Raw genomic sequence first — 57,671 nt, 5'->3', positions numbered from 1 at the left:
CTGCGCGCCGACGCCGCGAGCCTGCCGACGAAGGGACCGAGGCTGCTCCCGTAGCGGGAAGCGGCCACGCTGCCCAGCACGGCGATGCCGAGGGCAGCACCGAGCTCCCGTGTGGCGTCGTTCGTCGCGGAGCCCGCTCCGGCGCGGCGGAGGGGGACCGCGGACATGATCGACGCCGTCATCGGCGCCATCGCCAGGCTGATGCCGCCCACGAGCAGCACGAGACACCCGAGCACGTAGAGGTACGCGGTGTGCACGGTCAAGCCGTGGAAGAGCAGGAACCCGACCGCGATGAGCGCCATCCCGGAGGCGACCGTCCGGTTGACGCCGACGCGGGCCGAGAGCCGCGGCGTCAGGGGAGCGACGATCAGCATGATCGGCGCCATCGGCAGGAGGCGCAACGCGGCCCCGAGCGGTGAGTATCCGAGGACCAGCTGGAAGTACTGGGTGAGGAGGAAGATGACGCCGAACATGGCGAGGAACAGCAGGATCATCCCGCTGGTCCCGGTGCTGAAGGCGGCGTTCCGGAAATAGGTCATGTCGAGCATGGGGTCGGCCACCCGACGCTCCCACACCACGAAGAGAGCGAGGGCGACGGCGCCCGACGCGAAGGCGGCCACGGTCGAGGTGGCCAGCCATCCGCTGTTCGGCGCCTCGATCAGGGCGTAGACGACGGCCCCGATCCCGACGATCGAGAGCAAGGCGCCGAGGGGATCGAAACGCGCCTGCTCGGGGTCCCGCGACTTCGGGATCAGGAACCGGCCGCTGATCAGCGCGAGCGCGACGATCGGGACGTTGATCAAGAAGATCGACCCGTACCAGAAGTGTCCGAGGAGGATGCCGCTCCCGACCGGCCCGATCGCGCCGGCCGCTCCGGTGAAGCTGGCCCAGATCGCGATCGCCTTCGTGCGCTCCTCGGGAGGGAACACATTGATCAGGATGGACAACGTCGACGGCATGATGAAGGCCGCGGCGGCGCCCATGAGGGCTCGACAAGCGATGAGCTGCCACATGACCGTCGACTCCGAGGCCAGCGCCGCGGCGACGAGGAACAAGACGAGGCCGGCTTGCAGGGCGCCCTTTCGACCGAAGCGGTCACCGAGCGCCCCGGCCGAGAAGAGGAGCCCGGCGAAGACCAGCGAGTAGACGGCCACGACCCACTGCAGCTCGGAGTTCGTGGCGTGCAGCACCCGGGACAGGGTCGGGATCGCCACGTTGAGGCTCGAGTTCCCGACGAAGATGATCACGATGCTCAGGCAGAGCACGGCGAGCGTCCACCAGCGCCGCTCGTACAGCCGAAGCTCGCTCTCCACGCGCGCCGGCTCGTCAGTCATGGAGGAGAACCACTCGCGCTCTCAGCAGGGATCGACGGCTAATCGGAAGCATGCTACCGTTTCAGACCACGATACGGAACTACGGTTCCGTCTGTCAAGCCGCCTCCCGGAGGAGCCCCGCGGTGAGTGTGTCGACCCGACCCATGCGCGCCGACGGCGTGCGCAACCGTCAGCGGGTGCTCGAGGCCGCCGCCGAGCTCCTCGCTGAGCGAGGGCTCAAGGTGCAGGTTGAAGAGATCGCGCAGCGCGCTGGGGTCGGCGTCGGCACCGTCTGCCGACACTTCACGACGAAGGAAGGGCTGATCGCAGCCGTGCTGGAGAGCGTGTGCGAGCAGCTCCTCGAGGCGACCAGAGCCGCGCTGTCCGATCCTGATGCGGGTCGCGCGTTCACCCGCTTCGTCACGACGATGGCTGACTTTCAGGCGCGCCACCGGATCCTGGCCGAGGAGATGGCGCTGACGGCAGACCTGCCGACGAGCACACGCGAGGTCAAAGTCGCGCTCCGCCAGGCGGTCGCCGAGCTCGTCGAGCGCGCCCAGAACGACGGGACCGTGCGCTCGGACATCGGGCCGGCGGACATGGCCATGCTGTTCGCCGGGATCGCGCATGCTGCCGCCCTCGCTGGCGTCGACCAGGTTCTCCGCGAGCGCTACCTCACGATCGTCCTAGACGGTCTCCGACCGCTCGAGTCGAGTCCGCTGCCGGGTCACCCGCTCAGCTTCCAGCAGCTCGATCGGCTCCGGGCCCGTCGTCGGAGCCAGCTGCTCAAGCAGGCCCAGTCCTGACCTCAGGCGGGCGGGCAGCGCGCGCTCGCCGCCGATCCGCGACGTCAGCTCGGGCTCTACGCTGGCGGCCGTGGACCTCGACTACCTCGTCTTCGACGCCGACAACCACTACTACGAGGCGATCGATGCCTTCACCCGCCATCTGGATCCGCGACTGGGCCCGCGGTGTGTGCAGTGGGCCGAGGTCGACGGACGTCGCTACCACGTCGTCGGCGGCCGGGTCAGCCACGCGGTCGTCAACCCGACCTTCGACCCGATCGCGAAGGCCGGTGCCCTGCACGACTACTTCCGCGGGAACCCCGACGCCAAGTCGCCGCTCGAGCTCCTCCGGGCTCGGGAGCCGATCCGCCCCGAGTACCGCGACCGCGACGCGCGGGTGCGGACCCTCGACGAGTTCGGCCTCGAATCGGTCTGGCTGTTCCCGACCCTCGGGATCCTCTACGAGGAGCTGCTGAAGGACGACCCCGAGGCGGTCACGCTGACCTTCACCGCCTTCAATCGGTGGCTCGACGAAGACTGGGGCTGCAACTACCACGACCGCATCTACGCCGCGCCCTACCTGTCCCTCTGCGACGTGGACTGGGCCGTCCGGGAACTGGAGTGGGCGCTCGACCGCGACGCTCGCACGGTGGTGCTCAGGCCGGCGGCGCCGACGACTACCACCGGGCCGCGGCCGCCCACCGATCCGACGTTCGACCCGTTCTGGGCTCGGGCGAGCGAGGCGGGCATCACCGTCGTCGTCCACGCCGGCGACAGCGGGTACTCGTCCCAGGGCTACGCCAAGGACGGCTTCGCCGCCACGTTCGAGGGCGCGGGCCGTCCCTCGGTGAAGATGCTCGCGATCGAGCGGGCCGCGTACGACTTCCTGCTGACGCTCGTCTTCGACCGGCTCTTCGACCGCTTCCCGAACCTGCGGGTCGCCTCGGTCGAGAACGGCTCCGAGTTCTTGCCCGACCTCTTCAAGAAGCTGGAGTCGACGGCCCGGAAGATGCCGGGCTACTTCGGCGAGGACCCGGCCGAGACCTTCCGACGCCACATCTGGATCAACCCGTTCTGGGAGGACGACCCGGTCCAGGTCGTCGAGCTCATGGGCGCCGATCGGGTGATCTTCGGGTCCGACTGGCCCCACATCGAGGGCATGCCCCGGCCGCTCGACTACGTCGCCGAGCTCAAGGAGCTCGACGACGACGCCCGCCGCCTCGTCCTGCGCGACAACGCGAGGGAGCTGACGGCGCGGAGACCGGCATGAGCGAGGCCGCGGTGTCCCGAGGCGCGCGGGAGCAGGAATGGCAGGACCTGCGGCAACGGTACCTGCGTCCGCGGGGGGAGCGGCCGGCGACGAGCGCTCGGGGCGTGCATCACGTGGCCCTGCTGAGCCACGACGTGGAGCGAACCATCCGCTTCTACCAGGAGACCCTGGGCTTCCCGCTGACGGAGCTGTTCGAGAACCGCGATTACGCGGGCTCGACCCACTTCTTCTTCGACATCGGCAACGGCAACGCGCTGGCCTTCTTCGACTTCCCGGGGCTGGACCTCGGTCCCTACGCCGAGGTGCTCGGCGGGCTGCACCACCTGGCGATCTCGGTGCCACCCGAGCGCTGGGCCGAGCAGCGAAGCCGGCTCGAGGCCGCCGGCGTGGCGACCGAGTGCATCTCCTCATCCCTCTACTTCCGGGACCCCGACGGGGCGCGCATCGAGCTCATCAGCGACCCGCTCGGCGAGATGTACGGGAACCCGGTGTTCTGAGGGACGGCGTCGCCCCACCCGCGAGCAGGACATCGGAGGACTCGGTGGCGCGGGCGGTCAGGCCGCGGACAGCACCCGATGCCGCCCGCGCGCCGCCGTCCACGGGACCGGCGCGGGCCGACGCGAACCCCCGGGCTAGGGTCGACTCGTGACCTCGGATGACTCGGTCGAGCGGGTCCTCATCATCACCGCGCACCCCGACGACGTCGACTTCGGGGCGGCTGGCAGCGCCGCGGTCTGGACCGACGCGGGCATGGACGTCACCTACTGCATCGTGACCGACGGCGCTGCCGGTGGCTTCGACCGCAGCGTCTCGCGCGCCGAGATGGCGGAGATCCGCCGGGCCGAGCAGACGGCGGCGGCGAAGGTCGTCGGCGTGCGAGACCTCGTGTTCGTCGGCTACCCCGACGGCCGGCTCGAGCCGACGCTCGACCTGCGCCGCGACCTGAGCCGGGTCATCCGCCAGGTCCGGCCGCAGCGGGTCCTCTCGCAGTCACCGGACCGCAACTACCAGCGGATCTACGCCAGCCACCCGGACCACCTCGCGGCCGGGGAGGCGGCCCTCTGCGCCGTCTACCCCGACGCCCGCAACCCGTTCGCGCACCCCGAGCTGCTCGACGAGGAGGGGCTCGAGCCGTGGTCGGTCGACGAGCTGTGGCTCATGGCGGCGAACACGCCGGATCGCTTCGTGGACGTGACCGACGCCTTCGACCGCAAGCTCGAGGCGCTCCGCTGCCACGTCAGCCAGCACCCGGACCCGGACCGCTTGGAGCCGCTCCTGCGGGGCTGGCAGACCGCGCTGGCCAAGCTCGCCGGGTGGCCCGAGGGCCGCCTGGCCGAGGGGTTCGTCGGCATCGAGACGCGCTGAGCGGCGCCCGCAGCGTCAGGTGATGACGCTGCGGATCACCTCGCCCGCCTGCATGGCCCGCAGGGCGTCGTTGATCTCGTCGAGCTTCATGCGCCGCGAGACCATGTGCCCGAGGTCGAGCCTGCCCTGCTCGACGAGCCCGATGAGTCGGGGGAAGTCCCGGTTCACCTGGGCCGATCCGTAGACGGTGCCGAGGACCCGCTTCTCCTGGAGGATGAGCGGCATGGTCGGCAGGTCGATGGTCTGGTCGAAGCGGGGCACGCCGACCACGACGCAGGCCCCGCCGGCCCTGGTCATGTCGAAGGCCTGCAGGACCGTCGCCGGGTTCCCGATGACCTCGAAGGCGTAGTCGGCGCCGCGTCCGCCCGTCAGCTCCTGGACCTGCGCCACCGGGTTGCCGGCCGACGGGTCGACGGTGTCGGTCGCGCCGAGCTCCAGGGCGGTCGCGCGCTTCAGCTCGACAGGGTCGACGGCGATGATCCGCGCCGCTCCCGCGATGCTCGCCCCTTGGATGACGGCCTGGCCGACGCCGCCGCAGCCGACGACCGCGACCGTCGACCCCGGGATGACCTTGGCCGTGTTGAGGGCCGCGCCCACCCCGGTGGTCACCCCGCAGCCGATGAGGGCGAGCTCTTCGTCGGGGAGGTCGGTGTCCACCTTGACGAGCGAGATCTCGTTGCAGGTCATGACGTCCGAGAAGGTGCCGAGCCCCGTCATGGTCATGAGCGGCGAGCCGTCGCCACGCGTGGCGCGTTGAGGGGCCATGACGGCGTAGGTCTGCTCGCAGAGGTTGGTCTGCTGGTTGCGACAGAACCAGCACACGCCGCAGGCGGGGATGAACGAGCCGATCACCCGGTCGCCCTTCTTCACCCGGGACACCTCGGAGCCGACGGACTCGACGACGCCCGTTCCCTCGTGGCCCAGGATCGCCGGGGGCGGCATCGGCAGCGTGCCGTTGATCACCGACAGGTCGGAGTGGCAGACGCCGCTGGCCGTGACCTGGACCACGACGTCTCGGGGTCCGGGGTCGGTCGGCGTCACGTCCTCGACGACGAGGTCGCCGTTCGGCTCCACGAAGATCGCTGCTCGCATGCGCGTGCCTCCTCGGTACTTCGGCTCGCCGGGTCGAACGTATCAGGGGCCGGACCAGGGCCGCACCGGCAGGCCGGGCGTCGGCAGGCCCTCCCAGGCGACGACGTGGCCGGGCAGACCGTCGGTGGCGAAGAGGGTGCGCCGATCGGCGCCGCCGAAGCAGCAGTTGGTGGTCACGCCTGTGCCCGGGATGCCGAGGAACTCCACGTCGGTCCCGTCCGGCTCGAGCACTCGCACCCCGTGCGCGGCGGTGTTGGCGACGTAGAAGCGCCCCTCCTCGTCGACGCAGAGCCCGTCGCCATCGCCGCCCGCCAGCCGCTCGACGATCCACTCCCGGCCCCCATCGGGCGTCAGGCGCAGCAGACCCCGGGCCTCGACCACCACGGTCGTGCCGTCCGGCTCGAGCGCGATCCCGTTGCAGTACAGGAAGCCGGTGGCGACCACCGCGCTCGTCCCGTCACGTCGAATGGTGTGCACCCGCCCGACCGGATCCGTCGGAGGCGGGTACGGCGGCGGGTCGGTGAACCAGACGGTGTCGTCGTCGGCGACCACGAGGTCGTTCGGCGCTCGGAACCCGTCGTCGAGGAGGTAGGTGACGGTGCCGTCGGGGGCGACGCGCTGGATCCCGGGGGTCACCGGGCGGAACGGCGGCGGGTCCTCGTAGAGGTGGGTGCTGGCGAAGTCGATCCCGCCGTTCTGGGTGACGAGGAAGCCGCCGTCGCGGCAGGCCGCGGCCGCGTTGGCGCCGCCGCCCAGGCTCGCGATGCGCTCGACCCGTCCGTCCGTGACGTCGACGCGCTCGAGCGTGCCGTCGGCGACGCTCGTGACCACGAGGGTGCCGGCGCCGCCGGCCGGGTCGGGGCACCAGGCCGGGCCCTCGGGGAACCGGATGCCGGTCGCGACGACCTCGGCGTTCACGGCCCGTAGCCCGGCCGCCCGGCCGCCTCCCACTGCTGGTAGAAGTCGAAGAAAGCCTGCCCGAAGGGGTCCTCGCCGCGCAGCGGCATCGAGCCGCGGTGGATGGTCCAGTCGGCGGGCGCCAGGGCCATCGCCGTGGCCAGGTGCCGCTCCGCCGCCGCGCGCTCACCCCTCCGCAGCAGGTGCACGGCGAGGCGTCGCTCGACCCGAGCCTGCTGCACGTCGTCGTCCGGGAGCAGCTGCCGCTCGTTGACCTCGGCGTCGCTCAGCGGCGCGACGTCCTCGAGCACCCATCGACGGAGGTCGGCGTGGTGCACCCCCGAGTCGATCTGGGTGAAGTCTCGGAACCGGTCGTCGGCGGGCGCGATCGCCGGTGGCCGAGCGATGCGGCCCCGCTCGTCGATCCACACCGTGGTCGGGATGTTCAGGATCCCGTACCGCTCAGCGACGACATGGTCGCGGTCGACCAAGACCGGATAGGTGAGCGGGACGGGGGACTCGTCGCGCGCCCATTGGCGCACGGCGTCGGGGTCCTCGTCCAGGGCCACGGCCAGCATCACGAGCCCGGTCGCGGCCAGCTCCTCGTGCAGCGCCTGCCACACGGGCAGGTCCCAGCGGCACCCTCACCACGACGCCCACGCGATCAGCAGGCGCTTCCGGCCGGCGAAGTCGTCGAGGGAGACCGGACGCCCGTCGAGGTCGGGGAGCGTGAACGGCGGGGCTTCGAGCGCGGCGAGGCGGGTGCTGACCGTCCTCGTGGCCTCGCCCAGCACGGCCAGGCTGGCGTCGGGCTCGACCGCGACGGGCCGCCGCAGCGCGGCCGCGAGGCCACGCACGTCGATCGACCCGTCGACGACGAGCGCGGCGTGGTCGGGGACGGGGACGCAGACGTCGTCGCGGCACAACCCCTCTGGCTTCAGTGCCCAGCCGGTGGCGCGCGCGACGTCCTCGGCGGGGACGAGGAGCGTGCCGTCGCGGGCGGTGGCACGAACGGTGACGGCGTGGTCGTCGTCGACGATGGTGGCGCGATCACTCATGGGAGGAACCTACCCGGGGCCATAGGCTCGCCGCATGGGGCTCCTCGAGGGCAAGACCGCGATCGTCACGGGCGGGGGCGGGGGGATCGGGCGCGGCATCGCCGAGCGGTACGCGGCCGAGGGCGCGGCCGTCACCGTGGCCGAGCTCGACGCGAGCCGGGCCCACGAGACGGTGACCGCCATCCGCGCCGCCGGCGGCGTCGCGTCGGGGGTGGTGGCCGACGTACGCGACGAGGCCGAGGTGGACCGGGTGCTGGCGGCGACCCTCGACGATCGGGGCGGCGTCGACATCCTCGTGAACAACGTCGGCCACTACGGGGGGGCCCGCAAGCCCTTCCACGAATCGACGCGGGACGAGTGGCTCGACCTGTATCGGGTGAACCTCGAGCACGTGCTGCTCCTGACCCGAGCCGTGCTCCCGAACATGGTCGAGCGCGGATCGGGGGCGATCGTGAACGTCTCGACGATCGAGGCCTTCCGGGGCATCCCGACCCGGGCGGTCTACGCGGCGTTCAAGGCCGGGGTCACGGCGCTGACGAAGAGCCTCGCCCTCGAGTACGCGCAGCACGGGATCCGGGTCAACGCCATCGCGCCCGACGTCACCGAGACGCTCCAGGTCCCGTACTCCCGGTGGCTCCAGCCCGGGGACGAGTCCCGAATCCCGCAGTGGGTGCCGATCGGGCGTTTCGGGACGCCGGCCGACCTGGCCGGCGTGGCGCTCTTCCTGGCGTCGGACCTGGCCGGCTTCGTGACCGGCACCACCGTCCACGCCGACGGCGGCACCTACGCCGCCGGCGGCTGGTTCCGCACCGAGGAGGGCGGGTGGACGAACCGGCCCCGGCGGCCGTAGCCGGGGACCCGCCCGGCCCGTGGGCGCCGGCGGTGCGGGCGTGAGGTCCGGCCCTCGAGGGTCGACCCGAGTCCTGCTCCTCCGGCACGGCCAGTCGACGTGGAACGCCGAGCGCCGCTGGCAGGGCCAAGCCGACCCCGCGCTCAGCGAGCTGGGCGCGGCGCAAGCCCGGTCCGCCGCCGCGACGCTGGACCCGGCGACCACGGTCTGGGCCTCCGACCTGGCCCGGGCCCGCCGCACGGCCGAGCTGCTGACGCCCGACGGGGCGGCGGTGCGGGTGGACGCGCGGCTGCGGGAGCGTCACGTCGGAGCCTGGACCGGGCTGACCCAGGACGAGATCGAGCGGAGCTACCCGGGGTGGCTGGCCGACGGCCGCCGCCCCGAGGATTGGGAGGACGACGAGGCGGTGCGCGCACGGGCGTGGCCCGCGCTCGGCGCCGCCGCGGCGGCTGCCGCAGACGCGCCGGTGGTCGTGGTGTCCCACGGCGGTCTCATCCGCGCCGTCGTCAGCGGGCTCGGCGCGGCCCCGTGGCCGGTCCCCAACCTCGGCGGCGTCTGGCTCGAGGGTGACGGGGAGCGGCTCCGGCTGGGGGCGCGCGTCTCGCTCCTGACCGGCGAGGGCCCAGGCGTGGACCCGGGGCGGGGCACGCCGTCCGAATAGGCGCCGGGCCGACCTATTCTGGTCGGTCCCCCCGTCGCCGATTGAAGGTGAGCACGCGCCCCGTTGTCCGCTGCGCACCCAGAGCTTGCGGCCGAGCAGCGCTACGTCGACCGCGCCTACGACCGACTCGACGCCATGCGCGACGCGGCCCGGCGCGTCGCCGACGGCTACTCGGAGGTCGGCGCCGGCGGCACCCACCAGGCGCGCCTCGAACGGGACGCGGCCGAGGAGCTGACGCGACGCCGGCTCGCCGCCCTCGACATCGGCGCCGCGCCGCTCTGCTTCGGGCGCCTCGACCTCGAGCCCGAGCCGCCGTCCGCGGCCGTTCGAACCTTCTACGTGGGGCGGGTCGCCGTCACCGACGAGGACCAGGCGCCCCTGGTCGTGGACTGGCGGGCCCCGGTGGCCGAGCCCTTCTACCGGGCCACCGCCGGCGATCGCATGCACGTCGTCCGCCGGCGCCACTTCCTCACCCGCCCCGGCGACGGCCGGGAGCTCGTCGCGATCGACGACGAGGTCTTCGACCGCGACGAGGCCGAGTCCTCGGGGCTGACGGTCCTCGGCGAGGCGGCGCTGCTGGCCGCGCTGGACCGGGCTCGAACCGGCCGGATGGGCGACATCGTCGCCACCATCCAGGCCGAGCAGGACGAGGCGATCCGCGCCCCCGACCGCGGGGTGCTCGTCGTGGCCGGCGGCCCGGGGACGGGCAAGACCGCGGTCGCGTTGCACCGGGCCGCGTACCTCCTCTACACGCACCGCCGCCGCCTCGCGGCCCAGGGGGTGCTGATCGTCGGACCCAACTCGATCTTCCTGCGCTACATCGACCAGGTGCTCCCGTCGCTCGGCGAGAACGACGTCCAGCTGTCGACGCTCGCCGGCCTGAAGCCCTCCTACCGCGCGGTCGGCGACGAGGACGCGGACACGGCTCGCCTGAAGGGCGACCCGCGCATGATCCGCGTCGTCGACCGTGCCCTCCGGGACCGGGAGCACCCGCTGCCTCGCGACCTCGTCCTGATGGTGGACGGCACCGTGCTGCGGCTGACCGCGGCCGCGTCGACGCGGATCATCGAGCGGGCGCGGCGGCGACGCGGCACCCACAACGCGAAGCGGCCGGGCGTCGTGCGCGCCGTGGTCGAGCACCTGCGTGACCAGTATCGGCGCGCCCTCGGCGCCGCCGCCCCCGACGACGCCGACTGGGACCGTGAGCTCGACGCCCGGCTTCGTCGCCTCCCAGAGGTCCGTCGCGCCCTCGAGCGCATGTGGCCGGTGCTCACGGGCGGCGAGCTCGTCCACGACCTGTTCTCGTTCCCCGCCCTCATCCGGTCGGCCGCCGACGGCGTCCTGTCCCGCCACGAGCAGGCGCAGCTCGCCCGCGAGCGGTCGGCGAGGCCGCGCGACGTCCCGTGGACCGAGGCCGACCTGGCGCTCATCGACGAGGCCGACGCTCGGCTCGGGCCCCCCGAAGCGGCGCGACCGCGGCGCCGGCGGGGTCGGCCGCGCGGCGACGACGCCGCGGCCGCGGTGGTGGCCGAGCTCGGCGTGGGCGGGTTCGTGACGCCGGCCGAGCTCGCCCGCCGCTACCGCGGCGACGGTCACGGCGCCGCCGAGGCGGCCGACGAGCCCCGCACCTTCGGTCACGTCCTCGTCGACGAAGCCCAGGACGTGTCGGCCATGCAGTGGCGCATGCTCGCCCGACGCTGCCCGACCGGATCGATGACGGTCGTCGGCGACTTCGGGCAGGCCAGCCGGCCCGGCGCGCTGCGGGACTGGTCGGAGGTGCTCCGGCTCCTCCCGGGCCGGATCGAGCCCCGCGTCGTCACGCTGTCGGTGAACTACCGGACCCCGGCGGAGATCATGCGGGTCGCCCACCAGGTGCTCGCCGCGACCGAGGCGGGAGCCGAGCCGACCCAATCGGTCCGCCGGACCGGCGCCCAGCCGCGGTTCGTGGGCGTCGACGCCGGGAGTCTCGTCGCGGCCCTCGCCGAGGAGGCCCGTCGCGGCGTGGCCGCGGGCGGGACCGTCGCGGTCATCGCCCCGGCCTCGCGGCATCGCGAACTCGTCGAGGAGCTCGCCGACGTGGGCGCACGCTCAGGGACCGTCGACGCGCTCGACGCCCCTGTCGCGGTGCTGCGCGCCGGCGACGCCAAGGGCCTCGAGTTCGACCACGTCGTCGTCGGCGAGCCGGCCCAGCTCGTCCCGACCGACCCGCCCGGGCTCCGGCTGCTGTACGTCGCGCTGACGCGCGCCACCCGGACCCTCGCCGTCGTGCACGCGGACCCGCTCCCAGAGCCGCTCGCGGCCGCCGCGCTCGCCGCCGCTCCGATCGCGGCGTCGTAGGATCGGCCGCCGTGACCGCGACCGACGTGGACCGGACGGGCGCCGACGTCGCGTGGGACCTCGAGCCGCTCGTCGACGGGCGGGGCGAGGCCGGCGCCGCCGCGCTCCTCGACGACGCCGAGCGGCGCGCCGCCGACCTCGGCGGCTACCGCGGCCGCGTGGCCGACCTCGACCCGGCGGGCACCGCCGCCCTCATGCACGAGCTGGCGACGATCACCGAGCTGATCGGACGGGCGGGCTCGTACGCGGCGCTGCGCTTCGCTGTCGACACGAGCGATCCGGCTCGCGGCGCGCTGCTGGCCACGGTGGAGGAGCGCGCGACGGCGATCTCGAACGAGCTGCTCTTCGTCGAGCTCGAGTGGGCGGCGCTCGCCGACGAGCACGTGGCCGCGATCATCGACGACCCCGCGCTCGCGTTCTGCCGGCACCACCTGCTCTCGGTCCGTCGCTACCGGCCGCACCTCCGGACCGAGCCCGAGGAGCGGATCCTGGCCGACAAGGCGGTGACCGGGCGCAGCGCCTGGTCCCGCCTCTTCAGCGAGCTGACCGCGGCCCTGACCGTCGAGCTCGACGACGGCCCCGCCGCCCTCGAGCCCGCCCTGTCACGGCTGCAGGCCCCCGACCGGGAGGTCCGCCGGGCCGCGGCCGAGGCGGTGAGCGAGGCGCTCGAGCCCGGTCTCCGCACCCGGGCCTTCATCTTCAACACGCTGCTCGCCGACAAGTCCAGCGACGACCGCATCCGCCACTACCCGGACTGGCTCGCGAGCCGCAACCTCGACAACGAGGCGAGCGACGAGTCGGTGCAGGCGCTCGTCGACGCGGTGGTGCGGCGCTACGACATCCCCCAACGCTGGTACGCGCTGAAGGCTCGCCTCCTGGGCGTGGACCGGATCGCCGACTACGACCGGATGGCCTCGATCGCGGCCGAGGACGCCGAGCTGGGGTGGCGCGGCGCGACCGAGCTGGTGCTCGACGCGTACGCGTCCTTCTCGCCCGACCTCGCCGACGTCGTGCGCCGGTTCTTCGACGAGCAGTGGATCGACGCGCCGGTCCGGCCCGGGAAGCGGCCGGGGGCATTCTGCGCGTACACGGTGCCGTCGGCGCACCCGTACGTGCTGCTGAACTGGACCGGTCGCCGACGCGACGTCCTCACGCTGGCCCACGAGCTCGGGCACGGCGCCCACGCCTACCTGGCCCGTGGTCAGGGCGTGTTCCACCAGTCGACGCCGCTCACGCTGGCGGAGACGGCGTCGGTGTTCGGGGAGACCGTCACCTTCGGGCGGCTGCTGGCGGAGACGACGGACCCCGACGCCCGCCTGGCGCTGCTGGCCGAGAGCCTCGAGGGCCAGATCGCGACCGTGTTCCGCCAGATCGCGATGAACCGGTTCGAGGACCGCGTGCACACCGAGCGCCGCGAGCGCGGGGAGCTGAGCGTCGACCGGTTCGGGGCGTGCTGGATCGAGACCCAGGCCGACATGCTCGGATCGGCGGTCGAGCTCACGCCCGGGTACCGGTGCTGGTGGTCGTACATCCCGCACTTCATCGGCACCCCCGGCTACGTGTACGCCTACGCGTACGGGCAGCTGCTCGCGCTCTCGGTGTACCGCCAGTACGAGCGGCAGGGGGCGGCGTTCGTGCCCGCCTACCTCGAGCTGCTCTCGCGCGGCGGCTCCGAGACCCCGGAGGCGCTCGGCCGCATCGTCGGCGTGGACCTGGCCGACCCCGGCTTCTGGGACGGTGGGCTGGCCATCGTCGAGGAGCAGCTCGTCGCCGCGGAGCAGGCCGCCGCGGCCGCCGGCCGCCTGCCGGCTTAGAACCGGGCCAGCTCGGCCTCGAGCTGGTCGAGGCCCATCGGCCCCAGCTCGAGCGCGAAGGCGTGGAACGCCTTCAGGTCGAAGCCGTCGCCGCGGCGGCGGCGCGCCTCGTCGCGCGCCCGCAGCCAGGCCCGCTCGCCGACCTTGTAGGAGATGGCCTGGCCCGGCAGGCCCAGGTAGCGGTCGACCTCGCTGGCCATGAAGTCGGGCGGGAAGTGGCTGCGCTCGATGACGAACGGGAGGGCCAGGTCCGGCGTCCACCGCTCACCCGGGTGGTACGACTCGTGGGCGGGGATCGTGCGCTCGAGGTGCAGACCGATGTCGACGACCACCCGCACCGCCCGCATGGCCTGGGCCCGCAGCATGCCGAGCTCGAAGGCCGGGTCGTCGAGGTAGCCGAGCTCGCCCATCAGCCGCTCCGCGTACAGCGCCCAGCCCTCGGCGTGACCCGAGTTGCCCGCCATCGTGCGCTGGAACCGGGTGAGCCGGTCGGCGAGGTGGCGCACGGTGCCGATCTGGAGGTGATGGCCCGGGACGCCCTCGTGGTAGCAGATGCTCACCTCGCCCCACAGGGGGAAGCGGGTGCGGCCGAGCGTCGGGTACCAGGTTCGCCCCGGGCGGCTGAAGTCCTCGGACGGGCCGGTGTAGTACATCGCCGCCGCGCCGCCGGGCGGCGCGATCATCGCCTCGACCCGGCGCACCGGCGCCGGGATGTCGAAGTGGACGCCGTCGAGCTCGCTGACGGTGCGGTCGAGCAGGTCCTGGAGCCAGGCTCGGAAGACGTCGACGCCCTCGATGGTGCGGGTCGGGTCGTGCTCGAGGTGCTCGATGACGGCGGGGATCGACTCGCCCGGCAGGATCCGGTCCCCGACGCTCGCCATCGCGGCCTCGATGCGGGCGAGCTCCTCCCAGCCCCACTCGTAGGTCTCGGCGAGGTCGAGCGCGGTGCCCGTGAACGCGCGCGCCATGCGCTCGTACCGCTCCTCGCCGACCGGGTCCCGCTCGGTCGCGTGCGGCAGGTACTCCTCGACCAGGTACCGGCCGAGCGACGCGTACGCCGCGGTCGCGCGGCCGGCCACCTCCTCGAGGCGGCCGCGGAGGGCGGGCTGGTCGAGGCCGGTGGCGTCGAAGCGCTCGAGCAGCGAGAGGAAGAACGGGAGCTGGCCGGTGTCGAGCTGGCCGCCCCAGGTGTCGGCCTGCCGGGCGCAGGCCACGACCTGACGGCGGGCCGCGGGGAGGCCCCCGCGCGCCCCCTCGGTGAGCGCGTCTTGGAACGACGACAGCGCCTGCGGCACCGCCGCGGCCCGGGCGGTGATGGTGTCCCAGTCCGCCTCGGTCTCCTGGGGCATGAGGTCGAACACCATGCGGACGCTCGAGATCGGGCAGTCGATGACCCGGAGCGCCCGCAGCGGCTCGCCGGCCTCGGTCACCTCGACCCCGATCTCGAGGAACCGGCGGAGCACCTCGGCCGCCACCCGGTCGCCCTCGTCGTGGGCGGCGGCGCGGCCGAGCTCGGTGAGGGTGGCGCGGTCGTGGTTCAGCCGCTCGGCCACGCCGTCGGGGGAGTAGTCGGTGAGCTCGTCGTCGTGGCCGGGGAGCCCCTCGAGGGTCGCTGCCACCGGGTCGAGGGCGGCGGCGCGCTCCACGTAGCGGTCGGCGACGGCGGCGACGGCGGACGTCATCGTCCCACCGGCGGGTCGGCGGTGCGACACGGCTCGCCTCGCAGCGCGGGGCAGGGCGGCAGCGGGGTCGGCACCGCGACGGCGGGGTTGACGGGGAGCACGAGCTTGGACGCCAGCATGCCCGACCGGGCGACCTCGTTGCGGACCGAGCCGGCCGCGGGCAGGTCCTCGAACGCCCAGAGGGGCCGGTTGCCGCCCGGGGCCTGCACGATGATGCGGAGCCGCGACCCGGCGCGGAAGGCGTGCGCGATCGGGAACAGCGGCACCCGGACCAGCGCGTGCCGGCCCTTCGGCATGGCGCGGACCTGCGCCTGCTCGTCCGTGTAGCGGGGCTCGAGCGGCGTCGACGCCGCGGCGTCGAGCGTGGTCCGGTGGCTCGCCCGCAGCCAGCCGCTCTGCACGTACGTCTCCTTGCCGTCGGGGCGGACCTCGGTGAGCGCGACCTCGAGGTCCGTGTCCGGCGCGGTCGTGCGCAACCACAGGTCGACGCTGGCCGGCCCGGTGAGCACCAAGTCGCGGGGAAGCGGGTCGCTCGTGTACGCGAGCGCGGCGCCGGCGCGCGGGGCCTCCCAGTTGTACGGCGGCAGGCTCCCAAAGATGTCGTTCGCGGTCTCCGGGGTGGCGTCGGTGGCGGGCACGGAGGTCGGGTCGTACTGGTACGCGTCGGACCCGTGGTCGGCGGCCGGGGGCGCCGACCGGTCGAGGCGCCCACCGGCCCGGAGGTACCACGTCGTCGGCAGCACGCCGGGGGGCGGCCAGCTCGGGAACGAGGCCTCGAAGCCCGGCACCGGCGCGCCGACCGGGGGCCCGGCCCCGTTGTCGAAGAGGACGCGCACGCGAGGCTCGGCCTCGTAGCGGGCCAGGGCGCTGGCGTAGCTCGTCGCCCCCGCGAAGCGGTCCGGGGGCAGCGAGAGCGCGGTCCCGAAGATCGCCGCGTACTCCACCGGGGCCGCGGCCCGCACCCCGGCCGGGATGGCCGGGATCCGACGGGCGACGTAGAGGTCGAGGAACTCGCCCCAGCGCACGGCCACCGCCGGTCCGAACCCCTCGGCGTGGGTGCCGTTCGTCATCGTGACCCGCAGCGTCGTCGTCGGGGGGAAGTGGCTGACGAGCTCGGGCCACCGGCCACCGGTCTGCTCGTCCTCGAGCGCGCCGGCGAGGAACGTGGGCGCCGTGATCTTCGAGACCAGGAGGTCGAGGTTCAGGTGGTCGAGCCGAGCCGGGACGTAGAAGCGGGCGGCGCGAATCTGGCCGAGGACGTCGGGGGTCTGGAGCCGCAGGGCCTGGTTGGCGGCGCAGGCGGCGTCGCCGTCGCGGATGCGCCGGCGCGCCCACGACTGCCCCGCCGGCTGCGCGTCGTGCTGGCGGTCCTTGGCCCAGGCCACCGCGAAGCCCACGTTGAGGATGCCCCCCGGGTAGAGGACGCCGCGATAGGTGTCGTCGATGACCGACAGCGGCGTGATCGCGGCCAGGTGAGGCGGCCGGGTGGCGGCGACGAACAGCTGGGTGATGCCCGGGTACGAGATGCCGACCATCCCGACCAGGCCGTGCAGCACCCACGGCTGGGCCGCGACGGCCTCGATGGCGTCGTAGCCGTCGAGGGACTGCAGCGGCTCGAAGTAGTCCCACGCCCCGCCCGAGCAGCCGGTGCCGCGCATGTTCACCCCGACGGTCGCGTAGCCGAGGGCCTGGGCGATCATCGACGCCGGCTGGGTGCCGCCCGGGTTGGCGGGGTCGTAGCCCGAGTACTCGACGACCGTCGGGTACGGGCCGAGCTCGGGGGGCCCGGGCAGGTGCACGTTCACCGCCAGCTCCGTCCCGTCGCGGGTGGTGAGGTACCCGTAGCCGGGGCCGAGGCGCTGGCTCCGGTAGAAGGACGGGGGCGGGCTCTCGTCGGGACGCAGCACCCGCAGCTCTGGCGACCGGAGGTGCCGGCCGTCGCCCGACTGGACGCGGTACCCGTCGCCGGGCGCGACTCTGCGGAACAGCAGCGCCCCCTGCGAATCGGCGTGTCCCTCCTGCACCCGGGCCCCGGTGGCGCCCACCAGGTCCAGCCGCGTCCCGCTCGGCGCACCCGTGACGTACACCTGCTCGACGCTGCCGGCGGCGTGGAAGCCCGCGGAAGGGCTCGCCGTGGCCACCGCCGGCGGGCCGCTCGCGCCTGCGGCCGCGGGCGGCACCGTGAGCGCGCCGACGACGAGCGCGGTGAGAAGCAGCGAGCGACGCGGCATGCCGTCCGGCAACGTATCGGAGTCCCGCCGCGGTATGGCACCATCCCGGGCCGTGACCCGCCTCGCCGACGCGCACGTCCTCGTGACCGGCGGATCGAGCGGCATCGGGCTGGAGACCGCTCGCGCCGCGCTGGCGCGGGGCGCCCGCGTCTCGATCGTCGCCCGAGACGCGACGCGGCTCACGCGCGCGCTCGACGACCTCGAGCGCAGCGTCGGCGACCGGACGCGGGTGGCGGCCGAGCCCGCCGACGTCACCGAACCGGACCGGCTCGAGGTCGCCGTGGCCCTGCTGACGGCCCAGCTCGGACCGGTCGACGTGCTGGTGACGAGCGCGGGCGCGGCGCGCCCCGGCCACTTCGAGCAGCTGCCGGCGTCGGCGTTCGACGAGCAGATGGCCCTCGACTACTTCGGGACGCTGCACGCGGTCCGCAGCGTCGTGCCCTCGATGATCGAGCGCCGCCGCGGCCATCTCCTGCTCGTGTCCTCGACCGCCGGCATCGTCGGGGTCTACGGCTACTCGGCCTACTCGCCGGCGAAGTTCGCGGTCCGAGGCCTGGCCGAGACGCTCCGGTGCGAGCTGAAGCCGTACGGCGTCGTCGTCGCCTGCGCCTACCCGCCCGACACCGACACGCCGGGGCTGGCGCGCGAGAACCTCGAGAAGCCCGCGGCGACGGCGCGGATCTCGGCATCCGTGAAGGTGCGGTCGCCGGCGACCGTGGCGCGGGCGATCGTGCGGGGCGTCGAGCGGGACCGGCTCGTCATCACCGCCGACCCGGGGACGGCGGTGCTGGCGCGCGCCGCCGGGCTCCTCGGCCCCTACCTCCGGGCGTCCTTCGATCGGCACGTGCGGCGCGCCGGCTCACCGGGTCGACGCCGCGACCAGGGCTAGCGTCGATCGCGATGACGGCGACCCGAACCGAGACGGACAGCATGGGACCGATCGAGGTCCCCGCCGACCGGTACTGGGGCGCGCAGACCCAGCGGTCGCTGCACCACTTCAGCATCGGCGAGGAGCGGATGCCGGCGTCGGTGATCCGCGGCATGGCGATCCTCAAGAAGGCGGCCGCGCTCGTCAACCAGGACCTCGGCCAGCTGGCGCCGGAGCTCGCCACGCTGATCGTCGCCGCGGCCGACGAGATCATCGCCGGCGGCTTGGCCGACGAGTTCCCGCTCGCGGTCTGGCAGACCGGCAGCGGCACCCAGACGAACATGAACGTGAACGAGGTCGTCGCCAACCGGGCCATCGAGCTGGGCGGGGGCACGAAGGGCAGCAAGGACCCCGTCCACCCGAACGACCACGTCAACATGTCCCAGTCCTCGAACGACACCTTCCCGACCGCGATGCACATCGCCGCCGTCGAGGAGCTGACCCACCGACTCCAGCCCGCGATCCGAGCCCTGCGCGACGCGCTCGACGCCAAGGCCGTCGCCTTCGCCGACATCGTGAAGATCGGGCGCACCCACCTCCAGGACGCGGTGCCGCTGACCCTCGGCCAGGAGTTCTCGGGCTACGTGGCCCAGCTCGACGCCGACCTCGACCGCATCGACACCGCGCTGCCCGACCTCTACGAGCTGGCGATCGGCGGCACCGCCGTCGGCACCGGCCTCAACACCCACCCGGAGTTCGCCGAGCGCGTGGCGGCTGGGATCGCCGAGCTGACCGGGCTGCCCTTCGTGTCAGCACCGAACAAGTTCGCCGCCCTCGCCGCCCACGACGCCCTCGTCCAGGCCAGCGGCACGCTCCGCACGCTCGCGGTGTCGCTGATGAAGATCGCCAACGACCTGCGGTGGCTCGCGTCCGGACCCCGCGCCGGCCTGGGCGAGCTCGTGTTCCCGGAGAACGAGCCCGGCTCCTCGATCATGCCGGGCAAGGTGAACCCCACCCAGGCTGAGGCCCTCACGATGGTGTGCACCCAGGTCCTCGGCAACGACGCCACGGTCGGGTTCGCCGGGTCGCAAGGCAACTTCGAGCTCAACGTCTTCAAGCCCGTCATGATCTTCAACGTCCTCCAGTCGATCGGGCTCCTCGCCGACTCGGCGACGAACTTCCGGCGGTTCGCCGTCGAGGGGCTCGAGGCCAACACCGACCGGATCGCCGAGCACCTGGCCAGCTCGCTGATGGTGGTGACCGCCCTGAGCCCCCAGCTCGGCTACGACACCGCGGCCGAGATCGCCAAGCACGCCCACCGCCATCGGACCTCCCTCCGGGAGGCCGCGGTCGCCCTCGGGCACCTCAGCGCCGAGGAGTTCGACCGGCTGGTCCGGCCCGAGCGCATGACCGGCCCCGGCTAGGCCCCCGGCCCCGGCTCCGGCCCGAGCGGGCCCTGGGGGCCCAGGAGCCGGCGCCATTGCTGAGGGTCGGGTCGGGAATGAGGATCCCGGCCCCGCCGTTGGATCCGTCAACGTAATCCTGTAATCGGATCCGAGGTCACGATGGCCGACACGAGCCCTTCCCTGGACGAGCGCCTGGTGCTGCCCCTGCTCCCCCTGAGCAGCGGTGTGGTCCTGCCCCAGATGGTCGTCACCCTCGCCCTTGAGTCCGACGACGCCCGCCGGGCGGCCGAGGCCGCCGGCGGCGGGGACGGCCAGGTCCTCCTCGTGCCCCGGGTCGAGGGCCGGTACGCCCGCGTCGGCACCGTGGCGCGCATCGAGAGCGCCGGCGAGCTGCCGAACGGCGTCCAGGCGTTGCTGCTGCGAGGCCTCTCGCGCGCCGTGGTCGGGGTCGGCGTGGCCGGCACCGACGCCGCGCTCTGGGTCGAGGCCGAGCCGGTCGCCGAGCCGGCGGCCGCGTCCCCGCGGGCCCAGGAGCTCAGCACTGAGTACCGGGCCATCGTGAGCGAGATCGCCACGCGGCTTCGCGCCGGGCGTCTCGCCGAGGCCATCCAGGGCGTCACCGATCCCGGCGCGCTCGCCGACACCGCCGGTTGGTGGCCCGACCTGGCCATCGAGCGCAAGGTGGAGCTGCTCGAGACCCTCGACGTCGAGGCGCGGCTCGAGGCGGTGGTGGCGTGGGCGCGCGACGCCCTCGCGGAGCTCGAGGTCGCCGATCGGATCCGCTCCGAGGTGACCGACGGGATGGAGGCCCAGCAGAAGGAGTTCCTGCTGCGCCGACAGATGGACGCCATCCGCAAGGAGCTGGGCGAGAACGACGGCGACGTGGTCTCCGAGTTCCGACGCACGCTCGAGGAGCGCGACCTGCCCGAGGCGATCCGCGACGCGGCCACCCGCGAGCTCGACCGCCTCGAGCGGACGAGCGAGCAGAGCCCGGAGCACGGGTGGATCCGCACCTGGCTCGACACGCTGCTCGAGGTCCCCTGGGGCGAGCGCAGCGACGACAACCTGGACGTCGGCGCGGCCCGACGCATCCTCGACGCCGACCACACCGGTCTCGAGGACGTGAAGGACCGCATCGTGGAGTTCCTCGCGGTGCGGAAGCTGCGCGCCGACCGGGGCCTCGGTGAGGCCACCGGCCGCGGCGTCGGCGCCATCCTGGCGCTGGTCGGGCCCCCCGGCGTGGGGAAGACCTCGCTCGGCGAGTCGATCGCGCGCGCCCTCGGTCGGAAGTTCACCCGGGTGGCGCTCGGCGGCGTGCACGACGAGGCTGAGATCCGAGGGCACCGGCGCACGTACGTCGGCGCCCGGCCGGGCCGCGTCGTCCGCGCCCTAACCGAGGCCGGCACGATGAACCCCGTGATCGTGCTCGACGAGGTGGACAAGCTCGGGGCCGACTGGCGGGGCGACCCGTCGTCGGCGCTGCTCGAGGTCCTCGACCCGGCGCAGAACCACACCTTCCGTGACCACTACCTCGAGGTCGACCTCGACCTGTCGCAGGTGCTGTTCATCGCGACTGCGAACCTGGCCGAGACGATCCCGGGGCCGCTCCTCGACCGGCTCGAGGTGATCCGCCTCGACGGCTACACCGAGGACGAGAAGGTGGCGATCGCCCGCGACCACTTGCTGGACCGCCAGCTGGAGCGCAACGGCCTCGGGGTCGACGACGTCACGATCGACGACGGGGCGCTGCGGCGCATCGTCACCGACTACACCCGCGAGGCCGGGGTCCGGAACCTCGAGCGCGAGCTCGGGAAGCTGCTGCGCAAGGTGGCGGCCCGGCTCGTGAGCGGCGACGCCACCGCCCCGGTGGTCGTCGACGCCGACGCCGTGCCGGGTGCCCTGGGTCGGCCGCGGTTCTTCGCCGAGCTCGCCGACCGGACGGCGACGCCCGGTGTCGCGACCGGCTTGGCCGTGACCGGAACCGGTGGCGACGTGCTGTTCATCGAGGCGACGGCGATGGCGGGCGAGCCCGGCCTGACCCTGACCGGCCAGCTGGGCGACGTCATGAAGGAGTCGGCCCAGATCGCGCTGTCCTACGTGCAGGGCCACGCCGACGCGCTCGGCGTGAACCCCGCCGACGCGGCCCGACGCTTCCACGTCCACGTGCCCGCCGGCGCCATCCCGAAGGACGGCCCGTCGGCCGGCGTCACGATGACGACGGCGCTCGCCAGTCTGCTGACGGGACGGCCGGTGCGACCCGACGTGGGCATGACCGGCGAGGTGACCCTGCAGGGTCGCGTGCTGCCCATCGGCGGCGTCAAGCAGAAGGTCCTGGCGGCCCAGCGGGCCGGGCTCACCACGGTGATCCTGCCCGCCCGCAACGGACCCGACCTGGACGACGTCCCGGCCGCCGTGCGCGAGCAGCTCACCTTCCACCTGGTCGACGACGTGGCCGAGGTCCTCGACCTCGCGCTGGCCACGCCCGACCAGGCGCTGGCAGCCTGACGACCCGCGCCCCCGCGGCCCGAGCCTTGCTCGGTGTCAGCGGTGGGCGCGGTCGCCGTCGGGCGAGGCGTCGATGGTGGCGCCGACGCCGACGCGCGTGAAGTCGATCTGCTCGCCCGGCTGGAGCGGGAAGTGACACGCCACGTAGTGGTTGGGCCCGATCGGGCGGAGGACGGGCTCCTCCGCCGCGCACCGTTCCTGGGCCTTCGGGCAGCGGGTGCGGAACCGGCAGCCGGTCGGCGGGTGGATCGGGGACGGGACCTCGCCGCCGAGGACCCGCTCCTCGTCGGGACGCACGGACGGGTCGGGGACGGGGATGGCGGCGAGCAGCGCGCCGGTGTACGGGTGCGACGGCTGGGCGTACAGGTCCTCGGGCGACCCGACCTCGCACATCTTGCCGAGGTACATGACGAGGACCCGGTCGCTGACGTTCTTCACGACCGCGAGGTCGTGGGCGATGAACACCATCGTGAGCCCGTAGCGGCGCTTCATGTCCTCGAGCAGGTTCAGGATCTGGGCCTGGACCGAGACGTCGAGGGCCGACACGGGCTCGTCGCAGATGATCAGCTTCGGGTCGGTGACCACGGCCCGGGCGATCGAGATGCGCTGGCACTGGCCGCCCGAGAACTCGTGCGGGTGGCGGGCGGCGTTCGCCGGCTCCATGCCGACGGCGTCCAGGACCTCGTCCACCTTGGCGTCGCGAGCCGGCTTGTCGCCCAGCTGCCAGATGTCGAGGCCCTCTCGGACGATGTCTCGGACCCGTCGGCGCGGGTTCAAGGACGAGATCGGGTCCTGGAAGATCATCTGGAGCTGGGGGCGGACGCGGCGCAGCGCCTCGCCCCGGAGGCTCGTGAGCTCGACGCCGTCGAAGCGGACGCTGCCCGACTGCGGCGGCGGGAGCTGCATCACGGCCCGCCCGGTCGTCGACTTGCCGCAGCCGGACTCGCCCACCAGGCCGAGGGTCTCGCCCGCCATCATGTCGAGGCTGACCCCGGACACGGCGTGGACCCGTTCGTTGAGGTGGCCGACGGGGAACTCGACGACCAGGTCCTCGACCCGCAGGAGCGCTCGCTCCGGGTCGCGCAGGTGCGCGGTCCCCGTCCCGGCCATCAGGCCCCGCCCGCGGCAGCCACGGTGGCCGCGGCGGGGACCCGGCCCTCCCGCTCGTTGCGCTCGAGCGCCTCGTTGCCCTCGGGGGTGCCGACGGGGAACCAGCAGCGGAACTCGTGGCCGGCCTCGACGCCGGCCCGGAGGGGCGGCTCCTCGTCGAGGCAGCGCTCCTGCACGTAGCGGCAGCGGGCGGCGAACTTGCAGCCGGGCGGCGACTCGGACAGGTCGGGGGGCCGGCCGGGGATCGTGGTCAGGCGGGTGTGGCTGTGCTCGTCGATCTTGGGGATCGAGGCGAACAGCGCCTCGGTGTACGGCATCTTCATGTCGGCGAACAGGACGCTGGTCGTGGCCCGCTCCACGATCCGCCCGGCGTACATCACCGCGATCTCCTGGGCCCGGCCGGCCACCACCCCGAGGTCGTGGGTGACGAGGATCATGGCCATGAAGCGCTCGGACTGCTCCTTGGCGATGAGGTCGAGCACCTGGGCCTGGACGGTGACGTCGAGCGCCGTCGTCGGCTCGTCCGCGAACAGCAGCTTCGGGCCGCAGGCCAGCGCCACCGCGATGCACACGCGCTGGCGCATCCCCCCGGAGAGCTGGTGCGGGTACTCGCCGAGGCGGACCTTCGGCTCGGGGATGCGCACCGAGGCGAGCAGCGCCTCGGCCAGCCCGACGGCGTAGTCCCGGGACACGTCGAGGTGCTGGCGGATCGACTCGGTGATCTGGTTGCCGATCTTCATCACCGGGTTCAGCGACGTCATCGGGTCCTGGAAGATCATCGACATCTGGGCGCCCCAGTAGGCGCGCATCTCCTTCGGGGACAGGGTCGAGATCTCCCGTCCCTCGAACCGCACCGAGCCGTCTCGCACCAGGCCCCGGTGGGGGAGCAGGTTCATGATCGACCGGGCCAGCACCGTCTTCCCCGAGCCGGACTCGCCGACGATGCCGAGCGTCTGGCCCCGCTCGAGGCTGAACGACACCCCGTCGACCGCTCGCACCAGCCCCCGGTCGGTGTCGAACGCGGTCTTGAGGTCGGTGACCTCCAGCAGCGGCCCGTCGTACTGGACCTCGGTGAAGCGGGCGCTCAAATGCCGGCCTCCCGCACGTCGAACCGGGCCCGGACGACGTCACCCAGGTAGTTGAGGGCCAGCACGGTCACGAAGATGAGCAGCGACGCCTCGAACACGATGTGCGGGTTGTTGAACAGGGCGTTGCGGTCCAGGGCAATGATGTTGCCCCACGACGGGGCCGGCGGCCGCACCCCCACGCCGAGGATGGCGAGCGTGCCCTCGGCCACGATCGCCACCGCGATGCCGAGCAGCGAGATCGAGAACATGGCCGGCGCCACGTTCGGGAGCACCTCGCGGACCATGATCCGGCCCGGCCGGGCTCCTTGGGCGCGAGCCGCGAGGACGAACTCGCGCTGGCTCCACGTGAGCGCGCTCGCCCGCGAGATGCGACCGACGAGCGGCACGGCGACGATCCCGATGGCGATGATGAGGATCAGGACGTCGGGGAGCACGGCCTTCGTTCCCGCCGCCTCGCTGCCCTGCAAGAAGGCAACGAGCGCGAGGGCGAGGACGATCGCGGGGACGGACAGCATCACGTTGAACATGTTCGCGATCAACGCGTCGACGTCGCCGCGTTGGTACCCGAAGTAGACCCCGGCGCCGATGCCGAGGAACGCGCCGATGACGGCTGCGACGGCGTCCGGGAGCCCGAGGCCCGCCGCGCCGACGACGCCGCCGACGATGACGCCGAAGGCGGCGCCGAACACGCCGCCGACGATGGCGGCGATGACGCGGCTCGGCTGGCCCGCGAAGTAGCCGGCGACGATCCCGAGGCCCCCGCCGACGATGAACCCGACCGCGATGGCGCCGATCGAGACCAGGAGCGACGTCCAGGCGCCGAGGGCCAGGCGGGCGATCATGTCGCGCCCGTCGGTGTCGCACCCGAGCAGGTGACCGGAGGCGGACCCGTCGGTGGAGAACGGCCCCTTGCGGGCGCAGGAGGCGTGGACCGCCTGGGGGTCGCCCCAGGTGAAGATGCCGGTCTTGGCCAGCACGGCCACGAGCACGATGAAGACCATCCAGGCGATGGCGATCCAGGCCCCGACGCTGAGCCCGGGGCGGCGGCGCTCGCCCTCGGGACCGGCCTCGACCGCCTCGACCCCGGGCAGGGCGGCGTCGGCGGTGAGCGCGTCGCCGTAGAGCTCGCGGGCGTCCGGCCGGAGCACGTCGGTCGGGGGGGTCGCCCCCCGACCGGGCCCGGGGCTCGGGCGGGCGCTACGCCGCAACCCGGGCACGGCGAATTCTCGGGTCGAGAACGGCGTACAAGAAGTCCACGAGGAAGTTCACGAGCACGAAGAGCACGGCGATGATCACGATGTAGCTCTGGAGCTCCACGTACTCCCGGGCGTTGATCGCCTGGAAGATCTTCAGGCCCATCCCGGGGACGGTGAAGATCACCTCGACCACCACCGCCCCGCCGATCAGGGTGCCGACGCTCAGCCCGGCCACGGTCAGGAGCGTGAGGCTGGACGGTCGGAGGGCGTGACGCCACAGGATCCGCCGGTTGCTCAGCCCCTTGGCCTTGGCCAAGGTGATGAAGTTCTCCTGGAGGGTGGCGATCATGTCGGTGCGGAGCAGCCGCATGTAGACGGCGATCTGACCCACCGCCAGCGTGAACGCCGGGAGGATCATGTACCGCAGGTGCTGGCCCAGGTCCATGTGCGCGCTGCCGTTGAAGATCGGGTCGAGCCAGCCGGGCGCGTACCCGCCCGTCGGGAGCCACCGCAGCTGCGCGCCGATGAAGAACGACAGCAGGAGGGCGAGCACGAAGTTCGGCAGGGCCAGCGCCCCGAACGCGGTGGTGTTGATGACGCTGTCGGTCCGGGTGCCGGCCCGGTAGGCCGCGAGCACGCCGAGCGGGATGGCGATCGCCAGCGAGATGATCTGGGCGTAGACCATGAGCTCGAGCGACACCGGCAGGGACTGGTTGACGAGGGTCGAGACCGACCGCCCCGACGAGTACTGGTGCCCGAAGTTCAGCTGCAGGAGCCCGGTCAGGTAGTCCCAGTACTGGGTGAAGAAGCCCTTGTTCAGCCCCAGGTCCGCCCGCAGCCGGCGGCGGGCGGCCTCGAAGAACGGCCCCCGGCCGAACGGGATGATGGTCTGGGTCGGGTCGCCCGGCAGGAGCCGGATCAGAAGGAAGGTGAAGAAGCTGACGACGATCAGGACGACCGCCAGCTGCATGAGCCGGCGCCCGATCAGTCGAAGCAGCTCGTTGTGCATCCTGCTGGTCCGTTGACTCCTGCCTGGACTCCTAGCTCTTGCTCAGGCCGAGCACCGGGATCCGCCCGTAGGCGAACAGCGGCTTCCCGTGACCGTCTGGCAGCGGCGGGAAGTTCAGGTTGACGGCCGAGTTGTAGCCGATGGTCCAGTTCACGAACCAGGTCGGCAGCAGGTAACCCTTCTGGGCCATCAGGCGGTTGAACTGCTGGTAGATGGGCGCCGCCTGCGCCGCTGACGTCGCCCCCCGCCCCTGGTCGAGCAGGGCCTGGGCCTGCGGGTCGTTGAACCCGCCGAAGTTCACCGGGCTGCCGCTCTGGAACCAGATGAACGTCTCGGCGTCCGCAGCCTCGCTGTACTCGCCGTAGAGGTTCCGCCACAGCAACACGTCGATGCTGAAGCTCAGCGCCTTGTTGATCAGGGTCGCCTGGTCGAACTGGGCGATGGTGGCGTTGATGCCGGCCTTGCTGAGCTGCTCCTTCAGGAGCTGGGCCTCGGCGCTGGCGTCCGGGTCGGTCGTCGTGCCGAGGATGACGTTGAACTGGCCGCCGCTCTGAGCCTTGTACTGGCTGACCAGGGCCTGCGCCTTCTTGAGGTCGAAGTTCGGGAAGCCCGCGTTCGACAGGTAGCCGGGGACCTTGCTGTCCATGACGCTGTTGGCCACCGTGAAGACGCCCTTGTTCCGGATCTGGTTGATCTCGGTGCGGTTCACGGCCAGCTGGAACGCGGTGCGGGCGGTCTGGTTGTTGAACGGCGGGTTCTTGGTGAGCAGGAAGTAGTGGGAGATCTCCCGGAAGCCGGGCTGCTGCGTGAGGCGCTTGACGCCTGGAATGTTTTTGAGGTTGTCGACCTGGAGACCACCCGACTGGTGGGTCAGGTCGATCTGGCCGCCTTGCAGCTGCGTGTTGCGGGCGGCGCCGTCGGGGATCGGCACGAAGGTGATCGAGTTGGCCTTCGGGTAGCCGGGCTGCCAGTAGTTCGGGTTCTTCACGACGACGGTCGACTGGTTCTGCTGGTACGACTGCAGCTTGAACGGGCCGGTGCCGATCATGTTCGTCGAGCACCCCGGGCCGCTGTTGATCTGCGCCGGCGCCTCGATGCCCATCCGACCGGTCGAGTACAGGTACTCGGGGAAGTCGGCCACGGGCTTCTTGAGGGTGACCTGCACCGTCGTCGGGTCCACGACGGTGACGCCCTGCACGAACGAGAGGTAGATGGCGAAGAGCGGGCCGCCGGACGCGCTGACGCCGCCGGGCAGGCCGGCGTAGGTGTCGAGGTTCAGCTTCAGGGCGGCGGCGTCGAGCGCCTCGCCGTCCTGGAACTTGACGCCAGGGCGGAGCCCGATCGTCCACTGGGTGAAGTCGCTGTTCGGCGTGACCGACTTGGCCAGGTACGGCACCGCGACGCCCTTGTCGTTCGGGACGGTGAGGGTGTCGTAGATGGCGGCGACGACCTGGATCCCCGAGATGGCGAGCTGGGCGCGGGCCAGGCAGTAGTCGGTCGTCTCGGCCTCGAGCCCGAACTTCAGGTCCCCGCCGCTCTTCTGCCGCCCGGCTCCGTGCGTCGACGCGCCGGCGATCCCCCCCAGCGTGGTCAGGGCCAGGGCCCCCGCGGCCACCAGGGCCACGGCGCGGGCGAGCCGACGAGGTTCGTGCCGGTGCGGATCGGCCACCGTGTTCCCCCCAGAACTGATGGGACGCGGACGTCCCGCGGGCCGTGCTGCTCGTGCGGGCTGTGACCCCCGTCACGGTGCCGCCACTCTAGAAGCCCGCCGCGGGCTGTCAATGGCGGCCCCGGGACTCTACTGGCCGGTAACGAAGCCCGGGGGGGTCGAAGAACCGCGGGTACCGTCGGCGGCGATGGGGCCGCGCTGGCTGAGGGTCAGCCCGTCGTGCCGGATCGACCAGCGCGAGCTGGTGGTGCGAGCCAGCCGGTCGGGCGGCCCCGGCGGGCAGCACGCCAACACCTCCGACACCGCGGTCGAGGTCGTCTTCGACGTGGCCTCCTCCCGGTCGCTCGGGCCCCGTCAGCGGGCCCGGCTGCTCGAGCGCCTCGGCCCGGTGGTGCGGGCCCGCGCCGCCGACAGCCGCTCCCAAGCGCGCAACCGAGAGCTCGCCCTCGAGCGGCTCGCTCGTCGCCTCGCCGCCGCACTCCGCACCGCCCCGCCCCGCCGACCCACGGCACCGAGCGCGGCCACCAAGCGCGCTCGGGTGGAGACGAAGCGGCGCCGCAGCCAGCTCAAGCGGCGGCGGTCCCGGCCCCAGCCCGACGAGGAGTGACACCGCGGCGTCGGCCCTGACCCCGACGCCGACCTCGGTCCGGGCGAGCACCGGGGGAGCCGAGCGCCCGCGCCGGTCGGGACCGGCTCTGCGAGGCTGTCGGGGTGCACCTGGTCGTCGACGCGGTCTGTACCGGCGCCGGCGCGCTGATCATCGTCGCCGTCCTGGACTCGGCGCTGCGGACGTTCGTCCTCCCGCGCGGCGTCACCCCGTTCCTGACCCGGGCGCTGGCGACGACGCTGCGAAAGGGGTTCGACCTGCTCGCCCGCGAGGGCAAGACGTACGAGCGGCGCGACCGCATCATGGCCCTGTACGGGCCGGTGTTCCTCCTGCTCCTCGTGGCCTTCTGGATGGCGCTGGTCATCGTCGGGTTCATGCTCATCTACCGGGGCGTGCTGGAGGTGACGGACTGGCAGCACGCGTTCGAGCTCAGCGGCTCGTCGTTCTTCACCCTCGGGTTCGCGGCGCCGCCGAGCGGCGTGGCGAGCGCGATCCTGGTGTTCCTCGAGGCCGGCTCGGGGCTCGGCCTCCTCGCCCTCCTCATCGCCTACCTGCCCACGATCTACGGCGCCTTCTCCCGACGCGAGCTGGCGGTCACCCAGCTCGCCACCCGGGCCGGACGCCCGCCGAGCGGCGTCGAGCTCCTCCAGCGCTACCACGCCATCGGCTGGAACGAACAGCTGCCCGAGCTGTGGGCGGCATGGGAGGCGTGGTTCGCCGACGTGGCCGAGACGCACACGTCGCTGGCGGTGCTGGTCTTCTTCCGGTCGCCGCACCCCGACCGCTCGTGGGTGACGGCGGCGGGCGCGCTCCTGGACGCGGCGTCGCTCGCCCAGTCGACGCTCGCCATCCCCTGGTCACCCCAGGCCGGGTTGTGCATCCGGGCCGGCACGCTCGCGCTCCGCGAGATCGCCGACATCTTCAGAATCCCGTACGACCCCGACCCCAGTCCCGACGACCCCATCAGCATCGCCCGCTCGGAGTTCAACGACGCCTACGAGCGTCTCGGTGGGTCGGGGGCGCTGGTGCGGCCCGACCGGGAGCGAGCCTGGCGCGACTTCGCCGGGTGGCGGGTGAACTACGACTCGGTGCTGCTCGGGCTGGCCAGCGTGACGATGGCGCCATACGCGCCGTGGTCGTCGGACCGGTCGCTGCGCTGGCGGCCCCGGTTCGTGCGGCGGCGCCGCGCCACCCCGGCCTGAATCGCCCCGAGCCGCGCGCACGGCGCCACCGCACGTGGCGCGACCTGACGTGAGCGTCAGGCGGGTTCGTGGCTAGAGTGCGGCCCATCGTCGGCCGACTTGGGGGGAGTCCGATGCGAAGGAACCGTGCCGTTCGGGCCTGCATCGTCGCGGTCGTCGCCACGCTGACGGTGGGGGTGGTCGGAGCCGGCCCCGCCGGCGCCCAGGCCGGCCGTCCTGGGGTCACCCCCACCACGATCAACGTCGGCGGCATGGCCGGCGTCGAGAACTTCGTCGGCCAGCCCTACGCGTCCGGCTTCGACGGCGTCCAGGCCTACTTCAACTACATCAACGCCAAGGGCGGCGCGTTCGGTCACAAGTTCAAGCTGATCGCCAAGCTCGACGACCAGGACTCGCCGTCCCAGGACCTGATCCAGGCCCGCTCGCTCGTCGAGGAGAAGCACGTCTTCGCCGTCCTGCCGGTCGTCGTCGACAACTTCAGCGCCGGCTCGTACCTGGCGAGATCCGGCGTCCCGACCTTCGGATGGAACATCAACGCCCAGTGGGCCACGGGCTACCCGACCGTGGGATCGGCCTACCCGGCTGGATGCTCGACGAGAGGGGTGGGCCCACCGTGCACCGGGAGCGGCGCACCGAACCTGTTCGGCGAGAAGGGCTCGTTCCTCTGCTTCGACTGTCCGCAGGAGGCGCCGGCGTACCTCGCCCAGCAGGTCGGCGCTCGCAACGTCGCGATCCTCGCCTACACCGTGCCGCAGTCGGCCCAGTGCGCCAACGGCATGGAGGCCGGCTTCCGCAAGTTCGGGCTCAACGTGGTGCGCAACGACAAGTCGCTGACACCTGGCTTCACGGATCTCGGCTCCGACGTCGACGCGATGAAGGCCGGCAACGTGCAGTTCGTCGGCACGTGCATGGATGTCGGCGCGAACGTGCGCGTCGCGCAGGCACTGCGCCGGGCGGGACTGACGAACGCAAAGTTCTACGCCCCGCAGGGCTATGACCCCACAACGCTGAAGAAGTACGGCAGCGAGCTCAACGGGTTCTACTTCGGCATCGACTTCATGCCCTTCCAGTCGATCAACCAGTCACCGGGCATGACGCGGTGGGCGGCCCAGATGAACAAGCTCGGCAAGCCGCTCAACGAGCAAGCACTCGCCGGCTGGATCAACGCCGACCTGCTGTACCAAGGCATCAAGGCCGCCGGCCCGAACTTCACCCAGGCCTCGGTCGTCAACGCGATCAACCACATCAACGGCTACACGGCCGACAACATCATCTATCCGATCAACTGGGCGGTCGACCACGGGCCGGGCCCGGAGGCCTGCACCGCGTACGTGGCCGTGATCAACGGCAAGTTCGTGCCGCAGTTCGGCAAGCCCGGGCAGCCCTGGGTCTGCAGCCAGAACTTCCCGCTGCCGGACGCGCTCAACTCGTCGACCCTCTACTACCGGCCGCCGAAGCCGACCGACGTGCTGCCGCCCAGCGCGACGATCCCGACCACGACGCCCCCGCCGCCGTAGCCAGGCCTGGGGGAGGGAACCCGAGGAGATCCGCGACCGGAGGTTGAGGGCCTCGTGAATCAGATCCCTGCCTGGCTGATCGAGGGCATCCCCTTCGGTTGTGTCTACGCGCTCATCGCCGTCGGGATCGTCCTCACGTACAAGACGACCGGAGTCTTCAACTTCGCGTTCGCGGCGCAAGCCTTCCTCGCCGGCGCCGTGTACGTGGAGATGGTCGAGGTCGACGGCGACCCGCGCTGGATCGGGCTCGTCACCGCGGTGCTGCTCGTCTCGCCGCTGTTCGGCCTGCTGCTGGACCGGATCCTGTTCCGGGCCATGCGAACCGCGGCCTGGCAGGTGAAGCTCGTCACGGTCCTGGGCATCTTCGTCGCGCTGCCGGAGATCGTGAAGCTGTTCATCAGCGGTGAGCAGCCCATCCCGGTCACCGCGACCTCGAGCATCCCGAAGATGCTGGGAATCAACGCCGCTGGCTTCAACATCGGGTCGCACTTCGTGGCGTGGGACTTCACGATGACCGCGATCATCACGGTCGTGCTCGTCCTGGTGCTCGGGTTCGTGTTCCGGTACACCGCCATCGGGCTGCAGATGCGTGCCGTCGTCGAGAGCCCGCGCATGGTGGAGCTGGCCGGGGTGAACTCCGAGCGGGTGAGCGCCGTCGCCTGGATGCTCTCGAGCCTGCTGGCCGGGATCGCCGGCGTGCTGCTGGCGACCCTGGCCCAGAGCCTCGACGTGACGACCTACGTCCTGCTGCTCGTCGTCACCATCGCCGCCGCCGCGGTCGGGCGGCTCCAGAGCCTCCCCGTCACCCTCGCGGCCGGCATCGCCCTCGGCGTCGCCGACCGGGCCCTGCCCGACGTGCTCCACAACTGGTTCGGGCTCAGCACCAGCGGGGAGGTCGCCCAGGACATCCGGCCGACCCTGCCCTTCCTCGTCCTGTTCCTCGTCCTGGTGCTCGTTCGCTCGATCCGCCGTCGGGAGTCGGTGGACCCCCTCGCCGGGGTCGACCCGCCCCCGCCGGCCATGGCGCACACCTACAAGACGCCCGAGGTCGAGCGGCTCACGAAGATCGCCTTCCCGGTCTTCATCGTCGGGTTCATCGCCGCCATGCTCACGATCGTCAGCGGCCTGTGGGTGCTGCGCCTCACCGACGGGCTGACCCTGACCGTCATCTTCCTCTCGATCACGATCATCACCGGGTTCGCGGGCCAGATCTCGCTCGCGCAGGCCACGTTCGCCGGGCTGGGGGGATTCACCGCGGCCGACCTGGCCGTCGACCACGGGATCCCGATCCTTGCCGGGATCGTCATCGGCGCCGTCGTCGCCGCCGCCGCCGGCGCCCTCTTCTCACTGCCCGCCCTTCGTCTCGGCGGCATCTATCTCACCCTGGCCACCTTGGCCTTCGGGCTCATGGTCGAGAACGTCGTCTTCAACCGGTCCGAGATCTCGAACGGGAACGTCGGCGTCCACGTCCCGCGGCCCGAGTTCGCGCAGAGCGACCGCTCGTTCTTCCTCTTCGTGTTCGCGGTCTTCGCGCTGGTGGCGTTCGCGGTCATCCTGATACGCAAGGGGACGACCGGCCGGTTCTTCATGGCGATCCGGGGCAGCGAGGCCGCGGCGGCTTCGATCGGGATCAACGCCACCGCGCTGCGCATCACCCTGTTCGCGGTGTCGTCGGCGGTCGCCGGCATCGGCGGGGCGCTGTACGCGATGGTCGCGCAGGACATCCGGGTCGGGCAGGGGGCCACCTTCCCGACCATCATCGGGATCGCCTGGGTCGTGCTGGTCGTCACGCTCGGCTCCCGCACCGTGGACGGAGCCGTCAACGCCGGGATCAGCTTCGTGGTGGTGCAGTGGCTGCTCCAGGACGCGCTGCACCTCGAGCCGGGCATCTTCCTCATCCTGTTCGGGCTCGGCGCGATCACCTACGCCCGCCACCCCGAAGGGATCGTCGAGTACAACACCCGCAAGAGCATCGTGCAGATGGGCCGAGCCCGAGCGTTGAACGCCCGAGCGAAGGCGTACGCCGCGGCCCGGCGGCTGCCCGAGTCCTACACCCGCGTGGCCGCCGTGGTGGTCCCCTGCGCCGCCGGTCCTGCCCTCTACCTCGCCTACCTGCTCGGCCGGAGCCTGATCGACGACTCGTGGGCGAAGGTGCACACGGTGACGCTGCTCGTGTTCATCGTGCCGAGCGTCGTGTTCCTCCTCCTGTGGATGCTGCGGACCGACGGGTCCCTGCGCGGCCTGGGGGGCGCGCCACGCGGCTCGCTCGTCATGCTCGGCGGCGCCGTCCTCGGCGCCGCGGCGGGGCTCGGCCTCCACTCGGGCGGCCACAGCATCCCCCTCTTCGGCGACCTGCCGGGCAGCGTCCTCGACGACGTGCTCGTCGGCGTGGCCGCCGGGGCCGCGTTCGCCATGTTCCTGTGGCTGCCGGCCCAGGTCGAGCGGGTGGCTCGGTCCAAGGGCTGGCTGGACCTGCCGATGGTCCACCGGGACGGCGTCGTCCCGGCGGTGTTCGTGGTCGTGGGCACCTACTTGTTCTCGCGGATGACGGCCGCGAGGGGCATCGGGACGATCGGCGCCGGGACGCCGCCGAGCGGGTGGCCCGTCGTCCTCGTGGTATTCATGATCACGGTCGTGTGGCTCCAGGCCGTGGCCGGGATCCAAGGAGCGGTGAACGAGGTGTCGATCGGGCAGGAGGGCGAGGTGCGGGCCATGGCCGAGGGCCGAGACGAGCCGGAGGCGGCGCCCGCGCCGGCGTTCGTGCCCACCCCCGCCGGTGGCAGCGAGTGAGCGCGCCGAGCGTCGCCGAGGCGACCGGCCGCGGGTCGGCCCCGGAGCCGCTGCTCGCAGCGCGCGGCATCACGAAGCGCTTCGCCGGGATCAGCGCGCTGGACCAGGTCGACCTCGACGTCGCGCCCGGGGAGATGGTCGGCCTCATCGGACCCAACGGCGCCGGGAAGACCACCTTCTTCAACTGCCTGCTGGGCATGCTCCGCCCCGAGGGCGGGACGGTCCGCTTCGACGGGCGCGACATCACCCGCCTGCCGGTCCACCGGCGGGCCCGGCTCGGCTTCGGCCGCACCTTCCAGCGGCTCGAGCTCTTCTCGGGGATGACGGTGCGGGAGCACTTCCTCGTCACCGAGCGAGCCCGCCGCGGAACCGGTCGGCTGTGGAAGGACCTGCTGAACCTGGCGAAGCCGACCGCCGACGAGCAGGCCCTCGCCGAGCGGATGGTCGAGATCACCGGTCTGCAGCGGGAGGCCGACAAGCCGGTCGAATCCCTCTCGCTGGGTCGGGGGCGTCTCGTCGAGCTCGGCCGAGCCCTCATGACCCAGCCCAAGCTGCTGCTCCTCGACGAGCCGTCGTCCGGGCTGGACGTGAAGGAGACGGCCGGCCTGGCGGACAAGCTCGCCGCCGTGCAAGCCGAGCACGAGTTCGCGGTCCTGCTCGTCGAGCACGACGTCGAGATGGTCTCCAGCCTCGTCACCCGCTTGTACGTCCTCGACTTCGGGGAGCTGATCGCGTCGGGCTCGACCGCCGCCGTGCTCGGCGACGAGCAGGTCCGCCGCGCCTACCTCGGGGACATGCTGTGAGCGCTCGCGCCGCACCTGCGCCGCTGCTCGAGCTGCGCGGCGTCGAAGCCAGCTACGGCCCGTTCCGCTCCCTGTTCGGGGTGTCGTTCACGATTGCCGAGGGGGGCGTCACCGCGCTGCTCGGCGGCAACGGCTCCGGCAAGACCACCGTCGTGCGGATCTGCTCGGGCCTGCTGCACCCGATCGGTGGACAGATCCTCTACCAGGGCCAGGACGTCACCGAGCAGCGCGCCTACCGCCTGGCCCGGATGGGGGTCGTCCACGCGCCGGAGGGCCGCTCGGTGTTCAGCACCCTCTCCGTGGAGGAGAACCTGGCGCTCACGTTCCGGCAGTGCTTCGGCCGGCGGGAGGCCCGGGCGGCCCTCAGCCGCGCCTACGACCTGTTCCCCCGGCTCGGGCAGCGGCGGCGACAGGTGGCGGGCACGCTGTCCGGCGGGGAGCAGCGGATGCTCTCGCTGGCGCGGGTGCTGGTGCGGGCGCCGAAGCTCCTCATCACCGACGAGCTCTCGTTGGGCCTGGCCCCCCTCATCATCGACGAGGTGTACGCCACCCTCGCCACCATCCACGCCAGCGGCACCGCGCTGCTCGTCGTCGAGCAGCACGTCCGTCAGGCGCTCAGCCTCGCCGACCACGTCGTGGTCATGGGCAAGGGGCGGGTGCAGCTCTCGGGTCGCACCGACGAGCTCGGTGACGTCAGCGACCGGATCCTGCCCGCGATCCACGGCGAGGGCGGGTCCGGGAACGGCGCCGGCCCGACCCGGCGCTGACACCGCCGGAGACCGGCCGCCCGCCCCGAAGGGCGAGCGGCCCGATCACCGTCTCAGCGTCGCAGGGAGCCGTCTACGAGGGCGGCGGGACCGGCAGCCCAGCGGCTTGGTAGCACTGGTTGCCGTAGGGCGAGTTCGGGATGGCCATGCCCAACAGCGCCGTGAGGTCGCACACCGTCTGCGCGGTGATGAGCCAGTGGCCCTTCACGAGGACGGCACCCCCAGCGTTGTGCAGGCCGAGTGGCGCCTGCGTCGTCCCCGTCGCCTTGTCCTTGTACTGCAGGTCGTAGGTGAAGCTGGCCGTGGTCTTGCCCGTGCACTTCGGGGCGATCCCCGCGGGGATGTCGTCCTGGGTGTCCTTGACGAGCCCGGCAGTCTTCGCCGCAGTGAAGGTCTGGTCGATCACGGTCGTGAGCGCCGACCCGCCCTGCACGTAGGCGGTCTTGCCGGCCGCCGTCGGCTGGGTCAGGAACTGCGTCATCGAGTACACGATGCCCTTCTGGGACTTGCTCGAGCACTTGCTCTCTTTCGGTGGCTGCCCACCGGGTGAACCCTTCGCGCCCGCCGGCCCGGCCAGGGCCGCCATCAACGTGGCGACGAGCCCGACCGCGGCGAGGACCGCACACGTCTTCCTCATGCTCCCCCCTGGGTCTGTCATTGCTGACGCTGGCGTCAGGAACGTAGCACCGGGTCTGGCGCCTCGGCAGTCACCCCTCGGGCGGCGGCACCGAACAGGCTCGCGTGCGTCACCGCCGCCAGCGTGATCACCAGCTCGTCCCGGTCGGCGCGGACCTGCTCGGCCTGCTGGTAGTAGACCGCGCGCTCGATCATCGCCACCAGGGCCAAGGCCGCCACCCGTGCGTCGAGGTCCGGGGCCGCCGCCCGCACGCGCGTCGCCAACTCCCGCGCGAACTGGGCGACGAGGTCGTCGCCGACCCGCCCCAGCTCGGTGTCCGCGATCTCGGCCTTGGTCCAGGTCCGCAGCAGCGCCCCGTGCTGCGCGTAGAGGTCGGTGAAGCGGCCCAGCCAGTCGACGAGCGCGGCGTAACCGTCTCGGTCCGGGTTCAGCGGAGGCAGCTGCCGGGCCAGCGCCGCCATCGACGCCGCCACGTCCTCGGCCAAGGCGCGGAACAGGTCCTCCTTGCTGGCGAAGTAGAGGTAGAAGGTGCCGTGCGAGGTCTGGGCCGCCTTCACGATGTCGTCGACCCGGGCGGCGTGGAGCCCGCGCTCGGCGAACACCGCCGCGCCGGCGTCGAGCAGCCGGCGCAGGGTCCGCTGGCCGCGGGCGCGCAGCTCCCGTCCCGAGCCGGGGCCGGCGGCGGACCGGCCCGCGGGCCGCGCCGCGGCGCCGTCCCGAGGGGTCATCGCGGACGCGGAGCGTACTTTGCCTGACGGCCGTGTCAGGTTTCCGGGCGCCGCGATACGCTCCGCGCGTGCCCGCGGCCGCCCCGACGTTCGACGCGCTGCACGTCGGCGACGCCGCCCCGCCGCTCGTCGTCGACTCGCTCACCCGCACGAACTTCGTGCGCTACGCCGGCGCCTCCGGTGACTTCAACCCCATGCACCACGACGACACCGTGGCCACCGCGGTCGGCAACCCGTCGGTGTTCGGCCACGGGATGCTCACCGCCGGCCTCATGGCTCGGGTCGTGAAGGACTGGTTCGGCCCGACCGCGATGCGACGGTTCCAGGTCCGGTTCGCGAAGCAGGTGTGGCCTGGCGACACGCTCACCTGCACCGCCACGGTCACCGGGAAGCGGGAGGAGGGCGGCGAGCGCCTCGTCGACCTGGCCTGCGCGGTGACGAACCAGGACGGCGTCGAGGTGCTGACCGGCACCGCCACCGCGGCGGCCTGAGCGCCGTGGGGCTCCTGGACGGGCGCGTCGCCGTCGTCACGGGCTCCGGTCGCGGCATCGGCCGCGAGTTCGCCCTCGCCATGGCCCGCGCCGGCGCCCGGGTCGTGGTCAACGACGTCGGCGCGACCCTCGACGGCGGCGGGACGGGCGAGGACCCGGCGAGCCAGGTGTGCGCCGAGATCGACGCCCTCGGCGGTCAGGCGATCGCCAGCCACGACTCCGTCACCGACTTCGACGGCGCCGCCCGCATCGTCGGCAGCGCAATCGACGCCTTCGGGCAGCTCGACATCCTCGTCAACAACGCCGGGATCGTCCGCGACCGGACGCTCACGAAGATGACCGAGGAGGACTTCGACGCCGTCCTCGCGGTGCACCTCAAGGGCTCGTTCAACTGCGCCCGGCACGCCGCCGCGGCCATGCGCGAGGCCGGGTACGGGCGGATCATCAACATCACGAGCTCGGCCGGGCTGCGCGGCAACTTCGGTCAGACGAACTACGGCGCCGCGAAGGCCGCGTTGATGGGCCTCACGTTCATCTGGGCCCTCGAGCTGGGCCGGTACGGCATTACCGTGAACGCCGTCGCCCCCGCCGGCGCCACCCGCATGACCGCGGCCTTGTTCGAGCGGTCCGGGTCGGCGCCGCCGCCCGAGCAGGACCCGGCGCTGAACGCCCCGCTCGTGGTGTTCATCGCCTCGGAGCGGGCCGGGCACGTGAACGGCCAGATCCTCGGGCGCACCGACTTCGCCTACACGCTGTTCCAGCACCCGAAGCAGATCGCGTTCATGTGGCGGGACGGGGGCTGGACGCCGGAGCTGGTCGCCGAGCACTTCGACCAGGTGCTGGGCCAGCACCTCCAGACCGTCGGCATGGTCATGCCGTCGGGGATGGAGTATCAGGGCGAGTCGAAGTAGGGGGCGCCGGGTGCGATACCCGCTCGGCGTGCTCGACCTGGTGTTCGGTCCGGCGTCACCGTCGGAGAGCTCCCGCCGGGCCGCCGCCCTCGGCTACGAGCACATCGACGTGGTCGTGGACGTCGACGCCGCGACGCTGGCGCTGCCCGTCGGCTGCCCGACCGCGTTCCCGAAGCCGCAGCCCGGGTGGTGCTCGACGCCGGCGCCGCGCGCCGGGCCCGGCATGTGGGAGCGGACCGTGCGCTGGTTCCGCGACGCGCCCGGCGCGCTGCTCGAGCCCTGGGCCGGCGCCACCGTGTGCTCCCGCGAGACCGTCGAGGCCATGCGGGCCGAGGTGCCGGGGCTGCGGCTGCTCGTGGACACCGGCCACGTCGCCGACTGGGGCGGCGACCCGCTCGAGCTGCTCGAGCACGCCGACCACGTCCAGCTGCGCCAGGGTCGCCCCGGCGCCACCCAGGTGCACGTCGACGACCCCACCGGGGTCGTGGACTTCGGCGCCGTGCTCGCCCGACTCGACGCCCTCGACTACCGGGGCCGGCTGTCGGTCGAGTACTTCGACCTGCCCGAGTACGGCTGGCCGCTCGCGGATCCGCTCGGCTGGGCGCAGGCGCTCACCGCGCGCGTCCGCGCCCTCATGGGCGCGCCGCCGTGAGCCGGCGCTCGAGGTAGGCGACGGCGTCGAGGTCGTCGACGGCGGCCGTGGCCCGGGCCATCCCGCCGCGCCCGACCGCGGCGCTCTGCCAGCGCTCCCCGACGCCGGCCGTCGACGTCGCCGACGCCCACGCGTACACCGCGAACAGCCGGTACTGATCCCACGCCGTCGCCGCGTCGAGCGCCACGCCGCCGGCGGCCAGGCCGTCCCGGTAGCGGCGGATCCACGCCTGCTCGTGGGCGCGGCGGACCTCGGTCGGCACCGACCCGCACAGCACGTAGGCGACGTCCCACATGCCGGCCCGGGCCATGACCATCCCCCAGTCGAAGAACCCCGGCCGGTGCCCGTCCACGAAGAGGTTGCCGAGGTGCGGGTCGCCGTGGGCGAGGGTGCGGGGCTCGACCTCGAAGAGCGACGCGATCTCGGGTGCCCGGGCGACGTACAGCTCCCCGAGGCGGGTGAACACCGGCGGCATCTCGGCCGCGAACCGGTCCACGGCGCGGGCGATGAACGGGCCGCCGCCGCCGAAGGCGAGCCGGGCGCCCTGGCGGACGAACGCGAGCGGGCCCGTTCGCAGCGCTTCCGATCCCCAGAACCGGGCGTGGAGGGCCGCCAGCTCGTCCACGATCCGGCCGGCGAGCTCCCCGACGTCGGCGTCGTCGGGACGGGGGAAGCGGCACCCGCTCGCCTCCAGGTCCTCGAGCACCATCACGTAGCGGCCCCCGTCGACGGCGGCGTGCCACACCCGGGGGACGCGCACCGGGGTCGAGGCGGCGACGTCCCGGTAGAAGGTCGCCTCGGCCACGCCGAGCCCGACGGCGTCGACGAAGCGCCGCTGGCGCTCGTCGAAGGGCGCGAGCTTCACGAACACCGACGCCGGCCCGTTCGTCGCCCCGCCCTCGTAGGTGACGGCCAGGCGCACGCGCCCGGTCGTGCCCGAGTGGGCGTCGAGCACCTCGACGTCGGTGACGGGGGCGCCGAGCGCGCCGGCCAGCCACGGCGCCGTCAGCTCGTCGACGCCGAGCGGGGGCGCGGCGGCGGTCACCGGCCGGCGCCGAGCCGGAGGTCGTCGCCCGGCGCGGCGCGGCGGGGCTCGGGTTGGTCGACTGCTCGCACGCGCGCTCCTCCGCCGGCGGCCCCATCATGGCAGCGAACCGGCGCGTCGTGGCTGGTCGCGACGGCTGCGGCCGCTCACTACGATCGGGAGCGCACCAACGAGAGGCGAGACGCGATGGCAAAGATCACCATCCTCGACCCGACGGCCGCGCCACCCGAGGTGTCGCCCGACCCGGGTCCCGACGCGGGGCCGCTGGCGGGTCGCCGCGTCGGGCTGCGCACCGACGAGACGTGGCAGTCGTGGGAGTGGGTCATCGACGAGTGGCGGAAGGACCTCGACGCCGCGGGCGCGACGGTTCGGGTCTGGACCGCCGGGAACCGCATCGGCGAGGCGGGGGAGCGGACGTTCCGCGAGCTCGACGACTTCGCCGCCGACGTCGACGTGGCCATCGTCGGGCTGGGCAACTGAGGCTCCTGCACCTCGTGGAGCGTCCACGACACCGTGGCCGCCGCCCGCGAGGGGAAGACGGCGGTCGTCGTCGTAACCGCAGAGTTCGAGTCCCTGGCCCACACGATGGCCGCGAACGCCGGGCGGGGCGGGCTGCGCGTCCACGTGCTGCCGTACCCGCTCGAGACCCGTCGCGAGGCCGACGTGCGGGCCATCGCCGCCGAGCACTGGCCGGCGCTGCTCGCCACCATCGGCGCGTCGGGGTGAGCGTGGGCGGGTGGCGCGACCGGTGACCGGGAGCCGCATCGCGTCGCGCGTCGACTGCGGCCCCGAGGGCTGCACGATCGAGTGGCTGGCGAGCGCCCGCCTCGAGGTGGACGACGACCCGGCCGCCTTCACGAAGCTGGCCACCGACGCCGGCTGGGGCGACGGCCTCCCCCTCATCCCGCCCACCGAGGCGCGGGTCCGCGGGCACGTCGCCAGCTCGGGCCGCTTCCCCGACGAGTGCCTCTGCGACCTGCCGCCCCGCAACGGGCGGGCGACGGTCGAGAAGGTGGCGATCAACGCGGTGATGGCCGGGATGCCGGCCGACGCCATGCCGCTGCTCTGCGCGTCGATCGAGGCCATGGCCGACCCGATCCTGAACCTCTTCGCGCTCAACACCACGACGTCGTGCGTGGTCCCCGGCCTGTTCGTGAACGGGCCGAGCCGGGACCGCCTCGGCGTCCCGTACGACGCCGGCTGCTTCGGCGGCCAGGCCGGGCCTGGCCCCGCGATCGGGCGCGCCACCCGCCTCGTCATGCGCAACATCGGCGGTCAGGTCGTCGGCGTCTCCTCGAAGAGCGTGTTCGGCTCGCCCGGGCGCGTCGCCGGCATCGTCGTCGGAGAGTGGGAGGAGCGATCGCCGTGGGCGCCCCTGGCGGCGCGCCGCGGCGTGCCCGGCGACGCGGTCACCGTGCACGGCTGCACCGGCACGATCGACGTGGCCGACATCGTCGCCGACAACGGCGTCGACCTGCTCGAGATCGTGGGCAAGTCGCTCGCCTTCCCCGGCACCAACGCGTTCATCTCGGGGTACCACGGGGCCGAGATCATGGTCTGCCTGGCGCCGCCGTGGGCCGACCTCATCGCCGCCGCCTACCCGGCGATCGAGGACGTACAGGAGCGGCTCTGGACCCACGCGGCCCTGCCGGTGACCTGGTGGCCGGCGCCGCACCAGCAGCAGGCGCACGAGCACGGTCGGGTCGACCGAGAGGGGATGGTGCACCTCGTGGAGGACCCGACCCACATGCTCGTGATGGTCTGCGGCGGCCTCGGGAACCTGCACGCGCTCGCCCTCCACAGCTTCGGGCCGACGCGCGCGGTGACCCGACCGTTCTGACGTGGACACTGGGGCGACGGCTCGTCCCGCCGTCGGGTGAGCCGACCGGGCGCCGCCGTCGTCGGGACCGGGTTCGGAACCCGGGTCCACGTCCCCGCCCTCCGGGCCGCCGGGTTCGAGATCGTCGCGCTGGTCGGCCGCGACGCCGAGCGAACCCGCCGCCGGGCCGACCGGGTCGACGTGCCGCACGCGCTGACCGACGTCGACGCGGCGCTGGCCCGCTCGGACGTCGTCGCGGTGACGATCGCGACGCCGCCGAACGCCCACGCGCCGATCGCCATCGCCGCCGCTGAGTCGGGCAAGCACGTGCTCTGCGAGAAGCCGTTCGCGCTCGATGAGGCGGAGGCCGCGGCGATGCTGCGAGCGGCCGAGCGCGCGGGCGTGACGCACCTCGTCGGGCACGAGTTCCGGTTCGCCCCCGAGCGGGCCGTGGTCGGGCGCGCCATCGCCGAGGGTCGCCTCGGCCAGGTGCGGCTGGCCTCCTTGGTCCAGTTCGTGCCCCTCGTCGCCGCGCCGGACGCGCCCACACCGTGGTGGTGGTTCGACGCCACCGCCGGTGGCGGCTGGCTCGGCGCGTCCGGCTCGCACGTCGTGGACCAGGTGCGGGCGTGGCTCGGCGAGTTCGCCGAGGTCAGCGCCCGCCTGCCGACCGTGTCCGACCGGCGGGGGGTGGCCGAGGACACCTTCACGGTGCGCTTCCGGCTCCGCGCCGGTGTCGACGGAGTGCTCCAGCAGACCGCCGCGGCGTGGGGCCCCGTCAGCGGGCTGACGCGGGTCGCCGGCACCCGGGGCAGCGCCTGGGTCGACGGATCCGAGGCCTGGATCGCCGACGCGGCGGGGAGCCGGCGCCTCGAGATCCCGCCCGACCTCGCGCTCCCCGAGCCGCCGCCTGCGAGCGCGGACCCCCGGCACCGCTTCACCCACCTCGAGCTCGGCCCCTTCACCCGCCTCTGCGAGGCGCTGCGGGCCGGCGTCGAGGGACGCGCGCCGTCAGCCGCGGTGCCGCTGCCGAGCTTCGTCGACGGGGTCGCCGAGATGCGGGTCCTCGACGCCATCCGGGCGTCGGCGGCGGCGAGCGGCGCGACGGTCGCGGTCTGAGCCCGGCCGCCGGACTCGGCTCGCGAGGCGGCCGGCGGCGGGCGGCTCGGGGGGCCGCGCCGCGCTACGACAGGTAGTGGACGACCCCGACGACGTGGCCCTCGGGGTCGCCGAACTGGCCGATCACGAGCTGGTCCATGACGGTCTCCGGGCCCATCATCCGAGTGCCGCCGAGGCTCTCGGCCCGCTTCAGCGCGGCCTCGACGTCGGGCACCTCGACGTAGAAGGTGGTGTGCCCCGCATACCCCTCGGGTCCGGCCCCGATGCCGCCGCCGATCCCGACGCCGTCGGCGTTGACGTTGCTCTCGCGGTCGACGAGCCCGTAGTTCATCGGGTTGTCGGCGTTGATCTTCCAGTCAAAGAGGTCGGCGTAGAACGACCGCAGCTTCTCGGCGTCGGTCCCGATGACCTCGAAGTGGACGACGGGCTGGCCCATGGTGGGTGGCTCCTTCCGCGCCGGGGGGCCGGCGCCTCGTGCTCGTGCTGGGATTCGACGACCGGTCGGGCCGAGACTCATCGGTCGTGCCGCCGGCTGACGCTCCGGTAGGGGTCACGGGCTCCGACCGGGGCGCCACGCCGCCGCCGGCGTCTCGAGCGCGGCCGGCGCGTCGACGTACGCCTTCAGCTCGATCGCGTTGCCGCTCGGGTCGAGGATCATCGCCTTCGTCTGCTCCTGCGACGTGCCGGCGTAGTCGGTCGTCGGCTCGCGCACCCATCGCACGGGGTGGGCGCGCAGGCGCCGCACGAGGGCGTCGAGCTGGTCGCGGCGCAGCGTCACCCCGAAGTGGCGAGCGCCGCGCTCCGACTCGGGCACGACCGCGTCCGGCTGGTCCTGGAGCGTGAGCTGCATCCCGAAGAACCACACGTCGGCCCAGCGCTCGCGGCGTCGGCCGGGCCGGCAGCCGAGCACGTCGACGTAGAAGGCACGCGCCTCGGCGAGGTCGCGGACCGGGAGCGACAGGTGCAGGATCCCGTCGACGGCCACCTTCAACCCCGACCGCCCGGCGGCGTGCTCACCACGGCACGCCGAAGCGGTCTCGGAACGCGTGCGCCGCGAACGGCTCGCGTCGTGGCGGCCCGAGGCGTCGGGCGGGGTGGCCGACCGGGACGACGGCTTGGGCCACCACGGGGGCCGGGAGCTCGAGGAGGGCGCCGAGCTCGACCGCGAAGGTGGTGGTGAGGGTGGTCAGCGCCGACCCCAGCCCGAGCGCCTGCGCGGCCAGGCACAGGTTCTGGACCGCGGGGAAGATCGAGGCCGGGACGGTGGCCGGGTGGCACCGATCGGTGTCGGCGGCGACCACGACGAGCACCGGGGCCGCCCGGTAGCCGCCCCCCGCGATCCCGTGCTCGACGTCGGCGAGGAGCCCCGACGTCAGCCGGCGGGTGGCGAAGTCCCGGCCGCCGTCCTCCCAGGCCCGCTGGGTCAGGTCGTGCACGTGCCCCCGCAGCGCCGCGTCGCGCACGACGACGAAGACCCACGGCTGGCGGTTCTCGGCGCTGGGCGCGTAGGTGGCCGCGTCGAGGATTCGAGCCAGCGTGGCGTCGTCGACCGGCGCTGGCGCGAAGGCGCGGCAGGCGCGCTGCGAGCGGACGACGTCGAAGAAGTCGGTCACGCGGCACGCGCACCGACGCGCCGGAAGCTGTTGACGTACATGATCCGCAGGGTCTCGTGTCCCGCCCAGGCCCCGAACGCCGGGCCGTCGAGGCGCTCGCGCACGAGCGGCGTCATGGCCTGGAAGGACGCCTCGGGATCCTCGGTGTCCATCTCGTAGAAGTGCAGGAACCGCGGGTCGCCGCCGTCCACGTGCTCGTACGGCGTGATCATGGTGTAGCCGGGCACCGCCGCCTCCGCGATGTGGCGAATGTGCACGAAGTCGGCCCAGTCGCGCAGCTCTTGGGCTCGCGTCGGGTCGCGCGGGCTGATGAGCACGAGGGACAGGCCGACCGTCGGCCCTCCGGTGAGCCGCCCCTGACCCGGTCGCGGCGTGCGCCGGAAGTGATGACCGGCGACGCCGGCCGGGCAGGCGGGTGGCGAGAACCCGTCCTCGACCTCGTACGCGCCGAGGAGCCCGAACTCGGGCAGCACGCGGGGCAGGTCGTCGCGGCCGGGCCGGGCGTTCTGCCACCACGTCGCCCGCTGGACGCCGGGAACCTCGAGGACGGCGGGGACGCGCGCGTCGACGTACGCCCCTGCGGGCCCGTCGACCATCTCGAGGTACAGCCCGGCGGTGCGACGGTCCTCCATCGCGGGCGAGTCTAGGAACGTGTTCGTGACCCCGGCCGGGGCGCGCGTACGCTGCGCCGAGCACGATGAGCATCGCCGACGGCCCGTGGACCCGGCCCGAGCCGGGCTTCGTCTGTCCCGAGTGCGGGTTCGCCTACGACGACTGCGCCCCGGCCGCCAGCGCGGCGACGGTTCGAGCCCTCCCACCGCGGTACCGCGTCCCGATGGAGCGCTCCCTGCCCGGCGAGGACCTGGAGCGGCTGCTCCGGTCGAGGCCGGCCCCGGGGCGCTGGTCCGCCCTCGAGTACGCGTGCCACGTGCGCGACTCGTTCGCGCTCTACGAAGCCCGCATCCGCGTCACGCTGGCCGAGGACCGGCCGTCGTTTCCGAGGATGAACCGGGACCAGCGGGCGGTCGACCAGGCGTACAACCGCCAGGACCCCAGCGTCGTCGGGGACGAGCTCGCCGCCCGCGCCGCCGCGCTCGCCGCCGAGCTCGAGGCGGTCCCCGCCGACGGCTGGTCGCGGATCGGCGTGCGCGAGGACCTCGACATGAGCGTCGACTGGATGGCTCGCAACGTCGTGCACGAGGGCCAGCATCACCTGCTCGACATCGGGCGGGCCCTGCGGGCGGCGCGCCGCGACGGCCGGACCGCGTAGCGCCGGCGCTCGGACGGCGCGGGCCGCCGACGCCGCCAGGGCCGGCCGGTAACCTGACCGACGTGTCAGCGCCCGGGGGCTCGTTGCGCGGCCGCCGGGTGCCAGCGCCGGGCGAGGCGCCTATGCCCGCGGCAAACGCGGCCGCGCTGCTGCGTGGGAACGCCGCCGACCCCGACCGGGCGCACCGGCCGGCGGTGAAGTTCGGGGACCAGGTCTGGAGCCACGCCGAGGTCCTCGACGAGTCCCGGCGCTTCGCCGAGCTGCTGCGCGGCCGGCTCGACCCCGGGTCGCCCGCGCACGTCGGCGTCCTCCTCGACAACACGCCCGACTACCTCTTCACCCTCGGCGCCGCCGCCCTCATCGGGGCCACGGTCGTCGGCCTCAACCACACCCGCCGCGGCGAGCACCTGCTGCGCGACCTCACCCACACGCACTGCGGGCTCGTGATCACCGAGCCCCGTCACGTCACGCTGCTCGAGCCGATCGCCGACCGGCTGCCGGCGGTGCTGACGAGCCGCCGGTTCGCCGACGACGACGACCCACCCGCCCGGCTCGGTGAGGACCTCGCGGCGGCCCTCCCCGACGCCCCCGACGAGGACCCGGGTCTCGAGCCCGATCCCGACACCCGGTGGGCGCTCATCTTCACCTCGGGCACCTCCGACGCCCCGAAGGCGGTGATCTGCACGCAGCGGCGCTTCCTCGTGACCGGCACGCGCATGACGATCATCATGGACCTCAGCGCCGAGGACGTCGGCTACGTCTGCATGCCGCTGTTCCACTCCAACGCGCTGATGGTCGGCTGGGCCCCATCGATCGTGTGCGGCGCGTCCGTCGGCCTGGCCCGGCGCTTCAGCGCCTCCCGGTGGCTCGCCGACGTGCGCCGATACGGCGCCACGTACTTCAACTACACCGGGAAGCCCCTCGCCTACCTCCTGGCCACACCCGAGCGGCCCGACGACGCCGACAATCCCCTGCGGGTCGCGTTCGGGAACGAGGGGGCGCCGGAGATCGTCGACACGTTCGCCCGGCGCTTCGGCGTCGACGTCATCGACGCCTACGGGGCGACCGAGGGCGGGGTCGCGGTGAACCGGGAGGTCGAAGCGCGGGCGGGCGCCCTCGGGCAGGTCGCCGAGCACGTCAAGGTCGTCGACGACGACGGCCGCGAGCTGGCGGTTGCCCGGTTCGGCCCCGACGGGACGCTGCTGAACGCCGACGCGTGCGTGGGCGAGATCGTCAACACCGCCGGCGCCGGGCCCTTCGAGGGCTACTACAACAACGCGGACGCCAACGAGCGCACGCTCCGGTTCGGCTGGTACTGGACCGGTGACCTCGGCTACCTCGACGAGGACCGCTACCTCTACTTCGCGGGGCGCAACGCCGACTGGCTCCGCGTCGACGGCGAGAACTTCCCGGCCCAGCCCGTCGAGTCGGCGATCGCGCGCTACCCGTCGGTGGTGCTCGCGGCCGTCTACGGGGTGCCCGACGACCAGGCCGGCGACCAGGTCATGACTGGGCTCGTCGTCGCGCCGGGCGCCGCCTTCGACCCCGACGCCTTCGCGGCGTGGCTCGACGCCCAGGGCGCGGTCGGGCCGAAGTGGCGGCCGCGGTACGTGCGGGTGCTGCGGGACCCGCCCACGACGGGCACGAACAAGATCGTGAAGCGCGCCCTCGTGCACCAGAAGTGGCGCCACGACCGCGTCGGGGACGACCCCGTCTTCGTTCGCGGCCGCCACGACGCGACCTATCGCGCCTTCACCGCCGCCGACGAACAGGAGCTCCACCGGTCCTTCGTCCAGCACGGCCGGGCCCGCTTCTGGGACCTGTGAACCTGGCCTTCACGGCCGAGGAGCAGGCCTTCGCCGTTGAGGTCCGGGCCTGGATGGCCGAGCACCTCGAGCTGCCGGCGCCGTTCGACTCGCTCGACGAGGAGGTCGAGTGGGGTCGCCGCTGGCAGGCCACGCTGGCTCGGGACCGGTGGGTCGGGATCCAGTGGCCCGTCGAGTACGGGGGGCGGGGCGCGTCGCCGGTGCAGGTGGCGATCCTCAACATGGAGTACGCGCGCGCACGGGCCCCCCAGCCGGTGAACCGGGTGGGCGTCAACAACGTCGGCCCGACGCTCCTGGCCTTCGGCACGGACGAGCAGAAGCACCGCTGGCTGCCGGCGATCCTCGACGCCAGCGAGCTGTGGTGCCAGCTGTTCTCGGAGCCGGGCGCCGGCTCGGACCTCGCCTCGCTCGCCACCCGGGCCACCGCCGTCGAGGGCGGCTGGCTGGTGTCGGGCCAGAAGGTGTGGACGAGCTACGCCCAGTGGTCGCGGTGGGGGATCTGCCTGGCCCGTACCGACCCCGACGGACCCCCGCACCGCGGGATCTCGTACCTGGTCATCGACCTCGACAGCCCCGGCGTGGACGTTCGCCCGCTCGTCCAGCTCACCGGCGAGGCCGAGTTCAACGAGGTGTTCCTGGACGAGGTGTACGTGCCCGCCGACCAGCTCGTCGGCGGCCTGCACCAGGGCTGGATGGTCGCCAGCACGACCCTGTCCCACGAGCGCGGCACCGTCTTCGCCTTCAAGGAGCAGGTCGTCCACGAGGCGTACCTCGACGAGCTCTACCGCCTGGCCCACGACCAGGGCGTCCTCGACCGCGTCGAGGCCGCCGACGGGCTCGCCCAGTCGTTCGTCGAGCTGCGAGTCCTCCGGCTGCACAACTGGCGAACCCTCTCGCGGCTCGCCCGCGGCACCGAGCCCGGACCCGAGACGAGCTGGGTCAAGCTGGCGTGGAGCGACATGACCCAGCACCTCTCGAGCCACGCCGTCGAGCTCTGCGGCGAGGCCGCGCCCCTCTGGCGCGGCGCGCACGACCTGCCCGGCGGCGGCAAGTGGCAGCGCCAGTGGCTCTGGAGCGGCGCGGCGTCGATCGCCGGCGGGACCTCCGAGGTGCAGAAGAACATCGTCAGCGAGCGCATCCTCGGGCTGCCGCGGGGGTAGACGCGGATGGTGCGCGTCCGCGGGCTCGACCACGTGGTCCTGAACTGCCAGGACGTCGATCGGTCGCTCCACTGGTACGTCGAGGAGCTCGGGCTCCAGCCCGTTCGCGTCGACGAGTGGCGGGCCGGCACCGCCCCGTTCCCGTCGGTGCGCGTCGACGACGCCACGATCATCGACCTCCTCGCCGCCGATCGCTCCGGCGTGAACGTGGACCACCTCTGCCTGGTCCTCGAGCCCACGGACCTCGGCGTGCTCGCCGCCTCGGGACGCTTCGACGTGGTCGGCGACGGGCCCGTCGGCGGGCTGTTCGGCGCCCGCGGGTACGCCACGAGCCTCTACGTCCGCGACCCCGACGACAACACGATCGAGCTGCGCGCCTACGACTGACCGCCCCGAGCACGGCGCCCGCGCCCCCGCCGGGGCCGGTCCTCGGGCCTTCGGGCGCCGGCCTCCTCGGCGTCAAGGGGCACGGCCCCGAGGTCGAAGAATCCTCCATGGACGGGCCGCCCCTGTTCGACGAGGCCGCCCTCGAGGTCGGCTGGGAAGCCCTGCTCGAGCAGCAGCCCACGGCGCTCATCGCCGCCATCGGCGCCGACGGGATCTTCGTCCCGATCCCCGATTCCTTGACCCGCAACGGCCACGGGACGCTCCCCGGCCGCTCGGCGATGGACTTCGTCGTCCCCGAGGACTGGGAGCGCATCATCGAGGCGTGGGAGCGGACGCGGACGACGGGCGCGGGCCGAGCGGTCGTGCGACTGGCCGCAGCTCCACACGAGCGAGTCGTCGTCCACTACTTCGACGCTCGGCATCGCCACGGCGTGTACCTCGGCGTCCTCATCGGGCCGAGCGCCCGTGAGACCCTCGCCGCGGGCGTCGAGGTCGACGCGTCGCCGCCTCGGCTGGCGCGGGCACGGAAGAACGAGGCGGCCGTGTTCGTCGACGTCGACGAGGCCCTGAGCCAGATCCTGGGTTGGGCGGCCGACGACCTCGTCGGCCGCAGGTCGCTGGAGCTGATCCACCCCGACGACCAGGAGCGTGCGATTCGGGCCTGGATGGCGATGCTGGCCGCGGGCGACAACGGGCCGCGGGTCCGGCTTCGCCATCGTCGGTCGGACGGGTCGTGGGTGTGGCTGGAGGTCACGAACCACAACTTCCTCGACGACCCGAGCCGGGCCTTCGTCGCCGCGGAGATGATCGACGTGTCCGACGAGGTCGGGGCCCAGGAGGCGCTGCGCCAGCGCGAGGAGCTGTTCCGACGCCTCGCGGAGGCGCTCCCGAGCGGGCTGGTTCAAATCGACCGCGACGGCGCGGTCGTGTACACCAACGCCCGGCTTGAGGAGATCCTGGGCCAGCCCCCTTCGGACGCGGTCGACGCGCAGTTCGGCGCCGTCGTTCGCGACGACTGGGCCGCCTTCCGCGCCGCGATCGCGGCCGCCGTCGGCGACGGCGCCGACGCTGATCTCGAGGTCCAGGTCCAGCGCCACGGCGACCAGAGCCTCCGCCGGTGCCTGGCCCGCGTGCGTGCCCTCACCGACGAGGGGGCGGTGACGGGAGCGATCGTCTCGCTCGAGGACGTGACCGAGAGCGCCCAGCTGCAAGCCGAGCTCGAACGACGAGCGACGATCGACATGCTCACGCGGTGTCTGAACCGAGCGACGGTGATGAGCTCGCTCGAGGCGACGCTCGCCCAGGGCGACGACGGCTACACGGCCGTGATCTTCGTGGACCTCGACAACTTCAAGGCCGTGAACGACCGGCACGGGCACGCGGTGGGCGACGAGCTGCTCATCGTCGTGGGGGAGCGTCTGACCCGGGCGGTTCGGCACGGCGACTTCGTCGGCCGGCTCGGCGGCGACGAGTTCCTCGTCGTGTGCCCTGACGTGGCCGGGGCCGACGAGGCCAAGACGATCACGGATCGCATCGCGGCGGCGGTCCAGGGTCAGCTCCGGATCGGGGGTTCGCCGATCGAGCTCCGCGCCAGCGTCGGCGTGGCGTACGCGGGGCGGCGTGAGGCCACGGCCGACGCGCTCGTCTCGGCGGCCGACGCGGCGATGTACGCGGCCAAGCGCGACCGTCGCTCGGCGCACTGACCCGCGTCGCTCGCGAGCGTGGGCGGTCGCTACAGGAACCGACGGATCAGCCGGTCCTTCGTGGCCGTGTACGGCGGATAGGCCAGCGCGGGGTCGGGCTTCCCCGGCTTGCGGAGCACGCTCTTGGCGTGGCTGAAGGTGTCGAAGCTGGCCTTGCCGTGGTACGCGCCCATGCCGCTCGGCCCGACGCCCCCGAACGGCAGCCCCGGGACCGCGACCTGGTACATGGTGGCGTTCACCGCCACGCCGCCAGACGTCGTCTGCTCGAGCACCCGGTCCCGCGTGGCGTGCGAGCGGGTGAAGAGGTAGAGCGCCAGAGGCTTCTCGTGCGCGTTCACGTAGGCGACGGCCGCATCCACGTCGTCGACGGGCACCACGGGGAGGATCGGGCCGAAGATCTCGTCTTGGAGCACCGGCGCGTCCTCGCGGACTCGCTGCAGGACTGTGGGGGCGACGTAGCGATCCGCCTCGTCCACGCCGCCGCCGACGGTCGGCTGGCCACCTTCGAGGAGACCGGCCAGCCGGCGCAGGTGCTGGTCGTTCACGATGCGCCCGTAGTCCGGGCTCGCCTTCGGGTCGGCACCGTAGAAGTCGAAGATGGCGCGACGCACGTGCTCGACGAACTGGTCCTCGCGGCCCTTGACGACCAGCGCGTAGTCGGGCGCGATGCAGGTCTGTCCCGCGTTGAGGTACTTGCCCCACGCGACGCGACGCGCCGCGACGGCGAGATCGGTGTCGTCGTCGACGATGACTGGGCTCTTGCCGCCGAGTTCGAGGGTCACCGGCGTGAGGTGCCGGGCGGCCGCCTCCATGACGATCCGCCCCACACGACCGTTGCCCGTATAGAAGATGTAGTCGAATCGCTGCGCGAGGAGCGCCTGGGTCTCGGCGACGCCACCTTCGACGACGGCGACGGCGTCGGTGTCGAGGTACTTCGGGAGCAGCTCCGCCAGCGCGGCGGCGGTGGCCGGGGCGACCTCGGAGGGCTTGCCGACCACGCAGTTCCCGGCCGCGAGGGCGCCGACGAGCGGCGAGAGCAGCAGCTGGACCGGGTAGTTCCAGGGTGCGATCACGAGCGCCACGCCGACCGGCTCGCGAACGATGCGGGCCGACGCCGGTCGGGTGACCATCGGGGCCCAGACCCGCTCCGGACGGGACCACGCTCGGAGGTGTCGCAGGGCGTGGGTGATCTCGCTGATCACGAACCCCACGTCGGTGGCCCACGCCTCGGTCGGGGGCTTCCCGAGGTCCGCCTTCAGCGCCGCGAGCAGGTCGGCCTCGCGCTCGACGAGCATGGCCCGCAGGGCCTCGAGCTGGTCGCGGCGCCAGCGGAGCGGTCGGGTCCGTCCCGACTCGAAGGTGGCCCGCAGCCGGGCCACGGTGTCGGGTAGGTCGAGCCGGGCGCGCGTGCTGGTGGCGGTGGTCATGCCCCCTCCTCCACGAGGTCGAGCACGGCGGTGAGGTCGGGGGCTGACGGGACCCCTTCGGCCGCCGGGTCGTCGGGTGCGGCGTCGTCGGGCCAACGGCCCTCCCGCCGAAGGTACAGGGCCGTCATCCCGACGGCCCGAGGACCGACGACGTCGGGCCCCCAGGTGTCGCCCACGAACAGTGCGTCGGCAGCACCGACACCGAGCTTGTCCAGGGTGTGCTCGAAGATCCGTGGGTGAGGCTTCCGAGCGCCGGCCCACGCCGACGACACGACCACGTCGACGCGGTCTCGCACCCCCACCTCCTCGAGTGCGTCGAGCAGGTCCCAGTCCCAGTTCGAACAGATCGCGAGGGCGGTGCCGCAGCGGCGGAGTGCATCGAGCACCGGGTGCGCGTCGGGGTACGGCTCGAGCACCCTCGTCTCGGTCCCCTGGCGCAGCTTCTCGAGGATCACCTCGTACTCGCCCGGGTGCACGTCCGTCTCGGAGAGCATCCCGAGGAGCCGCTCGCGTTGCCAGGCCACGTAGTGGTCACGGCTATGGGAATGCTCGAGGTGCTCGATCCCGTCGATGCCGTCGTTCCACCACCGGTCCCGAACGTCAACCGGGAGCTCGTACCCGTGCTCGGCGAGCACCACGTCGATGGAGACCCACTGGGTCGCCTCGGCGAGCGTTCCGTAGAAGTCGAAGAGGATCGCGCTGACAGTCCCCACCTATCCTCGCACGTCAGCGGGGCTTTCCCGCACGGACGCGCCGACCGGATCCCATCAGCATCCCATCAATTTCGACGGTCCCCGACGACGAGAGTCCACGCACTGGTGTTTGGCGGCCTGCCGGGCCGCCAGTTCGAGTAAAGCCACTTGGTGTCACTTCTGTCCGACGGCCTAGCTAGTGGTGCTCGGTCAATGCCGTCGTGACCTGTGCCATCACCGCGTCCAAATTGAACGAAGCTGGCCTCTGGCGCGGCGGGAACTCGGTGAACTCCTGAGCTTGCCCGGCCACGATCGCCTGCATCTCGTAGAGCAGGAAGGCGTGGGAGAGCATCCAGTCGTAGTAGGTGTTCGAGTTCTCGAGTGCGCGTTCAAAGGGGTCGCGCCGAAGGTTGAAAATGTGCGGGATGCGCAACGGTACGAACGGCTCGATCCAGCAGCTCAGCTGCTTGGCACGCTGCTCCCTCAACGTCATCTTCCAGTCCCCGAAGCGGACTGCGATGACGTCTCCGTCGTCGCTGAAGTAGAAGAAGAACGGACGCGGGCTGTCAGCGACGTCTCCCATGAAGTACGGGAGCATGTTCCATCCGTCGAGGTGGACCTTGAAAGTCTTGCTGTCCATCTCGTAGCCGTGGAGGAGCTTGTCCTTGATATCGGGCACTCCGGCGGCAGCGAGGAGCGTCACCGCCCAGTCCTGGTGGGTGACAATGCCGTTGAGCACAGTGCCCGCCTCGAGCTTTGCAGGCCAACGCACAAACGCGGGCACGCGCCACGCGCCTTCCCAGTTTGTGTCCTTCTCGTGCGCGAATGGGGTGATTCCGCCGTCGGGCCAGCTGTTGTAGTGCGGCCCGTTGTCGGTGGTATAGATGACGATGGTCTCTTCGGCAATGCCGAGTTCGTCGAGCTTGTCGAGCATCTTGCCGATGTTCTCGTCGTGCTCGACCATCCGGTCGGCATAATCGCCTTGTCCGTCGCTCTTTCCCCGCGTCTTTTCGGTGATATGGGTGCGAAAGTGCATGGCCGTCGTGTTGTACCAGAGAAAGAACGGCTTCCCTTCCTGGTGTGTCTTGTCGATCCATCCCAACGCGGCTTCGGTGATCTCGTCGTCGACGGTTCCCATGCGCTCGATCGTGAGCGGACCCGTGTTCTCGATCTTCTGCTTGCCGACCTTGCCCCATCGTGGATCGTCGGTCGGGTCTTCGGTATCGGTCGCCCAGCTGTGCATGACGCCTCGTGGTCCGAAGCGTTCCCTGAAGGACGGGTCCGTGGGATAGTCCGGAAGTTCCGGCTCCTCTTCTGCGTTCAGGTGATAGAGGTTGCCGAAGAACTCGTCGAACCCATGCGCGGTCGGCAGGTACGCATTCTTGTCGCCTAGGTGGTTCTTGCCGAACTGGCCGGTCGCGTAGCCAAGCGGCTTGAGCATCTCGGCGATGGTCGGGTCTTCGGCTTGCAAGCCGACGTCGGCCCCGGGCATGCCGACCTTCGTCAGTCCCGTACGGATCGGATTCTGCCCCGTGATGAACGCAGCCCGTCCCGCCGTGCAGCTCTGCTGTCCGTAGTAGTCGGTGAAGGCGATGCCCTCGTTGGCTATGCGGTCGATGTTCGGCGTGTGGTAGCCCATCTGGCCACGGCTGTTGTAGCTGATGTTCCACCAGCCGATGTCATCGCCGAACAGAACCAGGATGTTTGGTCGTTTCTCAGCCACTACGACACTCCCTTTGGGTCAGTTCATTTGGACTTGGGGGTCGGCGGATAGGAAGAAGGCAAGCTGCCTGAAACTGACTGGGACGCGGATCGTGGAGGTCGTCGAGTACCAGAAGCACTTTGGTGGCGAGGGCTGCGATTTCGTTCGGCAAGGCCAACAAGAATTGATCCTCGGCACTCGACTTAGACGGGCGCGCTAACTTCCGGGAACTCAGCGTCCGCCGCGCCCTCGAGCATGGCCACGACGTAACGCCAGAACCGCGCTGGATTGTCATCACTCGACTCGAGCGTGAGCCACCCTGCGAGGGAACCGGTGGCCTGTTCGAACGATGTCGAGCAGCGAGGGTCTTGCCGGCGCCGGGACCGCCGGTGAGAAGCGCGACCCGCCAGGCGCGGTGAAAGCGGTGCCCGAAGAAACGAACCACATGTGCCGGCAGGGGAGGTGGCTCGAGTTTGGTGTTGAGCAACCGTGGGCTTGCTGCCTTGCCTTCTTCGTGCGGCGAGCCAGTGCGGAAACGCTGAGCCGGCTGAGTCAAATGTAAGTGGTCGCGATGACCGCCAGGCATGCCTCCGCCTCCACTGCTGACGGCCCAGCCCGGGGTCCAGAGGCCAGGAAGACGAACACACTTATAGGCCGAATGGCGCCCTTGAGTTTGTCCCTTCGATCGCACAGCCGTCAATGAAAGTCCCCAACCACATACTCGCCGCAGGCGCGTTCCCCTACTGAACCGCCCTGGGATGGTTCAAGTTCGCTTACATCCCGCTCTATGCGAGCTGGCCCAACCGCGTCGAAGCCCAATTCGCCGCCTGTGCTATCTCGCCCTCGACAGCACCGACCAGCACTCCCACTCGGAGCAATCACGCATGATCCACTGCCACATCGCCTGACGGAACCGCAATGCCCACGCGGCGGTACGCGAACTGGGATCTGGTTCGGGCTCCACAGTTGTGCCACAGTCTGCGGGGGTATGAATGCGTCCCGGAGGCTCGACCGCGGCGCGGTGAACTACGAACACATCGACTGAAGAGAGTGCCCCCCGGCTGTCGGCAGCCGAGGCTCCGACCGGCCGGACGCGCCCTGACGAGGCGCAGCCGGGCCCGTTCGTCACTCGCCAGTTTCCTGCGTCCTGATGTTATGAATAACACTGGGACGTCGCGAGAACAGCGGAAGCTGCACTCATTGCTCGACCAGGGGAGCGGCTCGACATGGTGGGCTCCGGGAGCGATCGGCTGGTGGATCGGCATTCTGTTCGCGTTCGGGTCGCTGTGCTTCGTGCTTGGTGCCGCGCCAGGGTACGTAGACGCTGTCGGGGGAGCAGGCGACGGCATCACGTTCTTCATTGGATCGCTCTTCTTCACGAGCGCCGCATGTCTGCAGTACTTCGAGGTCGGGAATGCGCCCGGCAGCCTGTCTGGCGACACGGGAGCAGACCGTCGTTGGTTGATATGGGAGCCCCGACGCATCGACTGGTGGGCGACTCTCGTGCAGCTCGCCGGCACGTTATTTTTCAACCGCAGCACGCTTGCGGCGATGTCCCACCAGCTCTCAGCGACACAGACCAATCGTCTCGTGTGGAGACCCGACGTCGTCGGGTCGTTGTGCTTCCTTGTCGCGAGCTGGCTCGCGTGGGCCGAGGTGTCGCACTGTCGGTGGTCGTGGCGTCCGCGCGTCTTGTCGTGGTGGATTGCCGGGCTCAATCTGGCCGGATCGATCGCGTTCGGCGTCTCGGCCGCTGCGTCGCACATCGTCCCCGCGAGCGACCAGCCCCGGAACGTCGCCCTGATGAACTTGGGGACGTTCCTCGGTGGCATGGCCTTCCTTGTCGGTGCCGTGCTGCTCCTACCCGAACGTACGCACACCACCGCCGTCCCGGCGATGGCATAAGCCGTAAGGAGTGAGGGATGGCACTGCACAAGAAGCTGATTGAGGATCTGACGCCAGTCATCTTGAGTCCCATGTATGCACGACCGGGTGCCGGTGCCGTTGGTGCCTTGTTCGCGCCTCGATCCGTTGGTTCTCGGAGTCCCGAAGCGGAGCGGGAAGCGACGTCTACCGAGTTCTCCGGCCGATGGCAAGATGAGTGCAGGATCCCGGTCACTGGTTGACGAACAAGGGGTGGTCACGTCGGCGTGAGGTCATCGCCGCCGTGCAAGGGCCCATCCGGTGTGACTCGCGCGGGAGTTGAAGTTGGAACGCCATGTCGTCCTCGTCGGTACCATGGGTGCCGGTAAGAGCACTGTGGGGCGTCTCGTGGCGGCGAGCCTCGGTTGGCCATTCAGGGACAACGACGAGGGGTTGGTGGATCGTGAGGGCCGCACGGCCGGGGCGATCGCGATCGATGAGGGCGCGGCTCGACTCCACGAGCGCGAGGTCGACATTCTGCTGGAGAACTTGGCGCGCGAGGGCCCAGACGTTGTGGCGGCCGCGGCGTCCGTTGTGACGGCCCCACGCGCCCGTGCCCGCCTCCGGTCGGACGCCTTCGTCTTCTGGCTCCATGCGACGCCTGACGCCCTGGATGCGCGTCTGCGTGCTCCTGGTGACCGCCCATCGTTCGGGTCGAGCCCGGCACGGCTCGC

Annotated in this window: 52 protein-coding genes (1 of these 52 running past the window's edge); 31 read left to right on the top strand and 21 right to left on the bottom strand. The window is 72.3% G+C overall.

All coding sequences use genetic code 11. The features are described 5' to 3' along the window. Nucleotides 1-1,334, bottom strand: partial view of an MFS transporter gene (locus VG869_11795; protein HEV3451874.1) — the 5' portion only. It extends 325 nt beyond the left edge of the window; 1,334 of the gene's 1,659 nt are visible here — the first part of the coding sequence; the start codon lies at nucleotides 1,332-1,334; its stop codon lies off the left edge, out of view. A gap of 122 nt (nucleotides 1,335-1,456) precedes the next feature. Here VG869_11795 and VG869_11790 point away from each other — a divergent pair, with 122 nt between their 5' ends. From VG869_11790 to VG869_11775, 4 genes are all read left to right on the top strand, one after another. After that, the gene (locus VG869_11790) at nucleotides 1,457-2,119 is read left to right on the top strand and encodes a TetR/AcrR family transcriptional regulator (GenBank protein HEV3451873.1); all 663 of its coding nucleotides are present in this window, start codon (nucleotides 1,457-1,459) and stop codon (nucleotides 2,117-2,119) included. 70 nt (nucleotides 2,120-2,189) lie between these two features. Further along, entirely contained in the window at nucleotides 2,190-3,368 is a 1,179-nt protein-coding gene (locus VG869_11785; GenBank protein HEV3451872.1) for an amidohydrolase family protein, read from the top strand. Next, complete coding sequence (locus VG869_11780) at nucleotides 3,365-3,865, top strand: VOC family protein (GenBank protein HEV3451871.1); 501 nt, start codon at nucleotides 3,365-3,367, stop codon at nucleotides 3,863-3,865. The genes VG869_11785 and VG869_11780 overlap by 4 nt, the downstream gene beginning before the upstream one ends. 148 nt (nucleotides 3,866-4,013) lie before the next feature. Then, entirely contained in the window at nucleotides 4,014-4,733 is a 720-nt protein-coding gene (locus VG869_11775; GenBank protein HEV3451870.1) for a PIG-L deacetylase family protein, read from the top strand. 15 nt (nucleotides 4,734-4,748) lie between these two features. Here VG869_11775 and VG869_11770 read toward each other — a convergent pair whose 3' ends face one another. From VG869_11770 to VG869_11760, 3 genes are read right to left on the bottom strand one after another with little or no spacing between them, the layout of a single operon-like run. After that, nucleotides 4,749-5,825 carry a Zn-dependent alcohol dehydrogenase gene (locus VG869_11770; protein ID HEV3451869.1) on the bottom strand — a complete coding sequence of 359 codons (1,077 nt, stop codon included), beginning with the start codon at nucleotides 5,823-5,825 and terminating at the stop codon, nucleotides 4,749-4,751. Nucleotides 5,826-5,867: 42 nt separating this feature from the next. Then, nucleotides 5,868-6,743: an SMP-30/gluconolactonase/LRE family protein gene (locus VG869_11765; protein HEV3451868.1), complete on the bottom strand. Its 876-nt coding sequence runs from the start codon at nucleotides 6,741-6,743 to the stop codon at nucleotides 5,868-5,870. Next, on the bottom strand, nucleotides 6,740-7,780 hold the full coding sequence (locus tag VG869_11760) for a TlpA disulfide reductase family protein (GenBank protein ID HEV3451867.1): 1,041 nt from the start codon (nucleotides 7,778-7,780) through the stop codon (nucleotides 6,740-6,742). The genes VG869_11765 and VG869_11760 overlap by 4 nt, the downstream gene beginning before the upstream one ends. Nucleotides 7,781-7,814: 34 nt before the next feature. Between VG869_11760 and VG869_11755 the strand changes: the two genes are divergently transcribed. From VG869_11755 to VG869_11740, 4 genes are all read left to right on the top strand, one after another. Next, nucleotides 7,815-8,630 (top strand): SDR family NAD(P)-dependent oxidoreductase, encoded by an 816-nt coding sequence (locus VG869_11755; GenBank protein ID HEV3451866.1) that lies wholly within the window; start codon nucleotides 7,815-7,817, stop codon nucleotides 8,628-8,630. Between the two features lie 40 nt (nucleotides 8,631-8,670). Next, entirely contained in the window at nucleotides 8,671-9,291 is a 621-nt protein-coding gene (locus VG869_11750) for a histidine phosphatase family protein (GenBank protein HEV3451865.1), read from the top strand. Nucleotides 9,292-9,354: 63 nt separating this feature from the next. Further along, nucleotides 9,355-11,628 (top strand): UvrD-helicase domain-containing protein, encoded by a 2,274-nt coding sequence (locus VG869_11745; GenBank protein ID HEV3451864.1) that lies wholly within the window; start codon nucleotides 9,355-9,357, stop codon nucleotides 11,626-11,628. An 11-nt stretch (nucleotides 11,629-11,639) separates the two neighbouring features. Continuing rightward, nucleotides 11,640-13,442 (top strand): M3 family oligoendopeptidase, encoded by a 1,803-nt coding sequence (locus tag VG869_11740; protein ID HEV3451863.1) that lies wholly within the window; start codon nucleotides 11,640-11,642, stop codon nucleotides 13,440-13,442. Here the strand turns inward: VG869_11740 and VG869_11735 are convergent. Beyond that, on the bottom strand, nucleotides 13,439-15,124 hold the full coding sequence (locus VG869_11735; protein HEV3451862.1) for a DUF885 domain-containing protein: 1,686 nt from the start codon (nucleotides 15,122-15,124) through the stop codon (nucleotides 13,439-13,441). The genes VG869_11740 and VG869_11735 overlap by 4 nt on opposite strands. Beyond that, entirely contained in the window at nucleotides 15,121-17,355 is a 2,235-nt protein-coding gene (locus VG869_11730; GenBank protein ID HEV3451861.1) for a CocE/NonD family hydrolase, read from the bottom strand. Before VG869_11730 ends, VG869_11735 begins: the two co-directional genes overlap by 4 nt. Nucleotides 17,356-17,407: 52 nt before the next feature. Between VG869_11730 and VG869_11725 the strand changes: the two genes are divergently transcribed. The 3 genes from VG869_11725 (at nucleotide 17,408) to lon (ending at nucleotide 22,134) form a co-directional block, all read left to right on the top strand. Continuing rightward, on the top strand, nucleotides 17,408-18,244 hold the full coding sequence (locus tag VG869_11725) for an SDR family oxidoreductase (GenBank protein HEV3451860.1): 837 nt from the start codon (nucleotides 17,408-17,410) through the stop codon (nucleotides 18,242-18,244). Nucleotides 18,245-18,255: 11 nt separating this feature from the next. Then, entirely contained in the window at nucleotides 18,256-19,647 is a 1,392-nt protein-coding gene (gene fumC, locus VG869_11720) for a class II fumarate hydratase (GenBank protein ID HEV3451859.1), read from the top strand. A gap of 141 nt (nucleotides 19,648-19,788) precedes the next feature. Continuing rightward, the gene (gene lon, locus VG869_11715) at nucleotides 19,789-22,134 is read left to right on the top strand and encodes an endopeptidase La (GenBank protein ID HEV3451858.1); all 2,346 of its coding nucleotides are present in this window, start codon (nucleotides 19,789-19,791) and stop codon (nucleotides 22,132-22,134) included. A 36-nt stretch (nucleotides 22,135-22,170) separates the two neighbouring features. Here lon and VG869_11710 read toward each other — a convergent pair whose 3' ends face one another. The 5 genes from VG869_11710 to VG869_11690 are packed head-to-tail and all read right to left on the bottom strand — an operon-like array spanning nucleotide 22,171 to nucleotide 28,161. Continuing rightward, nucleotides 22,171-23,244: an oligopeptide/dipeptide ABC transporter ATP-binding protein gene (locus VG869_11710; protein HEV3451857.1), complete on the bottom strand. Its 1,074-nt coding sequence runs from the start codon at nucleotides 23,242-23,244 to the stop codon at nucleotides 22,171-22,173. Continuing rightward, nucleotides 23,244-24,332: an ABC transporter ATP-binding protein gene (locus VG869_11705; GenBank protein ID HEV3451856.1), complete on the bottom strand. Its 1,089-nt coding sequence runs from the start codon at nucleotides 24,330-24,332 to the stop codon at nucleotides 23,244-23,246. Before VG869_11705 ends, VG869_11710 begins: the two co-directional genes overlap by 1 nt. Then, on the bottom strand, nucleotides 24,329-25,480 hold the full coding sequence (locus VG869_11700; protein ID HEV3451855.1) for an ABC transporter permease: 1,152 nt from the start codon (nucleotides 25,478-25,480) through the stop codon (nucleotides 24,329-24,331). The genes VG869_11705 and VG869_11700 overlap by 4 nt, the downstream gene beginning before the upstream one ends. A gap of 49 nt (nucleotides 25,481-25,529) precedes the next feature. Beyond that, nucleotides 25,530-26,537, bottom strand: coding sequence for an ABC transporter permease (locus tag VG869_11695; GenBank protein HEV3451854.1), 1,008 nt, complete (start codon nucleotides 26,535-26,537; stop codon nucleotides 25,530-25,532). 31 nt (nucleotides 26,538-26,568) lie between these two features. Next, nucleotides 26,569-28,161, bottom strand: coding sequence for an ABC transporter substrate-binding protein (locus tag VG869_11690; protein ID HEV3451853.1), 1,593 nt, complete (start codon nucleotides 28,159-28,161; stop codon nucleotides 26,569-26,571). A gap of 232 nt (nucleotides 28,162-28,393) precedes the next feature. Here VG869_11690 and arfB point away from each other — a divergent pair, with 232 nt between their 5' ends. From arfB to VG869_11660, 6 genes are all read left to right on the top strand, one after another. Next, complete coding sequence (gene arfB / locus VG869_11685) at nucleotides 28,394-28,813, top strand: alternative ribosome rescue aminoacyl-tRNA hydrolase ArfB (protein HEV3451852.1); 420 nt, start codon at nucleotides 28,394-28,396, stop codon at nucleotides 28,811-28,813. A 104-nt stretch (nucleotides 28,814-28,917) separates the two neighbouring features. Then, nucleotides 28,918-30,015 carry a hypothetical protein gene (locus tag VG869_11680; protein HEV3451851.1) on the top strand — a complete coding sequence of 366 codons (1,098 nt, stop codon included), beginning with the start codon at nucleotides 28,918-28,920 and terminating at the stop codon, nucleotides 30,013-30,015. Nucleotides 30,016-30,128: 113 nt separating this feature from the next. Beyond that, a complete protein-coding gene (locus tag VG869_11675; GenBank protein ID HEV3451850.1) occupies nucleotides 30,129-31,532 on the top strand; it encodes an ABC transporter substrate-binding protein in 1,404 nt (467 codons plus the stop codon). A 54-nt stretch (nucleotides 31,533-31,586) separates the two neighbouring features. Next, on the top strand, nucleotides 31,587-34,322 hold the full coding sequence (locus tag VG869_11670; protein ID HEV3451849.1) for an ABC transporter permease: 2,736 nt from the start codon (nucleotides 31,587-31,589) through the stop codon (nucleotides 34,320-34,322). After that, nucleotides 34,319-35,125 carry an ABC transporter ATP-binding protein gene (locus VG869_11665; GenBank protein ID HEV3451848.1) on the top strand — a complete coding sequence of 269 codons (807 nt, stop codon included), beginning with the start codon at nucleotides 34,319-34,321 and terminating at the stop codon, nucleotides 35,123-35,125. Before VG869_11670 ends, VG869_11665 begins: the two co-directional genes overlap by 4 nt. Beyond that, a complete protein-coding gene (locus VG869_11660; protein ID HEV3451847.1) occupies nucleotides 35,122-35,892 on the top strand; it encodes an ABC transporter ATP-binding protein in 771 nt (256 codons plus the stop codon). Before VG869_11665 ends, VG869_11660 begins: the two co-directional genes overlap by 4 nt. 73 nt (nucleotides 35,893-35,965) lie before the next feature. Here VG869_11660 and VG869_11655 read toward each other — a convergent pair whose 3' ends face one another. Then, nucleotides 35,966-36,529, bottom strand: a complete 564-nt coding sequence (locus VG869_11655; GenBank protein ID HEV3451846.1) for a hypothetical protein — start codon at nucleotides 36,527-36,529, stop codon at nucleotides 35,966-35,968. Nucleotides 36,530-36,564: 35 nt separating this feature from the next. After that, nucleotides 36,565-37,257: a helix-turn-helix domain-containing protein gene (locus VG869_11650; protein ID HEV3451845.1), complete on the bottom strand. Its 693-nt coding sequence runs from the start codon at nucleotides 37,255-37,257 to the stop codon at nucleotides 36,565-36,567. Nucleotides 37,258-37,325: 68 nt separating this feature from the next. Between VG869_11650 and VG869_11645 the strand changes: the two genes are divergently transcribed. From VG869_11645 to VG869_11635, 3 genes are read left to right on the top strand one after another with little or no spacing between them, the layout of a single operon-like run. Next, a complete protein-coding gene (locus VG869_11645) occupies nucleotides 37,326-37,748 on the top strand; it encodes a MaoC/PaaZ C-terminal domain-containing protein (GenBank protein HEV3451844.1) in 423 nt (140 codons plus the stop codon). A 5-nt stretch (nucleotides 37,749-37,753) separates the two neighbouring features. Then, complete coding sequence (locus VG869_11640; GenBank protein ID HEV3451843.1) at nucleotides 37,754-38,659, top strand: SDR family NAD(P)-dependent oxidoreductase; 906 nt, start codon at nucleotides 37,754-37,756, stop codon at nucleotides 38,657-38,659. A gap of 10 nt (nucleotides 38,660-38,669) precedes the next feature. Then, a complete protein-coding gene (locus VG869_11635; GenBank protein HEV3451842.1) occupies nucleotides 38,670-39,311 on the top strand; it encodes a TIM barrel protein in 642 nt (213 codons plus the stop codon). Here VG869_11635 and VG869_11630 read toward each other — a convergent pair. Further along, nucleotides 39,292-40,356: a phosphotransferase gene (locus VG869_11630; GenBank protein ID HEV3451841.1), complete on the bottom strand. Its 1,065-nt coding sequence runs from the start codon at nucleotides 40,354-40,356 to the stop codon at nucleotides 39,292-39,294. The two genes, VG869_11635 and VG869_11630, sit on opposite strands and share 20 nt — an antisense overlap. 186 nt (nucleotides 40,357-40,542) lie before the next feature. On the opposite strand from VG869_11630, the gene VG869_11625 reads away from it, so the two are divergent. Genes VG869_11625 through VG869_11610 form a run of 4 tightly spaced genes read left to right on the top strand, consistent with a single transcriptional unit; the run spans nucleotide 40,543 to nucleotide 43,294 of the window. Further along, nucleotides 40,543-40,836, top strand: a complete 294-nt coding sequence (locus tag VG869_11625; protein HEV3451840.1) for a hypothetical protein — start codon at nucleotides 40,543-40,545, stop codon at nucleotides 40,834-40,836. Between the two features lie 33 nt (nucleotides 40,837-40,869). Further along, nucleotides 40,870-41,082, top strand: coding sequence for a hypothetical protein (locus VG869_11620; protein ID HEV3451839.1), 213 nt, complete (start codon nucleotides 40,870-40,872; stop codon nucleotides 41,080-41,082). Between the two features lie 10 nt (nucleotides 41,083-41,092). Continuing rightward, nucleotides 41,093-42,196 (top strand): hypothetical protein, encoded by a 1,104-nt coding sequence (locus tag VG869_11615; GenBank protein ID HEV3451838.1) that lies wholly within the window; start codon nucleotides 41,093-41,095, stop codon nucleotides 42,194-42,196. A gap of 36 nt (nucleotides 42,197-42,232) precedes the next feature. After that, a complete protein-coding gene (locus VG869_11610) occupies nucleotides 42,233-43,294 on the top strand; it encodes a Gfo/Idh/MocA family oxidoreductase (GenBank protein ID HEV3451837.1) in 1,062 nt (353 codons plus the stop codon). Between the two features lie 64 nt (nucleotides 43,295-43,358). Here VG869_11610 and VG869_11605 read toward each other — a convergent pair whose 3' ends face one another. The 4 genes from VG869_11605 to VG869_11590 form a co-directional block, all read right to left on the bottom strand. After that, nucleotides 43,359-43,730, bottom strand: coding sequence for a VOC family protein (locus VG869_11605; protein HEV3451836.1), 372 nt, complete (start codon nucleotides 43,728-43,730; stop codon nucleotides 43,359-43,361). Between the two features lie 114 nt (nucleotides 43,731-43,844). Further along, nucleotides 43,845-44,279, bottom strand: coding sequence for a VOC family protein (locus tag VG869_11600; protein HEV3451835.1), 435 nt, complete (start codon nucleotides 44,277-44,279; stop codon nucleotides 43,845-43,847). Nucleotides 44,280-44,307: 28 nt separating this feature from the next. After that, nucleotides 44,308-44,907 (bottom strand): nitroreductase family protein, encoded by a 600-nt coding sequence (locus VG869_11595; GenBank protein HEV3451834.1) that lies wholly within the window; start codon nucleotides 44,905-44,907, stop codon nucleotides 44,308-44,310. Then, complete coding sequence (locus VG869_11590) at nucleotides 44,904-45,539, bottom strand: hypothetical protein (GenBank protein HEV3451833.1); 636 nt, start codon at nucleotides 45,537-45,539, stop codon at nucleotides 44,904-44,906. The genes VG869_11595 and VG869_11590 overlap by 4 nt, the downstream gene beginning before the upstream one ends. 65 nt (nucleotides 45,540-45,604) lie before the next feature. Here VG869_11590 and VG869_11585 point away from each other — a divergent pair, with 65 nt between their 5' ends. The 5 genes from VG869_11585 to VG869_11565 all read left to right on the top strand — a co-directional run bounded on the left by VG869_11585 (nucleotide 45,605) and on the right by VG869_11565 (nucleotide 51,253). Then, nucleotides 45,605-46,177, top strand: coding sequence for a DinB family protein (locus VG869_11585; GenBank protein ID HEV3451832.1), 573 nt, complete (start codon nucleotides 45,605-45,607; stop codon nucleotides 46,175-46,177). A 122-nt stretch (nucleotides 46,178-46,299) separates the two neighbouring features. Further along, the gene (locus VG869_11580; GenBank protein ID HEV3451831.1) at nucleotides 46,300-48,003 is read left to right on the top strand and encodes an AMP-binding protein; all 1,704 of its coding nucleotides are present in this window, start codon (nucleotides 46,300-46,302) and stop codon (nucleotides 48,001-48,003) included. After that, entirely contained in the window at nucleotides 48,000-49,163 is a 1,164-nt protein-coding gene (locus tag VG869_11575) for an acyl-CoA dehydrogenase family protein (protein ID HEV3451830.1), read from the top strand. The genes VG869_11580 and VG869_11575 overlap by 4 nt, the downstream gene beginning before the upstream one ends. 9 nt (nucleotides 49,164-49,172) lie before the next feature. Then, nucleotides 49,173-49,550 carry a VOC family protein gene (locus tag VG869_11570; GenBank protein HEV3451829.1) on the top strand — a complete coding sequence of 126 codons (378 nt, stop codon included), beginning with the start codon at nucleotides 49,173-49,175 and terminating at the stop codon, nucleotides 49,548-49,550. Between the two features lie 107 nt (nucleotides 49,551-49,657). Further along, on the top strand, nucleotides 49,658-51,253 hold the full coding sequence (locus tag VG869_11565; GenBank protein HEV3451828.1) for a sensor domain-containing diguanylate cyclase: 1,596 nt from the start codon (nucleotides 49,658-49,660) through the stop codon (nucleotides 51,251-51,253). Nucleotides 51,254-51,282: 29 nt separating this feature from the next. On the opposite strand, the gene VG869_11560 is transcribed toward VG869_11565, so the two are convergent. The 3 genes from VG869_11560 to VG869_11550 all read right to left on the bottom strand — a co-directional run bounded on the left by VG869_11560 (nucleotide 51,283) and on the right by VG869_11550 (nucleotide 55,095). After that, complete coding sequence (locus VG869_11560; GenBank protein ID HEV3451827.1) at nucleotides 51,283-52,680, bottom strand: aldehyde dehydrogenase family protein; 1,398 nt, start codon at nucleotides 52,678-52,680, stop codon at nucleotides 51,283-51,285. Further along, entirely contained in the window at nucleotides 52,677-53,393 is a 717-nt protein-coding gene (locus tag VG869_11555; GenBank protein HEV3451826.1) for an HAD family hydrolase, read from the bottom strand. The genes VG869_11560 and VG869_11555 overlap by 4 nt, the downstream gene beginning before the upstream one ends. Before the next feature lie 175 nt (nucleotides 53,394-53,568). After that, complete coding sequence (locus VG869_11550) at nucleotides 53,569-55,095, bottom strand: arylsulfatase (GenBank protein HEV3451825.1); 1,527 nt, start codon at nucleotides 55,093-55,095, stop codon at nucleotides 53,569-53,571. A 1,179-nt stretch (nucleotides 55,096-56,274) separates the two neighbouring features. Here VG869_11550 and VG869_11545 point away from each other — a divergent pair. Both VG869_11545 and VG869_11540 read left to right on the top strand, forming a co-directional pair. Continuing rightward, a complete protein-coding gene (locus tag VG869_11545) occupies nucleotides 56,275-56,979 on the top strand; it encodes a hypothetical protein (protein HEV3451824.1) in 705 nt (234 codons plus the stop codon). 366 nt (nucleotides 56,980-57,345) lie between these two features. Next, nucleotides 57,346-57,671 (top strand): shikimate kinase (locus VG869_11540; GenBank protein ID HEV3451823.1); only part of this gene is annotated, 326 nt, incomplete at its 3' end.

The sequence above is a fragment of the Acidimicrobiia bacterium genome (genome assembly GCA_035948415.1).
In the GTDB taxonomy this organism is placed as follows: domain Bacteria; phylum Actinomycetota; class Acidimicrobiia; order IMCC26256; family PALSA-555; genus PALSA-555.
Note: the sequence above shows the minus strand (reverse complement) of the source record. Positions and strands in the feature narration are given on the sequence as shown.

Coding starts and splice junctions, on each gene's coding strand:
- VG869_11590 (HEV3451833.1), bottom strand. CDS start 45,539: ATGGAGGACCGTCGCACCGCCGGGCTGTACCTCGAGATGGTCGACGGG.
- VG869_11755 (HEV3451866.1), top strand. CDS start 7,815: ATGGGGCTCCTCGAGGGCAAGACCGCGATCGTCACGGGCGGGGGCGGG.
- VG869_11675 (HEV3451850.1), top strand. CDS start 30,129: ATGCGAAGGAACCGTGCCGTTCGGGCCTGCATCGTCGCGGTCGTCGCC.
- VG869_11565 (HEV3451828.1), top strand. CDS start 49,658: ATGGACGGGCCGCCCCTGTTCGACGAGGCCGCCCTCGAGGTCGGCTGG.
- VG869_11585 (HEV3451832.1), top strand. CDS start 45,605: ATGAGCATCGCCGACGGCCCGTGGACCCGGCCCGAGCCGGGCTTCGTC.
- VG869_11605 (HEV3451836.1), bottom strand. CDS start 43,730: ATGGGCCAGCCCGTCGTCCACTTCGAGGTCATCGGGACCGACGCCGAG.
- fumC (HEV3451859.1), top strand. CDS start 18,256: ATGACGGCGACCCGAACCGAGACGGACAGCATGGGACCGATCGAGGTC.
- VG869_11650 (HEV3451845.1), bottom strand. CDS start 37,257: ATGACCCCTCGGGACGGCGCCGCGGCGCGGCCCGCGGGCCGGTCCGCC.
- VG869_11580 (HEV3451831.1), top strand. CDS start 46,300: ATGCCCGCGGCAAACGCGGCCGCGCTGCTGCGTGGGAACGCCGCCGAC.
- VG869_11695 (HEV3451854.1), bottom strand. CDS start 26,537: ATGCACAACGAGCTGCTTCGACTGATCGGGCGCCGGCTCATGCAGCTG.
- VG869_11655 (HEV3451846.1), bottom strand. CDS start 36,529: ATGAGGAAGACGTGTGCGGTCCTCGCCGCGGTCGGGCTCGTCGCCACG.
- arfB (HEV3451852.1), top strand. CDS start 28,394: ATGGGGCCGCGCTGGCTGAGGGTCAGCCCGTCGTGCCGGATCGACCAG.
- VG869_11780 (HEV3451871.1), top strand. CDS start 3,365: ATGAGCGAGGCCGCGGTGTCCCGAGGCGCGCGGGAGCAGGAATGGCAG.
- VG869_11735 (HEV3451862.1), bottom strand. CDS start 15,124: ATGACGTCCGCCGTCGCCGCCGTCGCCGACCGCTACGTGGAGCGCGCC.
- VG869_11730 (HEV3451861.1), bottom strand. CDS start 17,355: ATGCCGCGTCGCTCGCTGCTTCTCACCGCGCTCGTCGTCGGCGCGCTC.
- VG869_11625 (HEV3451840.1), top strand. CDS start 40,543: ATGGCAAAGATCACCATCCTCGACCCGACGGCCGCGCCACCCGAGGTG.
- VG869_11710 (HEV3451857.1), bottom strand. CDS start 23,244: ATGGCCGGGACGGGGACCGCGCACCTGCGCGACCCGGAGCGAGCGCTC.
- lon (HEV3451858.1), top strand. CDS start 19,789: ATGGCCGACACGAGCCCTTCCCTGGACGAGCGCCTGGTGCTGCCCCTG.
- VG869_11770 (HEV3451869.1), bottom strand. CDS start 5,825: ATGCGAGCAGCGATCTTCGTGGAGCCGAACGGCGACCTCGTCGTCGAG.
- VG869_11560 (HEV3451827.1), bottom strand. CDS start 52,680: ATGACCACCGCCACCAGCACGCGCGCCCGGCTCGACCTACCCGACACC.